Source organism: Variovorax sp. ZS18.2.2, from assembly GCF_024701975.1.
Classification (GTDB): Bacteria; Pseudomonadota; Gammaproteobacteria; order Burkholderiales; family Burkholderiaceae_C; genus Variovorax.
The window spans coordinates 110,252-165,738 of the sequence record NZ_JANLNM010000008.1; the positions used below are offsets into that span (position 1 = coordinate 110,252).

At 65.2% G+C, this 55,487-nt stretch carries 57 protein-coding genes (2 of these 57 running past the window's edge); 26 read left to right on the forward strand and 31 right to left on the reverse strand.

From position 1 onward, the window contains the following. A protein-coding gene (locus NU688_RS26025) for an amidohydrolase family protein (protein ID WP_257863738.1) crosses the window boundary here: on the reverse strand, nt 1-495 show its 5' portion. The gene continues 477 nt to the left of window position 1, outside the view; the window shows 495 of its 972 coding nt (coding positions 1-495); the start codon lies at nt 493-495; the stop codon falls past the left edge of the window. A gap of 16 nt (nt 496-511) precedes the next feature. Continuing rightward, nucleotides 512-1,501, reverse strand: a complete 990-nt coding sequence (locus NU688_RS26030) for a tripartite tricarboxylate transporter substrate binding protein (protein WP_257863740.1) — start codon at nt 1,499-1,501, stop codon at nt 512-514. Between the two features lie 74 nt (nt 1,502-1,575). Between NU688_RS26030 and NU688_RS26035 the strand changes: the two genes are divergently transcribed. Beyond that, on the forward strand, nt 1,576-2,025 hold the full coding sequence (locus tag NU688_RS26035; protein WP_257863742.1) for a MarR family winged helix-turn-helix transcriptional regulator: 450 nt from the start codon (nt 1,576-1,578) through the stop codon (nt 2,023-2,025). A gap of 22 nt (nt 2,026-2,047) precedes the next feature. On the opposite strand, the gene rtcA is transcribed toward NU688_RS26035, so the two are convergent. From rtcA to NU688_RS26070, 7 genes are all read right to left on the reverse strand, one after another. Beyond that, nucleotides 2,048-3,085, reverse strand: a complete 1,038-nt coding sequence (gene rtcA / locus NU688_RS26040) for an RNA 3'-terminal phosphate cyclase (RefSeq protein ID WP_257863743.1) — start codon at nt 3,083-3,085, stop codon at nt 2,048-2,050. Beyond that, complete coding sequence (locus tag NU688_RS26045) at nt 3,082-3,936, reverse strand: nucleotidyltransferase domain-containing protein (RefSeq protein ID WP_257863744.1); 855 nt, start codon at nt 3,934-3,936, stop codon at nt 3,082-3,084. The genes rtcA and NU688_RS26045 overlap by 4 nt, the downstream gene beginning before the upstream one ends. A gap of 84 nt (nt 3,937-4,020) precedes the next feature. Next, on the reverse strand, nt 4,021-4,710 hold the full coding sequence (locus NU688_RS26050; RefSeq protein WP_257863745.1) for a hypothetical protein: 690 nt from the start codon (nt 4,708-4,710) through the stop codon (nt 4,021-4,023). Continuing rightward, entirely contained in the window at nt 4,707-5,255 is a 549-nt protein-coding gene (locus NU688_RS26055; RefSeq protein WP_257863746.1) for a hypothetical protein, read from the reverse strand. The genes NU688_RS26050 and NU688_RS26055 overlap by 4 nt, the downstream gene beginning before the upstream one ends. A gap of 36 nt (nt 5,256-5,291) precedes the next feature. Next, nucleotides 5,292-6,518: an RtcB family protein gene (locus NU688_RS26060; RefSeq protein ID WP_257863748.1), complete on the reverse strand. Its 1,227-nt coding sequence runs from the start codon at nt 6,516-6,518 to the stop codon at nt 5,292-5,294. Between the two features lie 69 nt (nt 6,519-6,587). Further along, nucleotides 6,588-7,328, reverse strand: coding sequence for a hypothetical protein (locus NU688_RS26065; RefSeq protein ID WP_257863749.1), 741 nt, complete (start codon nt 7,326-7,328; stop codon nt 6,588-6,590). A gap of 807 nt (nt 7,329-8,135) precedes the next feature. Next, a complete protein-coding gene (locus NU688_RS26070; protein WP_257863750.1) occupies nt 8,136-9,689 on the reverse strand; it encodes an RNA-binding protein in 1,554 nt (517 codons plus the stop codon). A 216-nt stretch (nt 9,690-9,905) separates the two neighbouring features. Here NU688_RS26070 and rtcR point away from each other — a divergent pair, with 216 nt between their 5' ends. The 8 genes from rtcR (at nt 9,906) to NU688_RS26110 (ending at nt 16,320) form a co-directional block, all read left to right on the forward strand. Continuing rightward, nucleotides 9,906-11,513: an RNA repair transcriptional activator RtcR gene (rtcR, locus tag NU688_RS26075; RefSeq protein WP_257863751.1), complete on the forward strand. Its 1,608-nt coding sequence runs from the start codon at nt 9,906-9,908 to the stop codon at nt 11,511-11,513. A 16-nt stretch (nt 11,514-11,529) separates the two neighbouring features. Continuing rightward, on the forward strand, nt 11,530-12,057 hold the full coding sequence (locus NU688_RS26080; RefSeq protein ID WP_257863752.1) for a 2'-5' RNA ligase family protein: 528 nt from the start codon (nt 11,530-11,532) through the stop codon (nt 12,055-12,057). A 3-nt stretch (nt 12,058-12,060) separates the two neighbouring features. Beyond that, complete coding sequence (locus NU688_RS26085; RefSeq protein WP_257863753.1) at nt 12,061-12,390, forward strand: low molecular weight protein tyrosine phosphatase family protein; 330 nt, start codon at nt 12,061-12,063, stop codon at nt 12,388-12,390. A 4-nt stretch (nt 12,391-12,394) separates the two neighbouring features. Beyond that, nucleotides 12,395-12,961, forward strand: a complete 567-nt coding sequence (locus NU688_RS26090) for an exonuclease (RefSeq protein WP_257863754.1) — start codon at nt 12,395-12,397, stop codon at nt 12,959-12,961. Beyond that, the gene (locus NU688_RS26095; RefSeq protein WP_257863755.1) at nt 12,958-13,815 is read left to right on the forward strand and encodes an alpha/beta hydrolase; all 858 of its coding nucleotides are present in this window, start codon (nt 12,958-12,960) and stop codon (nt 13,813-13,815) included. Before NU688_RS26090 ends, NU688_RS26095 begins: the two co-directional genes overlap by 4 nt. Then, nucleotides 13,812-14,747, forward strand: coding sequence for an ornithine cyclodeaminase family protein (locus NU688_RS26100; RefSeq protein ID WP_257863757.1), 936 nt, complete (start codon nt 13,812-13,814; stop codon nt 14,745-14,747). The genes NU688_RS26095 and NU688_RS26100 overlap by 4 nt, the downstream gene beginning before the upstream one ends. A 264-nt stretch (nt 14,748-15,011) precedes the next feature. Continuing rightward, nucleotides 15,012-15,284: a hypothetical protein gene (locus NU688_RS26105; protein WP_257863758.1), complete on the forward strand. Its 273-nt coding sequence runs from the start codon at nt 15,012-15,014 to the stop codon at nt 15,282-15,284. Between the two features lie 340 nt (nt 15,285-15,624). Then, nucleotides 15,625-16,320, forward strand: coding sequence for a glycosyltransferase family protein (locus NU688_RS26110; RefSeq protein WP_257863760.1), 696 nt, complete (start codon nt 15,625-15,627; stop codon nt 16,318-16,320). 153 nt (nt 16,321-16,473) lie between these two features. Here NU688_RS26110 and NU688_RS26115 read toward each other — a convergent pair whose 3' ends face one another. Next, a complete protein-coding gene (locus NU688_RS26115; protein WP_257863761.1) occupies nt 16,474-16,899 on the reverse strand; it encodes a hypothetical protein in 426 nt (141 codons plus the stop codon). Nucleotides 16,900-17,135: 236 nt separating this feature from the next. Between NU688_RS26115 and NU688_RS26120 the strand changes: the two genes are divergently transcribed. The 3 genes from NU688_RS26120 (at nt 17,136) to NU688_RS26130 (ending at nt 20,565) form a co-directional block, all read left to right on the forward strand. Next, complete coding sequence (locus tag NU688_RS26120; protein WP_257863763.1) at nt 17,136-17,507, forward strand: VOC family protein; 372 nt, start codon at nt 17,136-17,138, stop codon at nt 17,505-17,507. A 69-nt stretch (nt 17,508-17,576) separates the two neighbouring features. Further along, nucleotides 17,577-19,967, forward strand: a complete 2,391-nt coding sequence (locus NU688_RS26125; protein WP_257863764.1) for a DNA polymerase II — start codon at nt 17,577-17,579, stop codon at nt 19,965-19,967. A gap of 172 nt (nt 19,968-20,139) precedes the next feature. Continuing rightward, nucleotides 20,140-20,565 (forward strand): hypothetical protein, encoded by a 426-nt coding sequence (locus NU688_RS26130; RefSeq protein WP_257863766.1) that lies wholly within the window; start codon nt 20,140-20,142, stop codon nt 20,563-20,565. Here the strand turns inward: NU688_RS26130 and NU688_RS26135 are convergent. The 10 genes from NU688_RS26135 to NU688_RS26180 form a co-directional block, all read right to left on the reverse strand. After that, nucleotides 20,543-21,598 (reverse strand): RNA methyltransferase, encoded by a 1,056-nt coding sequence (locus NU688_RS26135; protein WP_257863768.1) that lies wholly within the window; start codon nt 21,596-21,598, stop codon nt 20,543-20,545. The genes NU688_RS26130 and NU688_RS26135 overlap by 23 nt on opposite strands. A gap of 60 nt (nt 21,599-21,658) precedes the next feature. Beyond that, entirely contained in the window at nt 21,659-22,006 is a 348-nt protein-coding gene (locus tag NU688_RS26140; protein WP_257863769.1) for a DUF2185 domain-containing protein, read from the reverse strand. A gap of 15 nt (nt 22,007-22,021) precedes the next feature. Next, complete coding sequence (locus NU688_RS26145) at nt 22,022-22,579, reverse strand: DinB family protein (protein WP_257863770.1); 558 nt, start codon at nt 22,577-22,579, stop codon at nt 22,022-22,024. Further along, nucleotides 22,576-25,326 (reverse strand): hypothetical protein, encoded by a 2,751-nt coding sequence (locus NU688_RS26150; RefSeq protein WP_257863771.1) that lies wholly within the window; start codon nt 25,324-25,326, stop codon nt 22,576-22,578. The genes NU688_RS26145 and NU688_RS26150 overlap by 4 nt, the downstream gene beginning before the upstream one ends. A gap of 1,597 nt (nt 25,327-26,923) precedes the next feature. Beyond that, nucleotides 26,924-27,556, reverse strand: a complete 633-nt coding sequence (locus NU688_RS26155; protein ID WP_257863772.1) for an SMI1/KNR4 family protein — start codon at nt 27,554-27,556, stop codon at nt 26,924-26,926. 141 nt (nt 27,557-27,697) lie between these two features. Then, nucleotides 27,698-28,396 (reverse strand): hypothetical protein, encoded by a 699-nt coding sequence (locus NU688_RS26160; protein WP_257863774.1) that lies wholly within the window; start codon nt 28,394-28,396, stop codon nt 27,698-27,700. Nucleotides 28,397-29,277: 881 nt separating this feature from the next. Beyond that, nucleotides 29,278-29,580, reverse strand: coding sequence for a hypothetical protein (locus NU688_RS26165; RefSeq protein ID WP_257863776.1), 303 nt, complete (start codon nt 29,578-29,580; stop codon nt 29,278-29,280). Between the two features lie 41 nt (nt 29,581-29,621). Beyond that, nucleotides 29,622-29,837, reverse strand: a complete 216-nt coding sequence (locus NU688_RS26170; RefSeq protein ID WP_257863777.1) for a hypothetical protein — start codon at nt 29,835-29,837, stop codon at nt 29,622-29,624. Between the two features lie 434 nt (nt 29,838-30,271). Beyond that, entirely contained in the window at nt 30,272-30,427 is a 156-nt protein-coding gene (locus NU688_RS26175; RefSeq protein ID WP_257863779.1) for a hypothetical protein, read from the reverse strand. A 43-nt stretch (nt 30,428-30,470) separates the two neighbouring features. Further along, a complete protein-coding gene (locus NU688_RS26180) occupies nt 30,471-32,141 on the reverse strand; it encodes a hypothetical protein (protein WP_257863780.1) in 1,671 nt (556 codons plus the stop codon). Nucleotides 32,142-32,354: 213 nt separating this feature from the next. Between NU688_RS26180 and NU688_RS26185 the strand changes: the two genes are divergently transcribed. The 5 genes from NU688_RS26185 to NU688_RS26205 all read left to right on the forward strand — a co-directional run bounded on the left by NU688_RS26185 (nt 32,355) and on the right by NU688_RS26205 (nt 37,400). Further along, entirely contained in the window at nt 32,355-32,759 is a 405-nt protein-coding gene (locus NU688_RS26185; RefSeq protein ID WP_257863782.1) for a hypothetical protein, read from the forward strand. Between the two features lie 104 nt (nt 32,760-32,863). Then, complete coding sequence (locus NU688_RS26190) at nt 32,864-33,472, forward strand: response regulator transcription factor (RefSeq protein ID WP_257863783.1); 609 nt, start codon at nt 32,864-32,866, stop codon at nt 33,470-33,472. Continuing rightward, entirely contained in the window at nt 33,469-35,301 is a 1,833-nt protein-coding gene (locus NU688_RS26195; protein ID WP_257863784.1) for a hybrid sensor histidine kinase/response regulator, read from the forward strand. The genes NU688_RS26190 and NU688_RS26195 overlap by 4 nt, the downstream gene beginning before the upstream one ends. 111 nt (nt 35,302-35,412) lie before the next feature. Then, nucleotides 35,413-35,850, forward strand: coding sequence for a JAB domain-containing protein (locus NU688_RS26200; protein ID WP_257863785.1), 438 nt, complete (start codon nt 35,413-35,415; stop codon nt 35,848-35,850). 74 nt (nt 35,851-35,924) lie between these two features. Next, nucleotides 35,925-37,400 carry a hypothetical protein gene (locus tag NU688_RS26205; protein ID WP_257863787.1) on the forward strand — a complete coding sequence of 492 codons (1,476 nt, stop codon included), beginning with the start codon at nt 35,925-35,927 and terminating at the stop codon, nt 37,398-37,400. A gap of 64 nt (nt 37,401-37,464) precedes the next feature. Here the strand turns inward: NU688_RS26205 and NU688_RS26210 are convergent, their stop codons facing one another. The 5 genes from NU688_RS26210 to NU688_RS26230 all read right to left on the reverse strand — a co-directional run bounded on the left by NU688_RS26210 (nt 37,465) and on the right by NU688_RS26230 (nt 42,120). Further along, nucleotides 37,465-38,475, reverse strand: coding sequence for a tripartite tricarboxylate transporter substrate binding protein (locus NU688_RS26210; protein WP_257863788.1), 1,011 nt, complete (start codon nt 38,473-38,475; stop codon nt 37,465-37,467). Nucleotides 38,476-38,549: 74 nt separating this feature from the next. Further along, on the reverse strand, nt 38,550-39,530 hold the full coding sequence (locus NU688_RS26215; RefSeq protein WP_257863789.1) for a tripartite tricarboxylate transporter substrate binding protein: 981 nt from the start codon (nt 39,528-39,530) through the stop codon (nt 38,550-38,552). Nucleotide 39,531: 1 nt separating this feature from the next. Continuing rightward, complete coding sequence (pcaF, locus tag NU688_RS26220; RefSeq protein WP_257863790.1) at nt 39,532-40,737, reverse strand: 3-oxoadipyl-CoA thiolase; 1,206 nt, start codon at nt 40,735-40,737, stop codon at nt 39,532-39,534. Nucleotides 40,738-40,765: 28 nt separating this feature from the next. Then, complete coding sequence (locus NU688_RS26225; RefSeq protein WP_308340327.1) at nt 40,766-41,422, reverse strand: 3-oxoacid CoA-transferase subunit B; 657 nt, start codon at nt 41,420-41,422, stop codon at nt 40,766-40,768. Then, on the reverse strand, nt 41,419-42,120 hold the full coding sequence (locus NU688_RS26230) for a 3-oxoacid CoA-transferase subunit A (protein WP_257863793.1): 702 nt from the start codon (nt 42,118-42,120) through the stop codon (nt 41,419-41,421). The genes NU688_RS26225 and NU688_RS26230 overlap by 4 nt, the downstream gene beginning before the upstream one ends. A 106-nt stretch (nt 42,121-42,226) precedes the next feature. On the opposite strand from NU688_RS26230, the gene NU688_RS26235 reads away from it, so the two are divergent. Then, nucleotides 42,227-43,012 carry an IclR family transcriptional regulator C-terminal domain-containing protein gene (locus tag NU688_RS26235; protein WP_257863794.1) on the forward strand — a complete coding sequence of 262 codons (786 nt, stop codon included), beginning with the start codon at nt 42,227-42,229 and terminating at the stop codon, nt 43,010-43,012. Between the two features lie 12 nt (nt 43,013-43,024). On the opposite strand, the gene NU688_RS26240 is transcribed toward NU688_RS26235, so the two are convergent. After that, entirely contained in the window at nt 43,025-43,999 is a 975-nt protein-coding gene (locus NU688_RS26240; RefSeq protein WP_257863795.1) for a LysR family transcriptional regulator, read from the reverse strand. Between the two features lie 74 nt (nt 44,000-44,073). Between NU688_RS26240 and NU688_RS26245 the strand changes: the two genes are divergently transcribed. The 7 genes from NU688_RS26245 (at nt 44,074) to NU688_RS26275 (ending at nt 50,349) form a co-directional block, all read left to right on the forward strand. Next, entirely contained in the window at nt 44,074-44,655 is a 582-nt protein-coding gene (locus NU688_RS26245; protein WP_257863797.1) for a GAF domain-containing protein, read from the forward strand. Between the two features lie 2 nt (nt 44,656-44,657). Then, complete coding sequence (locus NU688_RS26250; protein WP_257863799.1) at nt 44,658-46,259, forward strand: FAD-dependent monooxygenase; 1,602 nt, start codon at nt 44,658-44,660, stop codon at nt 46,257-46,259. A 4-nt stretch (nt 46,260-46,263) separates the two neighbouring features. Next, nucleotides 46,264-46,677, forward strand: coding sequence for a VOC family protein (locus tag NU688_RS26255; protein WP_257863801.1), 414 nt, complete (start codon nt 46,264-46,266; stop codon nt 46,675-46,677). Next, nucleotides 46,674-47,465 carry an alpha/beta fold hydrolase gene (locus NU688_RS26260; RefSeq protein WP_257863803.1) on the forward strand — a complete coding sequence of 264 codons (792 nt, stop codon included), beginning with the start codon at nt 46,674-46,676 and terminating at the stop codon, nt 47,463-47,465. The genes NU688_RS26255 and NU688_RS26260 overlap by 4 nt, the downstream gene beginning before the upstream one ends. After that, a complete protein-coding gene (locus tag NU688_RS26265) occupies nt 47,462-48,280 on the forward strand; it encodes an ABC transporter ATP-binding protein (protein ID WP_257863805.1) in 819 nt (272 codons plus the stop codon). The genes NU688_RS26260 and NU688_RS26265 overlap by 4 nt, the downstream gene beginning before the upstream one ends. A 13-nt stretch (nt 48,281-48,293) precedes the next feature. Continuing rightward, nucleotides 48,294-49,190 carry an ABC transporter permease gene (locus tag NU688_RS26270; RefSeq protein ID WP_257863806.1) on the forward strand — a complete coding sequence of 299 codons (897 nt, stop codon included), beginning with the start codon at nt 48,294-48,296 and terminating at the stop codon, nt 49,188-49,190. A gap of 61 nt (nt 49,191-49,251) precedes the next feature. Then, nucleotides 49,252-50,349 (forward strand): ABC transporter substrate-binding protein, encoded by a 1,098-nt coding sequence (locus NU688_RS26275; RefSeq protein ID WP_257863807.1) that lies wholly within the window; start codon nt 49,252-49,254, stop codon nt 50,347-50,349. Between the two features lie 33 nt (nt 50,350-50,382). Here the strand turns inward: NU688_RS26275 and NU688_RS26280 are convergent, their stop codons facing one another. Continuing rightward, nucleotides 50,383-51,390 carry a tripartite tricarboxylate transporter substrate binding protein gene (locus NU688_RS26280; RefSeq protein ID WP_257863808.1) on the reverse strand — a complete coding sequence of 336 codons (1,008 nt, stop codon included), beginning with the start codon at nt 51,388-51,390 and terminating at the stop codon, nt 50,383-50,385. Between the two features lie 176 nt (nt 51,391-51,566). Between NU688_RS26280 and NU688_RS26285 the strand changes: the two genes are divergently transcribed. After that, a complete protein-coding gene (locus tag NU688_RS26285) occupies nt 51,567-52,067 on the forward strand; it encodes a hypothetical protein (RefSeq protein ID WP_257863809.1) in 501 nt (166 codons plus the stop codon). Here the strand turns inward: NU688_RS26285 and NU688_RS26290 are convergent. The 4 genes from NU688_RS26290 to NU688_RS26305 all read right to left on the reverse strand — a co-directional run. Beyond that, a complete protein-coding gene (locus tag NU688_RS26290; protein ID WP_257863810.1) occupies nt 52,048-53,073 on the reverse strand; it encodes a branched-chain amino acid ABC transporter permease in 1,026 nt (341 codons plus the stop codon). The two genes, NU688_RS26285 and NU688_RS26290, sit on opposite strands and share 20 nt — an antisense overlap. A 5-nt stretch (nt 53,074-53,078) precedes the next feature. Beyond that, nucleotides 53,079-53,942, reverse strand: coding sequence for a branched-chain amino acid ABC transporter permease (locus NU688_RS26295; RefSeq protein ID WP_257863811.1), 864 nt, complete (start codon nt 53,940-53,942; stop codon nt 53,079-53,081). Then, entirely contained in the window at nt 53,935-54,654 is a 720-nt protein-coding gene (locus NU688_RS26300) for an ABC transporter ATP-binding protein (RefSeq protein ID WP_257863812.1), read from the reverse strand. Before NU688_RS26300 ends, NU688_RS26295 begins: the two co-directional genes overlap by 8 nt. A 163-nt stretch (nt 54,655-54,817) precedes the next feature. Further along, nucleotides 54,818-55,487 carry the 3' portion of an ABC transporter ATP-binding protein gene (locus NU688_RS26305; RefSeq protein ID WP_257863813.1) on the reverse strand. Its footprint extends 50 nt past the window's final position, so only the last 670 of its 720 coding nucleotides appear in the window; its start codon lies beyond the right edge, outside the window; the stop codon is at nt 54,818-54,820.

A 55,487-nucleotide genomic window follows, 5' to 3' on the forward strand; every position in this document is an offset into this window, starting at 1 on the left:
CGGGTGCATGTAGAACGGCTTCTTCAGCGCGGCGGCAGCGATCCAGAAATCGTTGAAGCGCGCATCGTCGTAGTAGACGACGGTGTTCTCGTCGCCCACCTGCGAGAAGCCGTTGACCAGGAAGCCGTGAAAGCCCAGCTGTTTCACGCAGCGCTCCAGCTCGCGCGCGGCGGCTTCGGGGTCCTGCATGGGCAGCGCGGCGAATCCGCCGAAGCGCGCGGGGTGGCGCTTGACCTGCTCGGCCAGCACATCGTTGGCGCGCTGCGCCACCTCGATGGCGCGCTTCGCATCGGGAATGCCTTGCACCGCCGGCGAGTTGAGCGAGAGGATCGAGAACTCGGTGCCCCACTCGTCCATCTGCGCGAGGCGCTGCTGCTCGAAGTCGAGCAGGTTGCTCTTGAGACCCTGCCACACCTCGGGGCGGGCGTAGACCTGCGAGTCGGCGATCGTGAGGTCGATCGCGAAATGCTCTTCCAGAGCGATTTTGTTTTTCATGGGGTTCATTGGGAAATCACTCCGGTTTGATGTTGAGTTTGTCCAGCACGTCCTGCCAGGTCTTGCGGTCGTCGGCGATGTAGCGCGCCAGTTGTTCGGGAGTGCCGGGGCGCGGATACGTGCCGAGTTCGCGCGACTTGGCCACCACATCGGGCAGCAGCAGCGCCTCGTTCATGTCCTTGTTGAGCTTGGCGAGCACGAGCGGATCGACGCCCTTCTTCGCGATCACCGCGAACCAGCCATGCGCCACCGCGCCGGGCACGGTCTTGCTCGCGAGCGGGAACGACTCCAGCCCGGCCTCGACGCGATCGCCCATGCTGGCCAGCACGCGCATGCGCCCGCCCTGCACGTTGCCCGCGACCACGTTGTAGGTCTCGACCATCATCTGGGTCTGACCGCCGAGCGTGGCCTGCATGGCCTGTGCGCCGCCGGGGTAGTGCACTTCGAGGAACTGCGCGCCGGACTGCAGGCCGAGCAGCGCGGAGGCCAGGTGCGGCGCCGTGCCGCGGCCGTTGTCGGCCACCTCGATGCCCTGCGGCTTGGCGCGCGCAGCGGCGATGAAGTCGGCCAGCGTCTTGTAGGGCGAGTTCGCAGGCACCGCGAGCATGAAGGGCGCGACGGCTGCGAGCGTGACCGGCACGAAGTCGCGGTTGAATTCGTAGGTCACGCCCTTGATCGTGCTCGGTGCGACGGAAATGGCCGAGCCCTGCACGAAGCCGAAGGTGTAGCCGTCGCTCTGCGCCGCGAGAATGGCGTTCATGCCGATCACGCCGCTGCCGCCGGGCTTGTTGTCGACGATCACACCTTGTCCCCACTTCTCGCCGAGCTTGGCGCCCACATGGCGGATCAGCACATCGGGCGCCGAGCCTGCGGGGAACGGCACGATGAAACGCACGGCCTGCGCCGGCCACTTGGCAGCGGCACTCTGGGCATGCGCCAGAGGCGCTGCCGACAGAAGAGAAAGCATCACCGCGATGGCGCCTCGGCGCGTGGATTCCAGGTTCATGGTCATCTCCGTTTTTGATTGATTATTCAAGCAATTGCGGCGGACTATATACTTGAATAATCAAGCACGTCCAGATGAAAACCCTATCCCCCGATCACGACCTCGAAAAGGCCATCCCGTTCCTTCTTGCACGCGCCGGTGCCCGCATGGGCAACGCCTTTGCGAAGGCGTTGAAACCGTATGGGCTCAGCCTGAGCGAGTGGCGCGTGTGCGCGTCGCTGCAGCACACGCCGCGGCAGACGTTGTCGGAACTGGCGACGCATGCCTCCACCGACCTGTCGGCGCTGTCGCGCATCGTCGACCGGCTGGTGGCGCATGAATTGATGGCACGCGAGAAATGCGACACCGACAAGCGCGCAGTGCGCATCAATTTGACGGAGCGCGGCCTGGCGCTGACGTGCGATCTGATTCCGCTCGCGCAGCACTACGAAGCGGTGGCGACCTCGGACTTCAGCGCGGCCGAGGTGAAGACGCTGCGCGCGATGCTGCTGCGCCTGTACGCCAACGCGACGCCGCTCGCCTGAGCGAGCGGGCGTCTTCTTTCCATCAGGCCGGCGAGACCTGCACCGTCGAGGCCGCGCGGCTCTCGGTGATCGCGAAGCGCACCGGCAGGAAGCGCTCGATCACCGCGCAGTTGGTGCGCGTGTGCTCCGTCACCTCGCTGCAGGTGAATGCAGCGGGCTTGCGGCTCTGCCATGCGGCCAGTGCCATCAGCAGCGCGAGCTGATCGGCCAGGTGCGGACCGATGGCCGCCTCGCTCTTCTGGAACGCGCGCAGCTCCTTCACCAGGCCATGCGCCACCTGCTCGGCACTGAGCGTCTTTTCACCGAAGGCCGTGAACACCTCGGTGACATGCTCATAGGCCAGCGTGGCGATCAGCGCATTGCCGGGGCCTTCGTTCTGCCGCGCCGTGCCGAAGCGCAGTTGCTCGCCGGACCAGCCCATCGCGCCGCCCAGCGTGTCGAGCTCGCGCGTCGGCACATGGCGCGGCAGGCCCGGCGCCAGGCATTCCGCGTAGCTCGACTGCTGCGCACCGCGCGCCATCAGGTCGAAAGGCTGCAGCGCACCCGCGGCCGGCACGATGGTCGCCTCGACCTCGCCGCCACCCGCCGGGTAGAAGCCGCAGCGGCGCAGCATGAGCTGCAGATCGGCACCGAGACGCCGCACCAGAGGCGCGAAGGCACGCTCCAGAAAATGGAACGGCGGCGCCATCGGGTTGTGCGTGCCGCCGCTCAGGTGCACCGTGCTCGGCGCGCCGGCCAGCAGCAGCGGCGGCAGTACGGTCTGCAGCACCAGCATGCAGCTTCCTGCGCTGGCGATCGCAAAGCGGTAGTCACCCGCGCGCACCGGGCCGGGCACGAAGCGCAGCGACTGCGAGCCGAGCTCCGCGCCTTCGACCTGCGCGCCGCTGATCTCGGCTGCGGCCTTCACGCACGCAAGGTGCTGGCGCATCAGGCCGGGCTTGGCGCGGCCCGCGCGGATCTTCTCGATGGCGAGGGGCTGGCCCGTCACCACCGACAGCGCGAGGCTGGTACGCAGGATCTGGCCACCGCCTTCGCCTTGAGAACCGTCGAGTTCGATCATGCGCGGCCTCCTTGGTGTGCGGCCGCGTCGAAGCGCAGCACCGTCTCGTAAAGAAACGCGTCGAGCCCCGCCTCTTCGGCTTGCGGCAGCGGCGTGATCGGCTCGGCCGCGTTGGCCGCCAACTCGGCTTCGATGAACGCATGGATGCCGGGCCAGCGCGGGCTGGTCGCGGCTTCGCCGGCGCGCATCTTCACCTCGAGCAGCGCGTTGATCTCGTCGATCAGCGCAGCGTCGCGCACCGCATCGAGCGTGTGCTGCGCGAGGTCGGCGAAGCGCATCGGCGGCACGCCGGGCTGCGTGCGTATCCAGCGCGCGGCCAGCAACGGGCGCAGCACGTAGAGGTATTTCTTGTAGCGCACCTCGTCGGCCTGCAGGTGCTCGCGGAAGTTCTTCTTCGCCATCGAGCTGTAGTGATGCCACGCGCGGGCGTTCGAGAAAACCGCCTCCGACAGCGCGCGAAAACGCGGCATCGCCACCGCATCGTCGCGGTAAACGATGGGCGAGCGCAGCCACTCGAGCAGCGTCGGGTTCGACTCGCGCATCAGGCCCAGCGCCTTGCGCAGGTCCCAGCCGTTGATGTCGAGGTCGCCACTGATCGGCACCTCGATCACGTCGCGCCGCGGCGTCACCGTGAGATACCACGGCAGGCGGTTCACGTAGATGAAGCGCACGTCGTAGTCGCTGTCGGGCGAGGCAAAGCCCCAACCGCGGCTGCCGGATTCGCAGGCGAAGAGGACGGTCACGTTGTGGCGCTCTTCGATGGCGCGCAGGTTGGCCATGACCTCCTCGCGCATGGCGGGGTCGATCGGGTGGGCGGAGCGGAGGAATTCCTTTTGTTCTTCTTTCTGCATGATTCGAAATCTCGTTGTTGTTTGTCGTTTTGTCAGTCGGTCAGTCGGTCAGTCGGTCAGTCGGTCAGTCGGTCAGTCAATCGTTCAGTCTGTCTGGCTCGCCATCGCCACCGCCAATGTGCGCCGCCGCGGATTCCACACGGTAAAGCACCAGATGCCCCACCACTCCTTGCCGTCGTCGAAGTAGTCGCTCCAGGTGCTGCGTTCGGGTTCGCGCTCCGGATTGCCGACCCAGTCGAGCACGGTGACGTCTTCGTCCGGCAGCAGCCCCGTGCATCGGCAGAAGCGTGGAAACAGTTCCGCCCGTTCGGCTTCGTCAGCAACATGCAGCGTGTACGGCGGATCGCCAAAAGCCTGGCAGAACCATTCGAACCACGAGACCTCCGCGAGATCGCGTGTGTACACGACGCGGTGCAGCGGCGCGAAGCTTTCGGCGGCAATCACCGCCGACGCATCGAGCGGCCTGGCGCGCGCGGCGTCGACATCGAACACAAGGCTCGTGCTCAACTTTGCAGCGAGCGAAGGATCGCGCGCGATCACGTCCTGCCGGTAGCGCTCGGCGAACGCTGCGATGTCATCACACAAGAGGCGCAGCGCTGCGCGATGGTGCACCTCGCCGACGTTGCCGACATCCACAGCGACACCATAGAGAGCGAACTCGAAGCCCGAGCCGACGCGCTGCAGCGTTTCGCGCAGTGCGACCACCTCGGCCTCGTCCTTCAGCGCAAGCACTTGCAGCTTGATCTCCTCGTGGCCTGGCATGTTCTTTTTCATGATTCTTTGCTCCGCAGCCTTTTGCGCTGCTCGACGACATCCAGCATTCGTTGTGCGCGTCCACGCGTCCATCCATCCTTGCGCGTCACCAGCTCGCGAACGCGGGCGATGAATGCGTCATCGGCCCACCGCGCCGCAAGCTGGCAATCATGACGAAATCGCCCCGTCGAAGGCCTTCGGACCAAGGTCTCGAGCAGGATCCCTCGCAGCTCTTCGCGCTCGTTGCCGGACAACTCGCACCGCTTGAGCAGGTGGCACAACCGATCGCGCAAATAGCCGGACCGATGGAACCGTGGGCTCAACGCAAGGTAACGCATCGCGCCTTCGCGCCATGCGCCCTTGCCTTGCAGAATCCCGTCTCGCGCCTCGTCGCTCCACAACGCGAACAACGGACTCTCATAGCGATTGAAGTCTTCCGCGGCCGCTTTCCAGGCGGCCCGTGCGGACGGGGAACCGCCGCGCTTTCCGAAAGCCTCGCTCAAGGAATTCTTCAAGCGCGCCATCTCCGCCTCAGTTTGCCGAATGCATCTTTCGTCGATCTTCATCTTGGCCCTCTCGTGCCGGCCTCGATGGACGGCTTCTTACCCCTTCACGCAAACCACCTGCTTGAGCGTGTAAACCACCTCCACCAGGTCCTTCTGCGCCTCCATCACCGCGTCGATGTCCTTGTAGGCCATCGGAATCTCGTCGATCACATCGGCGTCCTTGCGGCATTCCACCCCTTCCGTCGCGGCGATCTGGTCGGCGACGGTGAAGAGCTTCTTGGCCTTGGTACGGCTCATCTTTCGACCGGCGCCGTGGCTGCAGCTCATGAAGCTCTCGGGGTTGCCCTTTCCGCGCACGATGTAGCTCTTGGCTCCCATGCTTCCGGGGATGATCCCGAGTTCACCGGCCTTCGCGCTCACCGCGCCCTTGCGGGTGATGAGCACGTCTTGCCCGAAGTGCGTCTCGCGGCTCACGTAGTTGTGATGGCAGTTCACCGCTTCCACGTGCGCCTCGAACGGCTTGGCGATGACCTTGCGCGCGGCCGCGACCACGCGCTGCATCATCACTTCGCGGTTCGCACGCGCGAACTTCTGGGCCCAGCCCACCGCGCGCACGTAGTCGCCGAAGTACTGGGCGCCTTCCTCGAAGTACGCCAGGTCCTGGTCGGGCAGGTTGCGCTGGTGCAGCTCTGCGTCCTTCTTCGCGAGTTCGATGAAGTGCGTGCCGATGGCGTTACCCACGCCGCGCGAACCCGAGTGCAGCATGAACCACACCGCGCCCGCTTCGTCGAGGCACACCTCGATGAAGTGGTTACCGGTACCCAGCGTTCCCAGGTGCTTGTGGTTGTTCGTGTTCTTGATGCGCGGGTAGTCCTCGCAGATCAGGTCGAACTCTTCCACCAGCTTGGCCCAGGCGGCGTCGGTTTCATCGGGCGGCGTTTCCCACGAGCCCTTGTCGCGGCCCATGCGCTTGGGGTTCGAGCCGTGCGGCACGGCCTTCTCGATCGCCGAACGCAGCGGGCCCAGGTTGTCGGGCAGGTCGCGCGCGTTGAGCGTGGTCTTGCAGGCCATCATTCCGCAGCCGATGTCCACGCCCACTGCGGCGGGAATGATGGCCTTGAAGGTCGGGATCACCGAACCCACGGTCGCGCCAATGCCGTAATGCACGTCCGGCATGGCCGCGATGTGCTTGAACACGATAGGCAGGCGCGCAGCGTTCTCGAGCTGCTTTTTCGCTTCGTCTTCCACGGGCACGCCGTTCGTCCACATCTTCACGGGGACGCCGTTGGCTACTTCGTGCAGTTTGTAGTTCTGTTCAGTCATATTCTTTCTCGCTCTCTTCTTTTCTCTTCTGCTTTTGTGCAGGCGCTGACGTCAATCTTCTTCGCTGAGTCACTGCACCATTCCGCTTTCGGCGGCCTGGGCATAGCTTTTCAGTTCGTCGTCATCCCGCACGTTGCGGATAAATTCTTCCATTCGCTTCTGCAGTTCTTTGGGCTTTTGCAAATAGCGGCCCTCGTGCCCAATGCCATGCAACGCCGCGACCTGCACCTCGCGGCAAGGCATCGCCAGCATCTCGCAAAACACAAACCACATGGCGTCGCGCCATTCGGGAACATGCTTGGCATTCCAGAACGTGGGCCACACGTCGAACCACATGTAGCAAACAAATCCCAGCCGGTCGCGGCTGCTGCCAATCGACTCGTGCACCTTGCTCAAACGCGGCCCGATGCAGTCGCGCCAGAGGCATGGAAACACCTGCATCATGCGCATTGCCTCAGCCAGAGGCACAGACGGGTCATTGACCATAAGCGGAATATCGCCGGCGTTGTTGCTCATCACAAGGTTCAAGCCCATGCCCACCTGATCGTCGCTGTAGGGGGTCAAATCGGTAGCAGCATTGGCGAATAGCACGGTCTGAATGTGAGTCCACTCCAATGGGGTGGCGGTGAACTCGGGCTCATCCAAGTCCCAATACCATTCCCGCTCGCCCTCTGCGGGCACGGGACGGTCGAACAGATAACGCAGGGCGTTCGCGTACAGCGCTTGATCCAAGCCTATCGACGCGAGTGTCGATGACTGCTGTTGTCGAGTTACCTCCATCCGATACCTCGCAGGCTTCTTGTTGGTCATGGCGTTCCTTCTTCCCTTTTCTATCGCAATTGGTGGACACGGCGGGATTCGAACCCGCATCAATACGGCGACCGTGGTGTTTGAGTCCAGCGGCCCAGTCGACGATTGGAAACGCGCGCCAGTGACAGACCCGTCATCGGAGCCAGCACCTGCATCCTCAACCTTGCTCGTCGACCGACTTGCCCGCCGTACCTGGTCTTACCCAGGCTGCCGGCAATTCAAAACATTTTTGGCAGTGGCGCTCCCTTCTGTGCCTGCGTGCCCAAAACAAAAAAAGAGGTGACCAGGGGCGATGAAACGCTTCATTCCGCCATCCGTTTCCGGACCGGGGCTTGAACCCGGACACCTGGCGAGCATTGCTGCTTGCCGGGTCTGCAGCCGAGGCTGCATGCGTCTACCTGTAGTTCCATCTGCATTCACCTCAAAACAAAAAACAGCGACAAGAATCGACGAAACGTCGTGCTCTACCACTGAGCTACGGTCTTGCGACCGACGGGATTCGAACCCGCGACAACGAGATTAAGAGTCTGTAGTTCCGTCAGCATTCGCTGCAAAAAACAGTGCGACAAGGATGGCAAGACGTAGACCACGCCAGAGAACCGGCGCCGGGATTCGAACCCTGGTCAAACCAGATGTAGTCCTGCCTGCATTCGCACAACAACTTTCATCCCCGTTCGGCGACAAACATTCGATGCGAGGAAGAACATGGTTGGATGTACTCGCATCTGCATTCGCCGAACGACGACGTTCAATTTCTTCGGATCGGGCACCGCGGGCCAAGGCCCACGGCACCCTCTCGCTTCACTCTCAGATCGAAGTCTCTTCGATCACACCCACCCAGTGGTCGGCGCCCAGGCCACCCGCGGCATACACCGCCAGCAGCTTGAACACTTCGTCGCTGAAGCCGCCGATGTTCAGCACATCCTCACGCTCCTGCGCCTGGGTGGTCGCATAAGGCTGGATGTCGATGCACACCAGCCGCGCCTTCGGGTTGCGTTCCTTGAACGCCGCCCATTCCTGCATGGTCGCGGTGCCTCGGCCACGTGCACGGTCGGCCCACGATTCGTTGTCCGACACCAGCACCACCAGATCGGCCTTCGCCTTCTCCTTGTTCAGCAACGCCAGCGGCGCGCTGCACGAGGTACCGCCGCCACCCACCGCCGCCAGCTTGGCCGCGTTGGTCATCACCGAATCGCGCGGGTTCAGCTTGAGCGACACCACCTTCGTTTCGAAGGGCAGCACACGCGCATCCGCATTGCGGCGCAGCACGGCGGCAGCCACCAGCGCGGCCACGTCGATGCAGCGCACCGCCGAGGTCGCAGAACCGCGGTGACCCGTCACCGGCGAGCTCATCGAGCCCGACACGTCGGGGCACACCACCACGCGGCCCTCGAACACCGGCACGTTGGCCAGCGCGAGTTCCATCGCGTCCTGCAGCGCTTCCTTCACCACGTGCGGCACCTCGGCGCCAGTGGCGGTGAAGGCGGCCATCAGCTGGTACGGCAGCACACGCGCCTTGGCCACGGCCTGCGGGTCACGCAGCTTGGCGGCCACCGCCTCGGCGAGGCCCGGCAGTTCGAACACGCCGTGGCGCGCAAAGGTGTTCAGGTTCTGACGCACCATCTGCCACGATCCGCGCTGTGCGATCTGCGCCCAGGCCTGGGCATCCAGCTCCAGCGCGGTCAGCATCTGGAACGGCACATCAGGCACCTCGAGCGAACGGTCGCGCTTGAAGCGCTCGAAGGCCTGCGTCGCCGGAGGCAGTGCCTCCAGCGCATACGGACGATCGATCAGCCATGCGAACCACGCGGCGCGCCATGCTTCGGCGGGCTTGGGGTGAACCATCTTCACCACGTCGGGCAGCGAAGGCGCGTTGCCCACCGAGGCGTTCAGCAGTTGCGCTTCGGTCGCTTCGAGCAGCCATTGCTGCACGAGCTTCTTCGGACGCGTACCGAGCGACTTGCGGCCCACGGCACCCGAACGCAGCATCTGCACGAAGTTGCGCAGCATCTTGCCGTTGTCCACCACGCGGGGGAACACCTTGGCGAGCAGCGACACGTCGCGCACCGCCAGCGTTGCAGCGAGCAGCGCGGGCATGTCCTTCATATGGCCGGCACGGCGTGCGTACACGGCCGTCTTGGCAACGAACACCGGATCGACTTCGCGGGCCAGGGCCAGCACGGCGTCGAGCTGGTCCTGCGCTTGTGCGTAGAAGGTGTTGTTCAGGCAACCGGTCGCGGCGAGTTGCGCCAGCTGGTGCTTGGGCGACAGCGCGTAAGCCACGCCGCCCGCTTCGTTGAGCGTGGTGGCCGAAGGCAGCAGCGCACCGCGCAGGGTCTGGAAGAGTTGAAGGTTGGCCATGTGACTTCTCCTTGTGGGGTTCTTTTTTGTTCGTTCGTTTCTTGAATGTGTGATCCTTATTGCAACGGGTGTGCCAGCACAGGCTAGCTGGCTGGATAAATTCTTCAAGTCATTGATTTAATTGAAATTTTTCTGATATTTCAGTCTAAGCAGGGAGCAATCTTGCAGGGATCAATCGGTATTTCTTATAATTTTTGATAGTCTTTTATCCACGTAATGAAGAAATCTACCGTCGTCATCGGCTTCCTCGGCACCCAGCTCGATGCCGGCCAGGGCGCGGGCCGCTGGAACAAGTGGCGCCCCACCGTCTCGCTCGCGCAGCACGAGGACATGGTCGTCTCGCGCATGGAGTTGCTCTACACGCTGCGCCACAAGACGCTGGCCGAGGTGGTGAAGGCCGACATCGCCAGCGTGTCGCCCGAGACCACCGTCAACCTCGTGCCATTCGACCTCGCGGACCCGTGGGACTTCGGCGAGGTCTACACGCGCCTGTACGACTGGGCGCGCGCCTACACCTTCGACACCGAGCGCGAGCAGTACTGGACCCACATCACCACCGGCACGCACGTCGCGCAGATCTGCATGTTCCTGCTGTCGGAATCGCGCGTGGTGCCCGGTGTGCTTGCGCAGACCTCGCCGCCGAAGAAGCAGCGCGAGGGCGAGGCGGGCAAATGCACGCTGATCGACCTGGACCTCTCGCGCTACGACGTGATCGCGCGGCGCTTCGACGCGGAGCAGCGCGATGCGGTCGCGTTCCTCAAGAGCGGCATCGCCACGCGCAACGCACGCTTCAACGCGCTGATCGACGAGATCGAGCGCGTGGCCGTGCGCTCGCGCGCGCCGATCCTGCTGGTGGGGCCGACCGGCGCGGGCAAGTCGTTCCTGGCGCGGCGCATGTTCGAACTGAAGCAGGCGCGGCACCAGATGACCGGGCCGTTCGTGGAAGTGAACTGCGCCACGCTGCGCGGCGACGGTGCGGCTTCCACCTTGTTCGGCCACAAGAAGGGTTCTTTCACCGGGGCCGCGACTGATCGGCCCGGCCTCCTGCGCACGGCAAACCAGGGCGCGCTGTTCCTCGACGAGATCGGCGAACTCGGGCCCGACGAGCAGGCAATGCTGCTCAAGGCCATCGAGGAGAAGCGCTTCTTCCCCGTGGGCGCGGACAAGGAAGTGGAGAGCGACTTCCAGCTGATCGCCGGCACCAACCGCGACCTGCGCAGCGATGTGGCAGAAGGGCGCTTTCGCGAAGACCTGTTCGCGCGGATCAACCTCTGGACGTATGACCTGCCCGGCCTCGCGCAGCGGCCTGAAGACATCGAGCCGAATGTCGATCACCTGCTGGCCATTCACGCGGCCGAGAACCACCGCGTGGTGCGCTTCAACGCCGAGGCGCGCGCGGCCTACCTGCGGTTTGCGCAAAGCGGCGAGGCGATCTGGAGCGGGAACTTCCGCGATCTGTCGGCGAGCGTGACGCGGCTCGCGACGCTGGCGGACGGCGGGCGGATTCCGGTGGCGCTGGTCGAGGCGGAGATTGCGCGGCTGCGGTGGTTGTGGAAGCGCGGCGGGCCGATGACGGCGGTCAGTGGCGATGTGGATCTGGATGCCTTGCTGGGTGAAGAGCGCGCGACGGCGCTCGACCTGTTCGACAGGCTGCAGCTCGAAGCGGTGGTGCGGGTGTGCTGGCAGGCGCGCAGCTTGTCAGATGCGGGGCGCCAGCTGTTCCAGGCATCGCGCGAGCAACGCAGCGTGGTGAACGATGCGGACCGCCTCCGCAAGTACCTGGCGAAACATGGCATCGAATGGAGTCGCCTCGCCGAGGCCTGAGCTATCCTCCGCGCCGATGGCCATCTCCGCATTCGCCGTGAAGGTTCCCACCGCCGAGCCCCTCGTCGGAGATCTGCGCCGCCGCTACGACGCGACTGTCGCGCTCGGTGTGCCCGCGCACATCACGCTGCTGGTTCCGTTCATGGACCCGGCGCTCATCACGGAAGAAGTGATCGATCGTGCGCGGCGCGTGCTGGAGCGCACGCCGTCGTTCGCGTTCTCTCTCGGCAAGATCGGCCGCTTTCCCGAAACCGCGTATCTCGCACCCGAGCCAGCTGCACCTTTCATTGGCATGACGCTGGCACTGGTGGAAGCCTTCCCCGATTTCCCGTCCTATGGCGGCGTGCATGCCGACGTCATTCCGCACCTCTCGGTCGCACATGGCGACGCATTCCATGCGGAGGAAGCGGCCATCGAACTGCAAGCGCGACTGCTCTCATCGGGCGCTGTGCATGCGGCTTGCACCGAAGTCGTACTCATCGAAAACTCATCCGGCCTCTGGCAAGACCTCCACGTCTTCCAGCTGCCCAACGCCACCGCCTGACTCATGCGCAACGTCCTCTTCATCTGCACCCGCAACCAATGGCGCAGCCCCACCGCGGAACAACTCTGGCGCCGGCATCCGCTGGTCTCGGCGCGCTCCGCAGGTACCAGCCCGAATGCGCGGCACCGCGTTTCCATCGACGACATCGAATGGGCCGACGTCATCCTCGTGATGGAAGAAAAACACAAGTCGCGGCTGGTGGCCGAGTTCACGCGGATGCTGGAGGGCAAGCCGATCCATGTGCTCGACATTCCCGACGAATACAAATACATGGACCCCGAGCTCATCGAAGAACTCCAACGCTCGGTCGGGTCCATCCTCGAAATCGATTGAATCAATGACAGAAATCTACATCAGTACCGACGTCGAATCCGACGGCCCCATCCCCGGCCCGAACTCGATGCTCAGCTTCGGCTCGGCCGCCTACACGGCCGACAAGCAACTCATCTCCACCTTCAGCGCCAACCTCGAAACCCTGCCCGGCGCCGAAGCCGACCCCAAGACCGCCGCGTGGTGGCAAACCCAGCCCGAGGCCTGGGCCGCGTGCCGCACCGACCTGCAGGACCCGGCGCGCGCCATGAAGAACTACGTGACCTGGCTCAAGGGCCTGCCCGCACGGCCGGTGTTCGTGGCCTACCCCGCAGGCTTCGACTTCCTGTTCGTCTACTGGTATCTGATGCGCTTTGCGGGCGAGAGCCCCTTCAGCCACTCGGCGCTCGACGTCAAGTCGTTCGCGATGGCGATGCTCAGGCTCGACTACCGCGACAGCACCAAGCGCGCGATGCCCAGGCGATGGTTCGACAAGCTGCCGCACACGCACATCGCGCTGGACGATGCCATCGAGCAAGGCGCGCTCTTCTGCAACATGCTCGCGGAAAACCGCCGGGCCGCAGGCCAGCCATGACAGCACCGATCCGCCGCTGGTGGAAGCTCGCGCTGTGCGCCGTGCCGCTGCTCCTCGGCGGCTGCGTGCAGTCGATGTTCTATTACCCCGACCGCGTGCGCTACGAAACGCCCGATGCGCTCGGCCTGCGCTACGAGAGCGTGCAGTTCCAGAGTGCCGACGGCATGCGCCTCACCGGCTGGTTCATTCCCGCCGTGGGCCGGCAGAAGAACCCGAAGGAGGCCAAGGGCACCGTGGTTCATTTCCACGGCAATGCGCAGAACATGTCGACGCACTGGCGCTTCGTGGCGTGGCTGCCCAGGCAGGACTACAACGTGTTCGTGTTCGACTACCGCGGCTACGGCGAGTCCGAAGGCAAGCCGGAGCCCAAGGGCGTGTTCGAAGACTCGAGCGCCGCGCTCAGCTACGTGCGCTCGCGCGGCGATGTCGATGCGCAGCGCCTCTTCGTCTTCGGGCAGAGCCTCGGCGGCACCAACGCGATCGCAGTCGTCGGTTCGGGCAACCGGGCCGGCGTGAAGGCCGCAGCCATCGAATCGACGTTCTATTCGTACTCGTCGATCGCGAACGACAAGCTCTCGGGTGCGGGCCTGCTGGTGAGCGATGACTATGCGGCGTCAAAGTACGTGGCTGCCATCTCGCCGATTCCGCTGTTGCTGATCCACGGCACGGCCGACAACGTGATTCCGCATGCGCATTCGCAGCGGCTCTTCGCCGATGCACGCGAGCCCAAGCGGCTGATCGAGGTGCCGGGCGCCGGCCACCTCGAGCCGATGTCTGCGCCGCGATTCGGCACCACCTACCAGCAGGCGCTGACGGACTTCTTCGACACCGCGATGCGTTCACCGACCCCATGAAGCACTTCGACGAAGCCGCCACCCGCGCGCCATTGGGTTTCGAAAAGCTCGTGCCCGCATTGCGCGCAGCCTTCGCGGCCGAGGCGCAGGTGCCGCCGCGCCATGTGCACAGCATCGAAACCGCAGGTGCAGACAAGGGCACCGTGCTCATCATGCCGGCGTGGAGCGACGCGGGATTTCTCGGCATCAAGACCATCAACATCTTTCCCGGCAACAGCGCGCGCGGCCTGCCCGGCCTGCATGCGACCTATGTGCTGTACGACGCGCGCACCGGTGTGCCGCTGGCGATGATGGACGGCAACGAGATCACCGCGCGGCGCACCGCTGCGGCTTCGGCGCTCGGCGCCTCGTTCCTCGCGCGAAGCGATGCGCGCCGGCTGCTGCTGCTCGGCATCGGCCGCATCGCCCGCATGCTGCCGGCCGCACATGCGAGCGTGCGGCCCATCGACGAAGTGACGGTGTGGAACCACCGGTCCGAAGGCGCCGAGGCCCTGGCCGCGCAACTGCGCGCCGAGGGCTGGAACGCGCAGGCCGCAGTCGATCTGGAAGCGGCCGTGCGCAGCGCCGACATCGTCAGCTGCGCCACGCTGGCCACCGCGCCGCTGGTGCGCGGCGAATGGCTCGCGCCGGGATCGCACCTCGACCTGATCGGCAGCTTCACGCCCGCGATGCGCGAGGCCGACGTGCAGTGCTTCGCAGGCGCGCGCACCTTCATCGACACGAACGAGGCCCTGCAGAAATCGGGCGACCTGCTCGATGCGATCGCCGCCGGCACCCTGCGCGCGCAAGAGGTGCAGGGCACGCTCGCCGACCTGTGCCGTGGCGAACGCGCGGGCCGCGCCGGCGATGCCGAACGCACGGTGTTCAAGGCCGTCGGCAGCGCGCTCGAAGACCTGACTGCTGCCACGCTGGTATGGCAGCACACGGCCTGACTGAAGACCTGACCGAGCCCTCGGTTCAGGGTAAGTCCCCATCGTTCGGCGGGGCCGGCAACCCATCTAGGGGTCATGCGCAAGAGAAACTCCATGGAACGAACGCTCGCCGCCGGAAAGCCGGCCGATCCGTTCATGGCACGAAACTTGAAAGCAGCAACAGAACCCGGTGTTGGACGACAGGCGTATACGTCATACGGCTGATAGCGCCCGACGCCGAGTAGCACTAACCTGCTAATGCGATGAAATCAGAGAGGCAACCGCATGCTCACGATCCTTCAGAAAGCCAACATCCTCAGCAAGGTGGGGTTCGATGTACCGGCGCGTCCGGACGACGATCTTTCCACCAACGCCGTGACCGGATCGGCCGTCAAACCCGAAGGCATTTCCCAGAAGGCGCACGACTGGGCCAAGGCCATCGAGACCTTGTACGTGGCCTACGTGGCGGCGCGTGCCGCCAAGAGCCTGCGCGACTCCGAGGAAGTGCGGCAGACGGCGATGCTGCAGAAGCTTTCTTCTTCGAAGGCTTACGCCTGAGGCACTGAGGCACCGCGCCCTTCGCACCTGCTCCACGAGCGATACAAGAAGGGCTGCGGTTGGCGATCGCGAGCGGCATCGTCAGCCGCCCCCGCTCATCCGTATTTCGAGCAAGGCGCACCAGGTGCCGTAGCGTGAAGGACTGCTCGGCCGCAAATGGTCGCCCACTTAGAGCGGCAGATAAAACGTGGGAACATCGACCCGGTGCTCGACGCGGGTGCGCAGCTTACCGAAGGCCGGCGGCCATGCGCTGATTTCGAAACACCAATCCAAACCTCGCCGCCATCTCGCTTGCTGCGATAGAACTCTTTTCAGGCGCGGTTGCGCGCCCCACAGAACCATGATCGATATCGTCAGTGCGACAAGATTGCCTGAAGCCGAGTTTTGGGCCAATTCCGCTCTCGGGCAATCGCTGCGTCGGCTCAGCTTCGATGGCCGCTTGAGGCCGCACGTGAGCTTCGAGAACCGGCGGGGGTTGCCCGATGTTTTCAACAGCGCGCTCACAGCCGCCGATGCCAACGACATGCTCGTCTTCATTCATGACGATGTCTGGCTGGAAGACTACTTCCTGGTCAATCGCATCTCGGAGGGATTGCGCGCCTATGACGTCATCGGCCTGGCGGGCAATCGGCGCCTGCCAAAGCACCATGTGAGCTGGAATTACATCGACACCAACCTGACCTGGGACGATCTGGCGAATCTCTCAGGAATCATTGCCCATGGGCTGCAGCCGTTTGGCCACATCGACTGCATGGGTTCGGTGCCGGCCGACTGCGAGTTGCTGGACGGCGTTTTTCTGGCAGCGAACCGGCACACCCTGCTGGCGAAATCCGTGCAGTTCGATCCGCGATTCGACTTTCATTTCTACGACATCGACTTCTGCAGAACCGCGCGTCAGCAAGGGCTGCGATTGGGGACGTGGCCCATTTCCGTGACGCATCAAAGCGATGGCGCTTTCGGAGGCGCGCACTGGCGCGAACTCTATGAGGTCTATGTGCAAAAGTGGGGCGACCAGGCGCTGGCCCTGCCCGGCTGACGACGCGCTCAGCGACTTGTCAGCGATGTCCTGAAGTCCTGGACATCGGGGACTGCGAGCCATCGGCCATCGGCGCCCGCACTCGGTGGCGCGCCGATGACGTCAGGCGGCGAACGGCCGTTCCGACTGGCCGCTCGCTTGCTGCCTGCCTGCTTACTTGCCTTGCGCCGACTGCAGCACCGGGTTCTGCATGGTCGAGACGACCTTGCTGTTCACGCGCGAGCCGCTGGTCACGTTCTGGTCGGGAGCGGCGGCGGTGGCCATGGCTTCCTGGTAGACCTTGGCCGGGTCGCGTTGCGAGGTGAACGGGTCCGCACCGCGCGAGCCGCGCGTCACGTTCTGGTTCGGTGCGTGCGCGGTGTCCACGGCTTGCTTGTTCATGGCTTCGACGTCGGCCGACGAAACGAAAGGATCGGCACCGCGCGAGCCGCGGGTCACGTTCTGGTTCGGTGCGTGGGCGGCGGCGACAGCTTCGGCTTCGACTTCCGCGCGGCTGCGGCCAGCCGATTGCTGGGCCTGGGCGGTGGTCACGGCGAGCACCGCGAATGCGGCGGCGAGGGCGAGTTGCGAGGTCTTCATGGTTGGTTCTTTGTTGCTGCGAGTTGTTGGAGGGAGTCGTCCCGTGGATGCGGGAAAACCCTGAAAGAGTCTCGCGGGGGCAAAAGGCAGATCCGTGACGGCCCCAGGCGGCGGTGGGTTGCCAATCCGGGCGCCGACGCGTTGCGTGCGCTTCTGGTACGGAAGGAAGTTCTCGCACCAGGTCGGCACGGTGCCTGACAATCCGGGCGCACCGCAGCTTCACCACGAAACACCCCATGGAATCACCACTCGGCACCGTCATCTTCTACGCCAGGGACATGCAGAAATCCGCGGCCTTCTATGCCCGGCATTTCGGCTTTGTCACCAGCGGCGAAGTTGTCGAAGGACTGATCGAGCTGACGCATCCGGACGGCGGCGCGGGCATCCTCATCCATCAGGCCGCCAAGTCCGTGAAGCTCGGGCAGGTGGGCGTGAAGCTGAGCTTCCATGTGAAGGATGTGAAGGCGTTTGCCGCGCAGGCGGCGCTTCAGGGTCTGGTGTTCGGGGCCGTGCATGAGGCCAATGGATATGCATTCGCCAATGCCAAGGATCTCGACAAGAACTCGATCAGCATCTCGAGCAGGGCACATCGGGCTGCCACGGTTTGATGCGGCCGTGACCGGGCGAAAATCGGTCGCTCCAGCCGCCTCCTGCTGCACCCGATTCTTCAAGCGCTCGTGACATCCACCGACCTCAAGGGCTTCATCCTCACTCGCCACTGGCGGGATGCGCCAGCCGGCACGGAGATCGAGTACTGGCTCGCAACAGATGCCGGGCCGACCAAAGTGGTCCTGCCCTCCCAGACCTCCGTCGCATTCGTCGCAACCCGGCACAGGGCTCAGGTGGAAGCGCACCTCGCGGCCATGCCGGGCGTGGAGGTCCGTGAGCTCGCGCTGAAGACCTTCCATCAGGAACCCGTCGTCGGTGTCTATGCGAAGCACTTCCGCCAGCTCGGCCGGCTGGCGCGTGCCCTCCAGGCGGAGAGCATTCCCCTGCTCGAAGCCGATGTGCGTCCGCACGACCGCTACCTGATGGAACGCTTCATCACCGCCGGCGTGCTGGTGGAGGGCGGGCAGGCAGACCGCGCCACCATCGTCGACTGCAGGCTCAAGCCCGCGCCCGAATACCGGCCGGTGTTGAAGGTGGTGTCGCTGGACATCGAGACGAGCCAGCACGAAGCGCTCTATTCCATTGCGCTGGATGGTTTGCCGGACCGCGTCGTCTTCATGCTGGGTGAGCCGCCACGCGAATCGAGCGAGCCAAGTGAACCAGCCGAGCCCACGGACTTCTCGCTCGTCTATTGCCCGACCCGCAAGGCCATGATCGAGAGGCTCAACGACTGGTTCGAGCGGAACGACCCGGACGTTCTCATCGGCTGGAACGTCATCCAGTTCGACCTGCGGGTGCTCCAGAAGACGGCCAACGAATGCGGGGTGCCGCTCCTCCTGGGGCGGGAGCGACGGCCCATCGAATGGCGCACGCACCCCGGCAAGCAGGGCTACCTGTTCGCGCCCACGCCCGGCCGGGTGATCATCGACGGCATCGACGCGCTGAAGGCTGCTGTATGGAGCTTTCCTTCCTTCAGCCTGGAGACCGTCTCGCAAGCGCTGCTGAGCGAGGGCAAGGCCATCGGAGACGACTACGACAAGATGGCGGAGATCGAGCGGCGCTACCAGGAAGACAAGCCGGCACTCGCGCTCTACAACATCCGCGACTGCGAGCTGGTCCTGCGCATCTTCGACAAGGCGAAGCTGCTGCAGTTCGTGATGGAGCGCGCCCAGACCACGGGCCTTCCGGCCGACCACTTCGGCGGCTCCATTGCCGCGTTCAGCCATCACTACCTGCCGCGCATGCATCGCCTCGGCTACGTGGCGCCGAACGTGGGCGAGATTCCGACCAAGGCCTACCCCGGCGGGTACGTGATGGACTCGAAGCCCGGGTTCTACGACTCCGTCGTGGTGCTGGACTACAAGAGCCTCTACCCGTCGATCATTCGCACCTTCCTTGTCGACCCCGTGGGCCTCGTGGAAGGCACCCACGCCGCCGACCCGGCGACGGTCGTCAAGGGGCCGCAAGGAACCGTCTTCTCGCGCGAGAAGCACTGTCTGCCGGAAATCGTGACCACGCTCTGGCGCGCCCGGGACGAAGCCAAGCGGGACAAGAACGAGCCGCTGTCACAAGCACTGAAGCTGCTCATGAATTCCTTTGCCGGCGTGCTCGGCGCAGCCGACTGCCGCTTCTTCAATCCCAAGCTCGTGTCCGCCATCACCCTTCGGGGGCACGAGATGATGAAGCTCACGCGCGAATTCGTGGAAGAGCGGGACTACGAGGTCATCTACGGCGACACCGACTCCATCTTCATCTGGCTCAAGCGCACCCACACCAACGAAGAAGCGCACGCCATCGCGGCGACCCTGGCGAGAGACATCAACGCGTGGTGGACCCGCTCTCTCCGCGAAGCGCACGGCCTCGCGAACTTTCTCGAGATCGAGTTCGACACCCACTACAAAAAGTTCTTCATGCCGACCATCCGCGGCTCGGAGGTTGGCAGCAAGAAGCGGTATGCAGGCTTGAGCGTCGATGCCAAGGGGAAAGAGGAAATGGTCTACCGCGGCCTGGAGATGGCCCGCAGCGACTGGACCCCGCTGGCGCGCCAGTTTCAGGAAGGGCTGCTCTCGCGCATCTTCCACGACGAGCCCTACAAGGAATTCGTGACCGACTATGCAGAGGCGCTGCTGGCGGGCGAGATGGACGACCTGCTCGTCTACCGCAAGCGCCTGCGCCACCGCCTCGATGCCTACCAGGTCAACGTACCGCCGCAGGTGCGCGCCGCAAGGGTTGCCGACGACTACAACGCGCGGATCAACCGTCCGAAGCAATACCAGAACGGCGGCTGGATCCGGTACGTCATGACCCAGGGCGGGCCCGAGCCCATGGAGATTCGCCAGTCCCGAATCGATTACGAGCACTACCTGAGCAAGCAGCTCCAGCCGATTGCCGACGCCATCCTCCAGCCAATGGGCGAGAGCTTCATGGCCCTGACGACGGCACAGCAAGGTCTTTTCTAGCCAGGGCGGGGCGTACCGGCTGGCGGCCGGGTTCGGGGCCGTCGGCAACTAAATAGAAGCCCCCTTGCCTTCTTCCACCAGATCGACGCCCAATCCGTATCGAGCGCGTCGCAGCCCCGAGCGGGCCGCTTTCGCGTGGAAGATTCCATCGCAAGACATGGAGAAAACCAAGATGTCCGCAGCCATGTTCGCCGCCCTGTTCTTCACGGTGGCCCTCCTCGTCACCACGGCCTACTTCATCATGGGCTCCATCCCGCTCCTGGTGTTGAAGCACGACACGCCGCTCGACGCGCGCTTCGTGCGCGGCTTCTTCAACCTCTATTACGTCGGCGCGTTCATCACGGCCACCGCCACGGCGATCAGCTTCGCGCTTGCGGGGCGCTTGGGCATCGCGGTGGGTGCCGCGGCGCTGGCGGCGATGGCCATCGTCCTGCGCAAGAAGGTCATTCCCAAGATGGACGCGCTCGGGGAGCAGATCAAGTCCAACTACATGGACGCGATTCCGGGGTTCCGCAAGACGCACATCACCGCCATCCTGATCAACCTCGCTCAGCTCGTGGTGATCGTGTGGACGCTCATTTCGGTGAGCCGGCAGTAGCGGCAGCCGCGCCCCGTCGAAGCACCACCGGCGCGCCTCCGGTGGCGCGCGCCCTCAACTGACCGCAGCCGCCGTCGACATCCTGCCCGGCCGAATCGCGCAGCTTCGTCAGGATGCCCCGCTCGTGCAGCGTGCGCGCGATCTGCTCACAGCGCTCCCACGACGGGCGGCTGAACGCCACGCCATCGACCGCATTGAACGGAATCATGTTCAGCACGCCGTACTTGCCCGAGAGCAGCCGGACGATGCCTTCGATCTCGTCTTCTCCATCGTTCACGCCTTCGAGCAGCGCCCACTGGTACTGGATCGGATAGCCGGTCGCCCGCGCATAGCGCTCGCCCGCATCGACCAGTTCCTCGGGCGTCATGTGCGGCGCGCGCGGCAGGAGCGTCTTGCGCAGGTCGGCCTTGGTCGTGTGCAGCGAGAGCGCCAGCGCAGGCTTCACGCGTTCCTGTTGCAGCCGCTCGAACGCGCGCGGATCGCCCACGGTGGAGAACACCAGGTTCTTGTGGCCGATGTTGCCCACCGTGCCGAGCAGCTCGATGGCCTCCATCACGTTGTCCAGGTTGTGGGCCGGCTCGCCCATGCCCATGAACACCACCTTGCGCACCGGCCGGCGCATGCGTGCGAGCGCGACCTGGGCAATGATTTCCGCGCTGCCCACCTGGCGAAGCAACCCATCCCGGCCCGTCATGCAGAACTGGCAGCCCACAGCGCACCCGACCTGCGAGGAGACGCACAAACCATCGCGCGGCAGCAGCACGCTCTCCACGGTCTGGCCGTCCGCGAGGGCAACCAGCAGCCGCTCGGAGCCATCCGCACCGGGGTGCACCGTGTGAATGCGCGCAAGGCCCGCCAGCTCGGCTTCGATGGCTGGCAGGGCTTCCATCAGCGACGACGGAAAGAAGCTGTGCGGCAGGCGCCGGCCGCTGTTGCGCGGCAGCGCGTGCGACCACAGCCGCAGGATGCGCTGCTCGTGGCTGGGGCCCGCGCCGGCTTCGCGGAGTCTTCGTTTCAGTTCGTGGATGCGCATGCGCTGTCTGGGGGCAAATGGGGCAATGGGGGCAATTGGGGAAATGGACTTCGGGACACGTCAGCCGCGCGGCTTGAAATCGAACACCTCTTCCCAAGGCACATCCGCGCCGCTGCGCTCCCATGCCGAGCCGACGGGCTTGTCCGTGACTGCGCTCAACGTGGAGTCCATCTTGAGAAAAGAATTCAGGGGACAGATTTTCGGCGGATTGTCATCGAGCACGCCTTGGCTCTCCCTGCCGCTCAGAAAGATCCAACCCGAATCGTGCGGGTTGTTCGGCTTCACCCGATAGGCAAAACACACGGGCAACCGGTTCGGACCCATGACCTGGTCCGACGCCAACACCAGCGGCGCGAGCGCGGCGAACTTGTCGTCCCACGGCTCCTTCTTCTTTTTGAATGGCCACATGTCGATCTTTGCTCCTCACTGACTTTTCCGCGACGAGGGAGATACCGCATGGAGAAACCGAACCACGCCGATTTCAGCCGCATTCTTCATCAGCTCGACATTCAGCCACGCGGCGATGCTGTCGAACGCGCTGTCGGGAAGGGGCCAGCTGTTCTCGCGCGTTCGCTGAAAACCCGCCTCATCGGTGCTCTCAAGCAACGCGCGCCAGCGATCGTGCAGGGACTGAATCGTCGAGCGAACCCCATCGGCATCCCCTGGCCAAGGCACGTCTTCGGCGTTGATCGATGCGTTCCCTTCCATGTGACCGATCGCCTTGGTCCACCAGAAGCAGATGTGCCAGGTAGTCCAGGCAATCGAAGGCGGGCCGATTTCGTAGCCCTCGGTGTCGGGCCAATCCGCGCGCCACCTGTCGCCATCCTTGCGGACATGGATGCAGGGCTCGGCCGGCGCCCAAAGGCACTCCTTCGTCGTCAGCCCCTGCAGGTGGTACTGCGCCAAAGCCCAGGCCATGTCGAACTGCGCCAGCAGCAGTGTTCGCGTCCGTGAATCTGTCGTCAATTGCATTTCCTTCATCGCCCCACACCCTTCACCCGCTCGATCAGCTTGCGCGCAAACCGCCCCAGCGTCATCGGCCCCAGCCGGTGGCTCAGGCGCGCCTTCTGCGCTTCGGGCATCTGGGTGCCGAAGCGCCGCAGCGTGTCCCTGATCGTCGTGAACTCCTGCTCGTGCAGGCCCAGCTTGCCCTGCGCCTCCGCGAGCCATTCACTCGCGTTGATGACGCGCTCGCGCAGTTGCGCGTCGCTGCTGTCGCCGAAGCGGGCGATGAGTGTCTTGTAGACCTCCGCGCGCCCCGCCTGGTCGCCTTGCTGGCCGCGCACGCTCGCCTTGTCGATCATCGCCTTGGCCACCCACACCTGCAGCGTGACGTCCTTCGCGTCTTCTTCGCGGCCGATGAGCCGCGCGTAGCTTTCCAGCGCGGCGTCTGTGTCGCCGGCCTGCTTGTGGGTCAGGCCCTGGCAATAGAAGGCGCGCGCCACGCGCCGGCGAAGGTCGATGACGTTGGACGTGCTCCAGCGCGCAATGATGTCGCTGTAGACCGCCTGCTCTTCCTCGTGCCGGCCGAGCTTGTCGAGCGCCGCGCTCTTGTAGCCCAGGCACAGCGCCACGCGCTCCTGGATCGACATCGACAGCTCTTCGCCGTAGCGCGTGTCCATCTCCTCTGCGCACGCGATCACGCGTTCGAGCTGGCCCAGCTGCTGCTGCATGTAGGTCTTGTTGGTCAGCGCACGCGAGCACTGGTTGCGCAGCTCGGGGTGGCTGGCTTCGATGTGTTCGGCCAGCACCTGGTCGGTCAGCTCGATGCCCTCGCGTTGCTTGCCGACTTCGCCGAGTTCGTAGCCGCGCGAGATCGTCTTGCGTATCTCCTCGAGCTTGTCCACCGGCAGGTCGGGAAAGTCGCCGCCGAAATCCGCACCCGAAAGTTTGTCGAGCGTGACGAGGCAGGTCTGGCGGCTCGCGGCCGCCTTCGACAAGGTGTCGCGCATCGCCTCGGAGGTGATGTTCCGAAAGCGCGCGACGATCTCGTCGTACACCACCAGCGCCTCCGCCGGACGGTCCACGAGCTTGAGCAGCAGGTAGCCCTTGTTGAGCAGCGCGCTCGCCACGATCTGGAGCACCTGCGCGTCGCTCTCGTCGGCCGTGAGCGCGAGCAGGCGGTCGTACGCCGCAATCGCTTCTTCGAAAGCCTCGGCCTCGCGCAGTTCGTGGGCGTGGGAATACAGCGCATCGACCACTTGCCTCCGCAAATTCGGCACCGCGTCGCGTCCGAAATCCGCAGCCAGCGCGTTCAGCATCGGCGCCTGTACATCGGCCGGCTCATTGCGCAGGGCCATGACCTGCAGGCGCGCGTGAACGGCCTCCTCGCGCAGCGCCTGGCTCGCGCTTGCATCGACGCCCGATGCGGCAGCCTCGTACAGCGCGATCGCTTCGTCGTTGCGGCCGGCCCCGCGCAGCACGCTGGCGCCGGCCATGGCCCCGCGTGCCGCGGTCAGCAGCAATGCGGCGTCGGTCTCGCCGGTGTGCCTGCCGAAGCGCGCGTGCACCGCCCCGAACGTGGCGGCGGCGTCTTCCGAACGGTCGATGTCGCGCAGCGCCTGGCCGCGCGCCATGCCGGCGCGCGCCACCCACCGCCGCACCGGCGTGAGCGTCGAATTGCCGAAGCGCGCATCGAATGCATCGCAAACGGGCAGCACGTCTTCGGGCTCCTCCGCGTCGTAGGCGGTGCGGCACATCACCTCGGCCATCAGCTCCTCGATGTCGGCGCCGGTGTGATGGCCAAAACGCGCGATGAGCGCGCTGCGCACCGCGGCGACTTCGTCGTCCCGCTGGAGGCGAAACAGCACATGCGTCTTCAGCGCCATCGCGCGGCAGGCGCGCAGCGCGACACCGGGCAACTCGTCGGCCAGGTGCGCGGCCAGCACGTCGTCGCAGGCCGCCAGCGCCAGCGCGTGCTCGCCGGCGTCGTCGAGCATGTCGGCGCGCAGGAACCCGGCGCGCGCATGCACTTCGCGAAGCGCCTCGCGCGGATCGCCGGCATAGGCGGCAAGCACCTCGTCGAGCATCGGGATGGCTTCTTCGACGCGCCGGCCGGCTTCGGCCAGGCCCATCGCCTGGTTGATGCGCGCGTGGCCGACGCGTGCGGCCACAGAGGGCTCGGGCGCGTAGGCCAGGTCTTGCCAGATGCCGTCGAAGGCCTCGCGCGATGAGGCCGGGTAGTCGAGGTCGGCAAGCAGCTCGCCGCGCCAGATGCGGGCGCGCGCGACGATCTCGCGCGTGGCCTCGGGCGCGTCGTTGGCGTAGTGGCTGACGATGTCTTCGCAGTTGCGCACCATGTCGACCTTGGCGAACGCACCGCCCAGCGAGCCGGCCACCACCGCGCGCTGGAAGGCGGCGTGGGCCACCCAGGTGCGAACTTCGGGCGTGGTCGCGTCGCCGAAGCGGCGCTCGACTTCTTCGTACGCCCCGATCTCGGAATTGGCCTTGCCGAGGGCGCGCCATGCCAGGCCCTTGGCGTTGAAGGCCTGCACGATCCAGAGCGCGCGGCCGGCGGGGGCGGCATCGGCATGCGCGATCAACGCATCGCAAAGCTCGACGCGCTCGCGGTGCCGGCCGAGCTGGGCGAGTGCCTCGCCCTTGCGCAGCCAGGCTTCGTAGAGGTGCTCTTCGAGCAGGGGGTCGTTGGCGGCGTGCAGGCGGTCGATGACCTGCTCGGCTTCGGCGATGCTGGCCAGTGCTGCGGCTTCGACTGCGGTGGGGGTCAATCGGGGTCCTTCCCTTCTTGCGTGCTGGTGCTGCTGCTGGGGCGGCACGCTGTGTGCCTGCTTGTTGCGGGCAGGGCGGACTTTAATGGAAGGCGGGTCGAGAGATGGGTAGGACGCTGGCGGCACTTCGAACTCGCGGGACAAGGGCGGTTCCATGTGCTCGAAACGCGTCAGGGCAAGACGGCCATCACATCCTTTCCCTGACTGACCTCTGGGGACCGGTCGTAGATGGCTTCCTAGAAAACGTGGGCAAGCGGAATAGCGACCTTCTCACATCGAACTGACCGGTGAGCGCGATCACATTGAAGGGCCGCTTTTGAGTAAAGGGAAAGTCTTCTTCGGGCCCTTCTGCGACATTCGAGTCCTCGAATCCAGCTCCGAAAAGCGGACCCTCGACCTTTTTTGGCATGGCGCTATTGCGCGGCCTGAAACCATTCCAGTCTTAGGCCGTCCTCCAACAGCGCTCCATCGCCGATCCGTCGAGCGAACGGCATCACGCCAAGACCCTGGAGCCTTTCCCGCATCTCCGCAGCATATCTATGGGCAAAGTCTTCCCTCTCAGTTGACGTCACCCCCCGCCACTCTTCTGCAGACCTTCGCGAATAGTCAACATGGTGGCCAACTTCATGGAGCAGCGTCCGATAGAGCACCGTGTTTCGGAGACTGTCTGGCGTTGTGGAAATTTCAAACCGACGCCTTGACTTGCGAACCTCATGGCCATCTGCGCGCAACCGGTCAAGTTCTCGTGTTCGCTCCGGCGAGAGAGAGATCGGCCAAGCCAATGGCTCATCATTCTGTGACTCTAGGACGATGGCGGCGCCACTGTAATCGGGGGCATCGAACACAAAGACGGCTCGACCCCAGACTGGGCTGAGCACTCTCTGCTTACGAGTAGGCTGCCGCATGACGATCAAGCTGAAATTCGCGACGTGCGCTGGCGGAAGATGCGAAAGCGCGCAGCAGACGTCTTCGATCGTGCATGGATAGAACCACCCAGGGCGCGTGGGTTCAATCATGAATGTCATGTCGTGGTCGGCAACCCGCCGCTTGACGACAACGTAGGAATCCAAGCGCTCATAGAAGCGTTTGGCCTCACGCCATGACTCTGGAATGACAAGCTTGTTGTCCGAGCCATGTCCGTGAGCTTTCGTCCCGACGTTCCTGTTTCTAAGTGCCGGGTTCCAACCTGCTCGCATTGCCCATTCCCTTCGTGAACCTGGCCCGAACAGTCGGCGCTGCAGACGCCCGGGTAAGGAGCGTTAACACTTCCTTGTAGGCCGAGTTGCTCGGCCAATGCGTAATCTACCCGGAAGCAGGCATGTTCGTACGCCCGCTTATGGCCGACTGTAGCCCGTCGCCACCTTGGCGCGTTGGGGCCCGAAGGAGTCGGTCAGCCTCGCCGAGAGCAGACGCTCAGGGGTCAATTGCTCTGCGGCCCGAATGCAGTCACCAGTGGAGCGCAGACAGGCGCCCCCTTCCGATCACGACGGAGTCGTTCGACAAGCTGAGGTCGAGCGTTCGATCAGTTGGGGGCTGAACAAAGCCTGTGAAACGCGTTTCACGCCGGGTCTGACGTCGATGCCGGGGAGCTAGCTTGTCAGCGAGGAACCATGTCCAAGGGTCGTACGCCGCTCGCCCGCGCAGGGTGATCTTCGCGTGTCGCGCCCCCAGGATAGACGGTGAGCCAATAGCCCCCAGACTTATGCGAGCTCAGATCGTTCTCTTCCATCAGTTGCAGTTCGGCGCTCACCATATCTGCAAACGTGGCTGCCACCGAGGTTGGCTCACGATCCTGCTCGATCCACTGCATCGGTGGGCTATCAAAGCTGCCGTCTGCTAGAACATAAGTAAAGCAGTAGCCTTGATGAAACAAGAAGACCGCTGCACTTGGGGGCAGGGCTAGAGATGTGTCAGTTTCTCTTATCAATTCTTCGGCGCTGACGCGAAACTCTTCAAGTTCCACCAAATTGGCCAGCTCGCTGCCTCTGAACAAACGTCCAGGCGAGCGCCCCATCTGGAGAAGATATTCGCGAAAGACAGCAGGGAATCTCCCTCGCAGAAGCAGCTCAGCTTTCAAGATTTCGGCTTCAGTGAATCCGATGAAATCTATCTGGTTCGACTGATACTCTTCAATCAAGTTTTGAGGCGTTCGACTGAAAACGTAAGGAGGGTTCTCTGCCATGGCAACCAGTCGGCGCTTCCAATCCGCAACGATCGCTTCTGCTTCCACGGGCCTTTTCCTTTTTCTGTTTCCAACGAAGACCGAACCTGTGAAAGTCGGCTATTGGCCGACTGTAGCTTCTCGCAGTCCAATGCCGAGTGCCTGACGCGGGTGCTTGCGAGCGCCCTTGGCATTCAAGAACGTCGACGGCTACGTTGGCGAGTTTTTTACCGCCCGCAATCTCCTCATCTCTTCGACGGCATCCTCACGCTGCACGACTCCGAGGGGCAGTCCAAATATCCCAACATCGACCTCGAAAGTGTGTAGTCGAAGCAGGCAGATTCGCCAAAAGCTGCCGGGCGGAATGCCCAGCGTGGCCCAGTCCACACCGTCACCCATTTCCTTGCGGACAACGACATGCTTCGACTCATCAAATTTCACTTTCTCGATCGGTATTCCAAGTACCTCGATATGGTCGGCTTCGTAGTCTGCAATATCGAGCATGAGTTGTGTCTTCATCGCGTGATTGGCTGCAGTCTTCCGGTACTGCTCGGAGCGAATCGCATCAAACACTTCGTCCGGTCTCAGCCAAAGGCCACCGTTCTTCGGTTTTCCTCTCAGGACGACACGGTCGAGGAGTGCGTCCGAACTGATGACCAAAGAGTCTGGGGAACTCACGTTGTCAAACACCACGCGACTTAGTGAAACTCCGGCACCGATCTCGAACCGACCTGGGCCGATCTGGCAACGCGAGAAGATCACATCCTCGATCCGGATCTCTTCATCAGCCTTGAGATTGGAACCAACATCGAAGCTCGTAATGTGAGCGTTAACGATCTCAACTTGGCTCAGGGTTTTGCGCTTTTGATCGAGACTCATCGAAAAACGAAGATCATCAGAGACGCTCATGCTGGTTTCCGGAGACTAAGAAAAAAGATTCGAAAGTCACCATCGGCGAGATGGCCCGAATGTAGAGATCTGTTGGCACCAACGAATGGCCGCTTATAGCCTCATTGTGCTTGTGCAACGAACGACTGGTTGTGGCCGACTGTAGCCGGTTGCGGCCCTCGCGCTTCTGGCCGTCTGCGGAATATTAAGGCGCACCTTCAAGGTATCCAGCCGCCCGCAGCAAAGGCGCCAAAGCTCCGTCTAGCTCCGCGTCCGATAGATGCCCGGTGGGTCTGCGCGGCGACTTCCAGTACCAGATGTGCTGCATGGCCACCGAATCAACCTCGCTGAACTCTTCGTAGAACAGCGAGGCGAGTTGCCTGTTTGTCAGGGCGGGGGCTGTCTCAAGAACCTGCGTGAAGACAGCGGATGGGCTTCTTCCCTGGCGAATCTGGTCAAACATTAGCTTCGAGGTGAAAGGTCACTTGGAACGTCCGCAGTTGGCCGAATGTAGCCCCATGCACGGCCGAAGCAAAAGAGGGGGCAAAACGGACATCAGGTTGCGGCGTCAAGCCAGATGGAAGACGCGAGTTCCGACGGGAACGTCCTCTTTAGCTATCTGCGGAGGCAGCACGAATGGGAAGGTGAGAACCTCAGGGCGAGGTCTCGATCCATAGTTGAAGTGCGGAATCGAGTGAATCCGTGTGTCGACTACCTCGCCATCGGGCTTCAACAGCCGGATGGAGTCTCCCGCTCGAACTTCGGGGACACCCGGCCCCGGCGTCACGCCTGGTGCAACTACACACCCGATGTTCGAGATTTGGAATACCTGTTCAACGATGAAGAGCAGAGATGGTTCTATGGATTGAATGTCCGCTTCTGGCCGACGGCCGTCGCTTGAGCTACTGGTCCCCTGCGATGTGGAAGGTCCACGGTGCAGTGCGGCTATCTCGCACGGCACTACCACCGGGCTGAATACCAGCGAGATGCAACAGGGTTGGGTCGCGGTTCACCATGCTCTGTAGCGAAACGATCATCGCATCAGCTTCAGTGACATCACTTCCGGTCAGAAATTGCCAGCCTCCGTCGTCCGCGTCTCGGACTGCCACGAGGATCGGCGATCCACTGTCCACGATCGCCCGGACGGTGATGCAGGCTACGTTAGGAGGGCTGTCAAAGGGCCACTGAGGGTTTGTGTTCGTCATGTCAGGATCTTTGGGCGAATGTCTGGTCTTGGCCGAACTCGTCAGCGAGCGATGTCGCCAGCATCGAAAATTGGAACGGTCAGATGCTCCTCGAGACGCTCCGTTTGCAGATGGCTAGGGCCGTAGGCAATTGCGGTAACTCGAACGGACATCCTCTTTGGCGAATCCCATGCGGCTTGTACTTCAAGCAGCAGTTCCTCATCGTCGACGACGATGACTTTCGAGGCTGGCTTTGAGCCAATCAGTTCGACAAGCATGAGCCGAGGTAGCCGGCGGCATGCCTCCAACTCGCCTGAAAGTGCTGCGTAGGCGCTGGCTCGATTCACTTCATACCTCGGTTGAATTCCCGCTACGGATTCTTTTTGTCGGCGCGGTCGACCGGCCGGTCATGGCCGCATTCTGCCTTTCCTGCTGAACCCGCAACGGGCGTCGAGGGCCGACGGGCTACTTGGAGCTCCCGCGATCTATCAGGTCCCACGCAAGGCCTGCAACCCAACCAATACCCACCAACCATGCCCCGGCCTGAACCGTATCGACGTCGCCCGGCGCGGCCCAATGGACCACTACCGCGAGCGCTAACCCGACAAGGGCGCCAAGACAAGACCATGGTGAGACGAGCGCATCGAGCATTTGAGAGGTATGGGCGACTGTTTGATCCTGGCCGCATTCTGTCGTCGATGCTCACACAGCTTCAAGACTTTCGCGGGTCGTTGCCGAGCCGCACTTGAAGCTCCAAAGCGGGCAGGCCCTTGGGCACGGCAATCGCGTTCCAGCCGATCACCTCGAAGCCCTCGGGGCCGCCCGATTCGGCGACGGTCGATACAGCACATCCGCCTTCAGGCGCCATCGCACGGCATGCGCGCCTGAATGGAATGTGGAAGGCGGTCGCTCTACCTGCCTGAAGCGTAGTGGCGCACGAAGATGCGCGTTCCCGCGCTCGGCTCGAACTGCTGCCAGGCCAACACCGCGTTGCCCAGTTCGTCCATGCCGACATCGGGCGTGTTGGCCGCGTCGTCGCTGGTCTCCTGCAGCGCCTGCGCACCCCAGCCTTCGGCCAGCGTGTGGCGCGACGTGTAGAGGTCGCCGGGGGCCTGCGTCCACGCGGCGATCGCGTTGCTCGCGTCGTCCATGCCCAGGCCGGGCAGGCTGGTGAGCGCTTGCGAAGCAGCCGCCCGCACCACTGTGTCCGCGCCGAATGCCGCGCCCGATGCCGCGGTTGCGGCCATGAGCGCGTTGTCTTGCCGCCCCCAGCTCACCACCGCCGCACCGGCCGCGTTCACGCGCAGCACCGGTGTGCTCAGGAAGGCCTGCGTCGACAGGAACGGTGCGCCCACGCGTGCCGTGCCGCCTTGCCATGCACCACCCGAGAAGCGCTTGAACCACACGGCGCTTTCCCACTGGTTGCTGCCGCCGGGCAGGTCGACCTGGCCCCAGGCCAGCAGCGCGTTGCCGCCGGCGTCGATCGCCAGGTCGTGCGCGCCTATCGATTGCGAGGTGCCGGCATCGGGCACCAGCTCCGCCGCCGCGCCCCAGGTGCCGCCAGCGTTGGCGCTGTTGGTCCACAGCGATGAGCTGATGCCGGTGGAGCGCTTCCACACCGCCAGCGCTTCGCCCGAGCCCGCGACCACCACGGCCGGATCGCCGTTCACCACGCCCGAGACCTCGTCGGTCTCGATCAGTTCGGCCGTGCCCCAGCCGCCCGATGGCGTGTAGCGATTGGCATAGATGCTGAAGCGCGTGGCCGGGCCGATCTGCGACCACACCGCCACCGCGTTGCCGTTGGCGTCGATGCCCGTGCTCGCGAAGCCGACCGTGCCGGCGCCTGTTTCCAGCAGCGCCGGTGCACCCCAGCCGGTGGCCGGGTCGACCTGCAGCGCCCACATGTCGTAGGCGCCCGGCGAGCTCAGCTGCGTCCATGCCACCACGGCACGGCCGCTGTTCTTGTCGATGGCCACGCGAATGTCGCGCACGCTGCCGCTGTTGGCTTCCAGGCGCTGCGGCGCGCTCCAGCCGTCGCCCGGGCGGTAGAGGCTGCCCCACAGCCTGTCGATCAACTGGCCGGCCTCGAGCTGGCGCCATACGAGCAGCGCGCGCCCTTGCGCATCGACCACCACCTTCGGCTGGCTCGCGCCGCCGGCGGACAGCGTGAGCGCATCGCCCCAGCCGAGCACCGGCGGCGCGGCGACGAACGCGGCCGTCACGGTGCGCGCGGCGTCCATGCGCACGCTGCAGGTGGGCGCGTTGCTGCTGCACGCGCCGCCCCAGCTGCCCAGCACCTGCCCCGCCGCCGGCGTGGCCGTAAGCGTGACCTGCGTGCCGGCCGCGAAATCCGCGCCGCAGCTGTCAGCGCAATCGATGCCCGCAGGTTGCGAGGCGACCCGGCCGCCACCGGTGATGGCAACGTCCAGCCGATGCGCCGCACCCGCGGGCGGAGGCAAACCGATGGGCGGGAAAACGCCGCCACCGGATCCGCCGCCACCACCGCCGCAGGCCGTCAAAGCCATCAGGGCCACGGTCCACACACAAGCCATCCACCGCCTGCAAGCGCTCTTCTTCGTCATGTCTGCCATTCCTCGTTCGCTGACGCCGGGGCCCGGCGCCTTCTGTGCTGCTCAAGAGAGGCGAATCGTAGGAAGGCGCATGGGCGAGGGCCATAGCACCATCGGGCATGTCCGCGCACCTGCCCGAAGGTGCTGTTTCGCGGCGGGCGGTGTCTGGCTAGGCTCGGTGTTCGAGCGCGAGTTCGTTCGCACCCCTGAACTTCATACCGTTGCATGACACATTCACCGCCCCCTCTTCTCCTCGCATTGCTGATGGCCGCTGCGCTTGTCGGCGGGTGCGCCTCGACTGCGGTGACCGACGACGCCATCGTCACCAACACCTCGCGCGCACTGGGCCTGCCGCCCACCGCGTTCACCATCTCGAACCGCGCCGACAGCGGCGTGCAGACCACCTTCATCGCCAAGACCGACGGCGGCCGCACATACAACTGCTACGTGGAGGGCTCGGTGTCGGTCGTGGGCCGCGTGGTCAGCGATGCGATCTGCCAGGAGATGCGCCAGAGCGATGCGCCCGCGTCCGCGCGCCGCTCCAACGCCAGGCCGGCGAGCGGCACCGCGCCGGCGCCCGCGCCCGCACCGGCTTGCAATGCATTGCTGCGTGCCGCCGGCCGCTGCTGAAGGACCCGGCCGATCCTGAGATTCCCGCGCTGCGCCAGCCGGTGTGGACAATGGCGCCCCACGAGGAGATGGCGCGGCCCGCCGGGCCCGCACCGAGGATCACCATGAAACTCCTGCTTGTCGACGATCACCCGCTGTTCGGTGTCGGCTTTGCGCATGCGCTCACGCACGCACGGCCCGACTTTGAGGTGGAGACCGCCCTGTCGCTCGGGCAGGGCGTGGAGCGCGCCTCGCAATGCCCGCCGGACATCGTGCTGATCGACTACCGCCTGGGCGGCGAAGACGGCCTGGAAGGGCTGCGCCTCTTCGGTGTGCGGCATCCCCTGGTCTCCCGCCTGCTGATCTCGGGCGACGAGGAACCGGCCCTGGCCGCGCGCGCACGCGCCGCGGGCGCGGCCGGCTTCATCGGCAAGTCGCAACCGGTGGCGCGCATCGCCGCCGCGCTGGACGAAGTGGCGGCCGGCGGCGAGGCGTTCGATGTGCTGCAGCCGCGCGCCGGCCTCGCGGCTTCGGGCCTCACCCCGCGGCAGCTCGAAGTGCTGCTGCTGGTCGCCCAGGGCCGCCAGAACAAGCAGATCGCCGCCGAGCTGCAGATCGCGGAGCGCACCGTCAAGCTGCACATCACGGCCCTGCTCGATGCGATGGATGCGCGCAACCGCACCCACCTGCTGGTGCAGGCACGGCGCGCGGGGCTGATGCTGGACGTGCGATGAGCGCCCCCGCGCCCGCGTCTGGGTCGTCTGGGTCTGGCCTACGCGGCTTCATCGCCGCGCGCCTGGCCTTCTCGGAGCTGCAGTTCCAGCAACTGGAGCAGATGATCCGTTCCACGCCCTGGGTGTGGATCCTGGCCGCGATGGCGGGGTCTCTTTGCTACATCGAATACGCGGACGGGCCCGACGGCCAGCGCGTGCGCGCGTGGTTCGTCGTCTACTGCGTCATCGTCGCCGTGCGCCTGGGCATCTGGCTCGCGTGGGTGTTGCGGCCGGGGCTTCGCGCCAACCTGCCGGCCATGATGCTGCCCGTCATCGCCGTCACCCAGCTCATGGCCTTCTCGCTGGGCGCGCTGTGCGTGCTGCTGCAGCACGACGGGCCGGCGCAGGCCGAGGCCATTCTTCACATCACCATGGTCACGATGTCCCTGGGCGGGGCGATCCGGCTGGCCACCATAGGGCGGGCGGCCGACGTCTATGTGGCGTTCATCCTCGGCCCCCTGGTGCTGCGCGACATGTGGTTCGGCGGCAGCTACCAGATGGCCCTGGCGTCGATCGTTTCGCTGATCGGCATCTACACGCTGCTGAGCGCCAGGCTGTTGTCGTCCGCGCTGCACGAGATCCAGGCGCAGCGCCGGCGCAATGCCGAACTGGTGATTGCGCTGAGTGCCGAAAACGAGCGCAGCACCTCGGCCCGGCGCACGGCTGAAGAAGCCGTGGCCGCGCGCATGCGCTTCTTCGCCTCGGCCAACCACGACCTTCGCCAGCCGCTCAACGCGATGGCACTGCTGGCGCAGACCGTGCACAACGTGAGCACCGAGCGCCATGTGAAAGAGATGTCGGAACAACTGGTGGCCTGTGCCGACGGCATGACCGACGTGGTGGACGACCTCCTCGACATCACCCGCGCCGACGCCGGCTCGCTCAGCCCGCTGTGGTCGTCCTTCGCCATCGACGAGCTGCTGGCCGAGTGCTGCCGGCCGCACCAGGCGGTGGCCGCCGCGAAGGGGCTGCGCCTGGAGATTGCTGCCGGCCACGTGGCCGTGCGCAGCGACCGGGCCTTGCTGGCCAGGGTCGTCACCAACCTCCTGGCCAACGCCATCCGCTACACGCGCGAAGGGCAGGTGCGCATCGGCAGCCGCATCGCCGGCGGCCGGCTGCGGCTGTCGGTGGAGGACACGGGCATCGGCATCGCTGCCGAGCATTTGCCGCAGGTTTTCGAAGAGTTCTTTCAGGTCGACAACCCGGCGCGCGACCGGCGCCTGGGCTACGGCCTGGGGCTGGCCACCGTCAAGCGCTTGAGCGACCTGCTGGATCTGCGGGTGACGGCGCACTCCGTGCCGGGGCAAGGCAGCGTGTTCGAACTGCAGCTTCCGCTGGCCGATGCCGACGCGAGCGAACGGCTGGATGAGGCCGAACGCTCCTTTGCCGCCGCATCGTCATCGACCACCGCGCTGGCGATGCGAATCCTGGTGGTCGACGACGACCAGAGTTCGCTGCAGGCGCTCGGCGGGCTGCTCGCTTCCTGGGGCATGGATGTGCGCTCCGCGAGCGACGTGCAGGGCGGACTGGGCACGCTGCAAGCAGGCTTCAGACCGCAAGCGCTGGTGGTGGACTTGCGGCTGGGGCCGCAGGTCAGCGGCATTCAGGCGATCGAGGACATTCGCTCGGCGCTGGGTGATGCCGAACTGCCTGCGCTGATCGTCACCGGTGATGTGGGAGGCGACTACCTGGACGCGGCGCGCGCGGCGGGCCTGCCCGTCATCGTGAAGCCTGTGCGGCCTTCGCACCTTCGGGCGTTTCTGGGGCACGTGCAGGCGCTTGGGCGGTAGGGGCTCAGCGCGCGGTACAGACCGGAGCCGAACGCGCTTGGTTTCGAGGTGCGTGCATCACAATCTTCCGCACTATCAATATGCGGACACCGCTCGCCGGAGGAACTGAAGATGGCTTACCTGAAAGAACTCAAGGTCACGTTCACGCGCAAGCGCGTGGACGACGACCTGCTGAACAAACCCGTGGAGAGCCCCGGACAGGTGTTCGCGCTGTTCAAGGACATGCAGGACGAGACCAAGGAGAAGGTGGTCGTGCTGCATTTGAATCCGCAGTTGGAGATTCTTTCTTATGAGGTAGCGGCGATTGGGTCGGCTACTGCGACGCTGATGGAGCCAGTGGAGATCTATCGGAACGCGATGCTTGCGAGGGCGAGTTCATTGATCGTGGTGCACAACCATCCTTCGGGGCACTGCAAGCCTTCTGAGGCGGATATCAGCATTGCGATGAAGCTGCATGAACTGGTGGAAATTCATGGGATGCCGCTGCAAGATTTCATCATTATTGGGGATGGTATTTACGGCAGCTTTCGGGAAGACGGGCGATTTTGATGCTTGCTTAAAACGATTTTTGTCGAATTCCTAGAATTCTCGCGCGCAACGCGAGGTCAAGGCGTCATACACCCATGATCAATAAATCCGAAATCAAAGACGCCGTTGATTCGGCTGAAATCGCTTATTTGGAGTGTTGGGATTTTTTAATAAAAATTAAGGAAGGAAATATATTTGACGCAAAGCCTGTTTCGATACAAACGTTTCAACCAAGATTAGGTGAAGCGCTCGCTCGGCTATCCAGCCTTCATCGGGAAATAGAGAAGGAAAAAGAGAAGAGTATTTTGCGCAATCGATTGAGAAAAACCAAGCAATCTGTTGTTCGATTGCGCTTCCTTGCAAAGCAGCAAATGGTTCTTGCCCAAGCGATCTCAGTCGGAAAAACGATTGGTGATGGCTTTGCCTGGTTTTTCTACCGCGAAGACCGTCAATATCTCGCAAAACACCTAACCGAACAAGAGCAGCTTCACGTTCCATCAGGGATCGGCGGTTTCGCCGAACTTGAGTTCATGCGAAGTGTTCCCAGTATTGCGGGTTACTTCTGCCTCTATCACAGCATCACATCGATACTGCGACTAGGTGACGTTACGTTGGTTGACCTCAAGGAATTGCGAGTAGCTGCGATAGGTGAAATAAAGTCCGGTATACCTCGCGACGGAAAATTAGTTGTATCGCTCTACATTTCCACTCCCAAATTTGTCGCTCAAGATTTCGAGGCGAATATTCGGCCCAGCGCGGAACCCAAAACCGACGACATCGTTCGTGAGGGGCTTTCTCAGCGTGCTAAGGATCGATTAGGTAGACAGATGGAGCGTATTTCGGCGTCATATACACAGCTACGGTCAACGCCTGATGGACACCTGGCATTTGAGATGGATGGCCATATTGATTTACTCGAGCAGGTGGTGATAACAACAATGCGCCGGGGAAGCTCCTTGGAACGCGTGGGCGGCGGACTTTTGGTATTTGGTCTTCGTCAAAGTCATGCCAGCCTATACAAAAGACTAAGTAGCAGAACAATTCCATCGTTGAACAAAAAACTTGCTGGAATTGAAGCGCAAGTAACTGAGCTATTGGTAGGCAATCGAACTGACAACAGTCTGACCGTTGCGACAGCAATATACGACTCTGACGGTCGCACACATCACAAGCCGGGGATGACGCATCCAATCTGGTGGCCGATGAGCATGATCAATCTTCAAAGGCTAGTCTTTGCCGAAGTAAGCGTCTTCACGATTTTCAATCCAGCGCCATTGATGGCCACTCTTGAAACGGAAGGGTTTCAGGTAGAAGAAATTGCGGAAAGACATTTTCGAGTGACGAAGGAAATTGATGGATATCGGTTTGTAGCTGAAGGAATGAGCCACTATTTCGAAATGATCCAACACTACTTCATGTCGGAGGGCTCTGTCGTGAACTTACTTAAGGAAGCGGATGCAGAAATCAAACGACAAAGGAAAGGACATTCCACCCCTCAGAGAATTGATCTTTTAATTGAACAGAGGTTTGGGAAACTCCAGAAAATTCAATCAGCGCTGCCGGACGCTTAATAACAAAATACTTCCTGCCATGCCGCTCGGCAAACGAGCAGCATGACAAATAGGATCGCCCCAATCAATCCAGCGAAACATTCGCCTTCTTAATCACATCCCCAAACCGCTGCGTCTCACTCGCCACAAACTGATCGAACTGCGGCCGCGTCGTCGGGAACGGCTCATAGCCGAAGCTCTTGAACTTCTCCAGCACATCGGGTTCCGCGAGCCCCTTCTCGATGTCGCGCTTGATCTTCTCGGTCACCGAGGCGGGCAGGCCCTTGGGCACGGCAATCGCGTTCCAGCCGATCACTTCGAAGCCCTTGGGGCCGCCCGATTCGGCGACGGTCGGCACGTCGGGGAAGGCGGCGTTGCGCTGGGGCGCGGCCACGGCCAGAAAGCGCAGCTTGTTGGCGCGCTGCAGCGGGCCGGCGGTGGCGCTGCTGCCGAGGGCAAAGGCCAGTTCGCCCGTGGCCACCGAGGTGTAGAGCTGCGTGGTTTCCTTGTAGATGATGTGTTCCATCTGCGTGCCGGTGGCCGACTCGAAGAGCTCCGAGCCCAGGTGCACCGGGTTGCCGACCGACCATGAGCCGTAGTCGAGCTTGCCGGGGTTGGCCTTGGCGTCGGCGATGAGGTCGCCCACGGTCTTGTACTTGCTGTTGGTGGCAACGGTGAAGAAGAAGTAGGTCTTGAAGAGCGGCAGCAGCGTGTCGAAGTCCTTGGCGCTGTCGTAGGGCAGCTTCTTGAAGAGCGCCGGGTACGCGGCCAGGTGCACGTTGTCGAGCACGATGATGTCGTGGCCGTCTTTGGCGCCGCGCTTGAAGGCGTCGATGGCGATGAAGCCGTTGCCGCCCGGGCGGTTCTCGACCACCACCGGCTGGCCCCAGGCGCGCGAGAGCTTGTCGGCCACGAGGCGGGCCACGCCGTCGGGGCCGCCGCCGACCGGGAACGGCGTGATGATGCGCACGGGCTTGGTGGGGAAGGCTTGTTGTTGCTGCTGTGCCGATGCGGTGATCGGCGCCAGCGCGGCAGCAATGGCCAGCGCAGCTGCGGCCAGGCCGACACTGCGGCGTGTTGTCTTTGTGTACGTCATCCTCTGATCCTCTTCTTTCGGTTCTCTTGGTTTGAAAAACTCTTTCGGACCGCCCTGCGGACTCGGGGCGGCTGCTACTGCGCCGTCGCGCCTGAGATGCGGACGATCCCCGCCCACTTCTCGCTCTCCCGCGAGATGAGCGCTGCGTACTCGGCGGGCCCGCCGAGCAAGGGCACGGCGCCTTCCACGTCGAGGCGCGACTGGAATTCCTTGTCCCCCGCCACCTTGAGCATCTGCGCCGCCAGCTCCTTGACGAGCGCATCGGGCGTGCCGCGCGGCGCGAGGAGGCCGTAGGTGAGCGTGCTCTCGAAGCCCGCGAGTTCGCGCAGGCCCGATTCGGCCACGGTGGGCACGTCGGGCAGTGATGGCAGGCGCTTGTCGCCGGTGACGGCAATGGCGCGCAGCCGTCCGCTTTTGACGAGCGCGAGCGCTGGCGGGATGACGCTGAACATCATCTGCACCTGCCCGCCCGCCAAGTCGGTGAGCGCGGGGTTGGTGCCCTTGTAGGGAATGTGGTTGAGCTTGGTGCCGGTGCGCTGCGCGAAGAGTTCGCCGGTCAGGTGGCCGCCGGTGCCGCTGCCGCTCGATGCGTAGTCGAGCAGGCCCGGCCGCGCCTTGGCTTCGGCCACGAGGTCGGCCACGCTGCGCACCTTCGATGCGGCGGGCACCACGAGCACGAGCGCGGACGAGGCGAACATCGCGACGGGCACGAGGTCTTTGCGCGCATCGAACTTCAGGCCCTTGTAGAGCGCGGGGTTGATCGACACGGTGCCCGTGTGGCCGAGCAGGAGCGTGCTGCCGTCGGGCGCGCTGCGCACGACCTGCTCGGTGCCGAGGTTGCCGCCCGCGCCGGGCTTGTTGTCGACGATGACGCCGGACTTGCGCAGCTCGCCGAGGCCCTTGGCCATCTGGCGCGCGAACACGTCGTTGCCGCCGCCGGCCGCGAAGGGCACGACGATGCGGATGGGCTTGGCCGCATCGCTCTGCTGCGCATGCGCGGGCAAGCCCGCAGCTGCGAGCAGGCCCAGCAGCAGCTCGCGTCGCGCGAGACCCATCTCAGACGCGTTCCAGGATCACGGCAATGCCCTGCCCCACGCCGATGCACATGGTGCACAGCGCATAGCGGCCGCCGCCCTTGTGCAGCTGGTTCACCGCGGTGGTGGCCAGGCGTGCGCCGCTGGCGCCGAGCGGATGGCCGAGCGCGATGGCGCCGCCGTTGATGTTCACGCGCGCGTCGTCGTCCTTCAGGCCCAGGAGGCGCAGCACGGCGAGGCCTTGCGCCGCGAAGGCTTCGTTGAGTTCGATGACGTCGATCTGGTCGATGGTGAGGCCGGTGAGCGCCAGCACCTTCTGCGTGGCGGGCGCGGGGCCGATGCCCATGACGCGCGGCGCAACGCCGGCGGTGGCCATGCCGACGACGCGGGCGCGGGGCGTGAGGCCATGTTTTGCGGCGCTGGCTTCGTCGGCCAGCAGCAGCGCGCAGGCGCCGTCGTTCACGCCGCTGGCATTGCCCGCGGTCACGGTGCCGTCGGGGCGCACGATGGGCTTGAGCTTGGCCAGCGCCTCCAGCGTGGTGTCACGCGGGTGCTCGTCCTTGTTGACGATGAGGGCGTCGCCCTTTTTCTGGGGCACGCTCACGGGCACGATCTCGGCATCGAAGAAGCCGGACTTCTGCGAGGCCACGGCGCGCAGCTGCGAGTTCAGCGCCATCAGGTCTTGCGCTTCGCGCTCGATCTTGTAGTCGGTGGCGACGTTCTCTGCCGTCTCGGGCATCGAGTCGACGCCGTACTGCGCCTTCATGAGCTTGTTGACGAAGCGCCAGCCGATGGTGGTGTCGTACACCGCGTTGTTGCGGCTGAAGGCGCTCTCGGCCTTGGGCATGACGAAGGGCGCGCGGCTCATGCTCTCGACGCCGCCGGCGATCATCAGGCCGGCTTCACCGGCGCGAATGGCGCGGGCTGCGGTGCCCACGGCATCGAGGCCCGAGCCGCACAGGCGGTTGATGGTGCCGCCGCCGATTTCGAGCGGCAGGCCCGCGAGCAGCGCCGACATGCGCGCGACGTTGCGGTTGTCTTCGCCGGCCTGGTTGGCGCAGCCGTAGAGCACGTCGCTCACGGCCTGCCAGTCGACGTTCTTGTTGCGTTCCATCAGCGCCTTGAGCGGCACGGCGCCCAGGTCGTCGGTGCGCACGCTGCTGAGCGAGCCGCCGTAGCGGCCGAAGGGGGTGCGAACGGCGTCGCAGATGAAGGCTTGGTTGGTCATGTGATCTGTCTCTGATTGATTGAACGGGTCAGGCTGCCGCATTCGAGATGGGCAGGCCGACGAGCTTCTCGAGTTCTTCGCGCGTGAGGCCTTCGACGAGGTCGACGAGCTTCAAGCCTTGCGGCGTGCATTCGAGCGTGGCGAGGTCAGAGTACACGCGCTTGACGCAGCCGATGCCGGTCAGCGGATAGGTGCATGCCTGCACCAGCTTGCTCGTGCCCTGCTTGGTGAGCAGATCCATCATCACCCAGGTCTGCTTCGCGCCGATGGCCAGGTCCATCGCGCCGCCGACGGCGGGAATGGCGTCTTTCTCGCCGGTGTGCCAGTTGGCGAGGTCACCGGTGGCCGACACCTGGAACGCGCCGAGCACGCAGATGTCCAGGTGACCGCCGCGCATCATCGCGAAGCTGTCGGCATGGTGAAAGAACGAGCCGCCCGGCAGCAGCGTGACGGGTTGCTTGCCGGCGTTGATGAGGTCGTAGTCTTCTTCGCCGGCCTCGGGCGCGGGGCCCATGCCGAGGATGCCGTTCTCGCTTTGCAGGATGACTTCGCGGCCCTGCGGCAGGTGGTTGGCCACGAGCGTGGGCTGGCCGATGCCGAGGTTGACGACTGCGCCGTCGAAGATGTCCTGTGCGACGCGGGCTGCGAGCTGGTCCTTGGTGCGACGTGTGTATGCCATGTTCATGCCGCCTTCTTGAAACCGCCGGCTTGCGTCGCCACGCGTTCGATGCGCACCACCTGGTGCACGAAGATGCCCGGGGTCACGACGGTCTCGGGATCGAGGGTGCCGAGCTCGGCGATGTCGTGCACGGTGGCCACCGTCTTCTTCGAGGCCATGGCCATCACCGGACCGAAGTTGCGCGCGGCCTTGCGATAGACCAGGTTGCCCCAGCGGTCGCCGCGCTCGGCCTTGATGAGCGCCACGTCGCCGTGGATCGGGTACTCCAGCACGTACTGCTTGCCGTCGATCTCGCGGGTCTCGCGGTTGCCCGCGAGCTGCGTGCCGTAGCCGGTCGGGCAGAAGAAGGCGCCGATGCCTGCGCCCGCGGCGCGGATGCGCTCGGCGAGGTTGCCCTGGGGCACGAGTTCGAGTTCGAGCTTGCCGCTGCGGTAGAGCCCGTCGAACACCTGGCTGTCGGCCTGGCGCGGGAAGCTGCAGATGATCTTGCGCACGCGGCCGGCTTTGAGCAGTGCAGCCAAGCCGGTCTCGCCGTTGCCGGCGTTGTTGTTGACGACGGTGAGGTCCTTGGCGCCCTGCTCGACGAGGCCGTCGATGAGCTCGCCGGGAATGCCGGCGGTGCCGAAGCCGCCGATGAGAACCGTGGCGCCGTCTTGGATGCCCGCAAGGGCATCGGCGACCGAGCGCGCGATCTTGTTGATCATGAAGCTTGTCTCCGGGGTGAAGAATTCAGAACACAAAAACAAAGAACAGAATGTTCGTCTAAAGAACATTTGTTCGTATAATGAATTCTAAAGACGATCGCGCACCATGGCAACCCAGACCCAACCCTCCGAAACTCCCGCCCCCGGCGACAGCTATGTGCAGTCGTTCGCGCGCGGCCTGCAGGTGATCCGCTCGTTCAGCGAGAGCGCGCCGCGCCAGACACTGAGCGAGGTCGCCGCGGTCAGCGGCCTCACGCGGGCGGGCGCGCGGCGCATCCTGCTCACGCTGCAGGCGCTGGGCTATGTGGTGACCGACGGCAAGCTCTTCACGCTCACGCCGCGCATCCTGGACCTGGGGTTTGCGTATCTCTCGTCGATGCCGATCTGGAACCGCGCCGAGCCGGTGATGGAAGCGCTGGTGCAAGAGGTGCAGGAGTCGTGCTCGGCCGCGGTGCTCGATGCGACCGACATCGTTTATGTGCTGCGCGTGCCGACCAAGAAGATCATGCACATCAGCCTGGGCGTGGGCTCGCGGCTGCCGGCCTACTGCACCTCGCTCGGCCGGCTGCTGCTGGCCGACCTCGAAGACGACGAGGTGCGCGCGCGGCTCGAAGCCTCGAACATCGAAGCGCTCACCAAGCACACGGTGACCGACATCGATGCGCTCATGGCCAAGGTCGCGCAGGCACGCAAACAGCAGTGGTGCCTGGTGAACCAGGAGCTCGAAGAGGGCCTCATCTCGGTGGCCGCGCCCATCGTCAACAAGCAGGGCCACATGGTGGCGGCGCTCAACATCAGCGGGCAGGCGAACCGCACCAGTGCAAAGGTGATGCAGGAGACGATGCTGCCGGCGCTGATCGATGCGGCGAGGCAGGTCTCGCGGCTGCTCTGATTTCTTCCGGCCTCAGCGGCGCGCGGCGCGCTGCATCTCGCGTGCGGTCTTGCCCACCGCGGCCCGGAGCGACTGCACCATCGGGTGCCCCTCCAGGTCCTTCGAGGTGAAGAAGCTCACCGGCGGCAGGCTCCAGCTCAGGCGATAGGGCAGCGCGGCCCAGTGCCCTGCCCGCTCCATCTCGGCCACCACGTCGCGCGCCAGGATGGCGATGGCGTTCGGCTCGGTGCGCAGCACCATCTCCATGCTGCGGATCGACGTGGTCTCCAGCATCGGCACCGGCGGCTGCACGCCCGCGCCCACGAAGATGGCGTTGTAGGTGCGGCGCATGGGCGTGTTGGGCGGCGGCAGTATCCAGTCGAGCTGCGCGAGGCGCGCCCAATCGAGCGGCCCGCGCGAGAGCCGCTTGACGCTCTTCGCGGCGACCACGAGGCAGGGCTCCTGCTGATAGATCGCCTCCTGCACCAGCCCCGTCGCGTCGCCGTCGTACGAGCGACCGATCGCGCAATCGAGCTCGCGTGCGACCAGGCTCGCGACGAGTTCGTCCGTGGTGCCCTCGCGCGTCATCACCGCCATGCGCGGCGTGCGGTCCAGCAGGTGCGTGAGCGCCGCGGACAGCAACTGCTGCGGCACTTGCTGCGTGAGGCCCAGCCGCAGGCGCCCGCTGCGCCCCGCCTCCAATGACGTGAGCACGCGCGTGGTCGCCTCCAGTTCCGCGAGCCAGCGCTGCGCATAGTGCAGCACCGCCTCGCCGGACGGCGTGGGCACAAGGCCGCGGCTGGTGCGCTCGAAGAGCCGGCTGCCGAAGATGTCCTCGGCCTCGCGCAGTGCCTTGGTGATGGCGGGCTGGCTCACCCGCATTTCGGCGGCCACGCGGCCGAGCGTGCGGTGGCGGTCGATGGCCTGCAGGAGCGAGAGCTGGCGCAGCTTCAGGCGTGAGAGCAGCGCATGTTGCAGGTCGGCGGCGGGGTCGCGGGCGGTCGGCAAGGTCATAACTCCCGGGTTATCGAGTCATCAGAATTTAATGCACTTCGGGCAATTGCGAAGCCTAGACTTTCTTCATGCCCATCGCCACCGCATCGAAGCCCATGGCCCTCACCAATGAGTTGCTGAACGAGTTGCTTGATGTGCTCGCCGAAGCCCGCACTGCCGATGCGGCGCTGCGCGAGGTGGACCGCATGCGAAGCCTCGTCGCGGGTGAAAGCATCTTCAGCATCCAGCAGAACGTGACGACCGCGCACGACCCGGCCGGCGAGATCCGGCTGCGGCGTTTCTATTCGTCCGAGGCGGATCGCCATCCGGTGGGCGGCGGCAAGCGCAAGACGCTCACACCGTGGACCGAGTGCCTTTTCCTGCAAGGCCGCGTGTTCGTCGGCGAGGGCGCGCAGACCCTGGCGCTGCATTTCGATGACTTCGAGCAGATGCACGCGCATGGCCTGCAGAGCGTGATCAACGTGCCGCTGCTGCGCGGCGACGTCTGCTACGCCACCTTCAACGTCTTCGGTACACGCCCCCAGTGGCAGCCGCACGAAGTGCTGGGCATCCGCCTGCTCGCACTCGCCGCGGCGCGCTGGGTGCCGGCCGCGCCGGGGCTCGCGTACCGCTTCACCGATATGTCTTTCACTTCGCCGATGGAGAGCTGACCATGCCCGCAAAGATTCCTGTCGTGATCGTCGGAGGCGGCCCCGTGGGGCTGTCGATGGCGATCCTCCTGCAGCGCTTCGGCATCGAGTTCGTGTTGCTCGAGCGCAGCCCGACGACGACCGACCACCCCAAGGCGCGCGGCACCTACACGCGCACCATGGAAATCTTCCGGCAGTGGGGCATCGACGAACTGATGAAGCGGCACGCGCTGCCCGACGGCTCCGATTTCTTCGCGTTCTGCGAATCGATGACCGGCCACGAGTGGGGCCGCACCACCCCCGAGCCCAACGTGGGCCACTCGCCGTGCTGGAAGATCATCCAGTCGCAGGACACGGTCGAGGTCGAGCTGCTGGACCATGCGCGCAAGAGCAAGGTCGGCCAGTTCCTCTTCGGCCACGAGTTCGAGCAATACGAGGAAGGCGCCGATGGCATCGCGGTGAGCGCCCGCAAGGTGGGCACGGGCGAGGCGCTCACCTGGCAGGCCCAGTACCTGATCGCCGCGGACGGCGCCACCAGCGCGGTGCGCCGGCAGGCCGGCATCGAGATGCGCGGGCCGGCCACGATCGCGGTGATGGCCAACGAGTTCTGGCAGGCCGACCTCTCGCAGGTGCGCGACGCGAAGACCTGCGCGGGCTGGCGCGTCTATGCCAAGGAGTCGCCCTACCCGATCACCACCGTGCTCAACACGAACGGCAAGGACCGGTGGCTCAACCTGCTGCCCGTGGGCCGCGAGGTGGACGAGCGCGTCGGCGAGCGCAACGACGACGAAGTGGTGCAGCTCGCGCGCACCGTCTCGGGCGTCGCGAACCTCGACGTGAAGGTCATCAACCGCTCGGTGTGGCGCATGAGCCGCCAGGTGGCCGCGAACTTCCGCAAGGGCCGCGTGCTGCTGGTGGGCGACTCGGCGCACCGCTTTCCGCCCAACGGCGGCTACGGCATGAACTCCGGCATCCAGGACGCGCACAACCTCGCGTGGAAGCTGGCCTTCGTGCTCACCGGCCGCGCCGGCCCGCGGCTGCTGGACAGCTACGAGCAGGAGCGCCGCCCCGTCGCCGAATCGAACGCCGACTTCAGCCTGCACAACGCGACGCGCTTCACCCGCTGCGACGAGGCGCTGCGCTCGGGCAACAAGGACCGCATCGACTTCTGGATTCGCGACAGCGACAACCACATCCACAGCATTGGCCAGTCGCTGGGCTTCTGCTACGACGAGGGCGCGGTCGTGCCCGACGGCACCGGCAAGCATCTGCTGCGCCCGCGCTGGTACGAACCCACCGACCGGCCGGGCGCGCGCTTTCCGCACCTGTGGCTGGACCTCGCGCGGCGCCGCACCACGCTCGACTGGTTCGACCGCGAGTTCGTGCTGGTCGCCGGGCCGAAGGCCGATGCGTGGATGGACGCGGCGCGCGCCGTGTCGGGCAAGAACGGCCGCATGGTGCAGGCGCACCAGCTCGACGATGCGCACGAAAAAGACGGCCTGCTGCTCGGTCCGCGCGGCGCGGTGCTCGTGCGGCCGGATGGGCACGTCGCGTTCCGCATGCCTTGGACGCCGTCGGATCCGGCCGCCGAACTCTCGGCCGTGCTCGCGCGACTGCTGGACTGATGCCATGCCCGTCACCGCACTGCACCACTACACGATCCGCTGCACGCCGGACGAGCTGCCCGCGCTGGTCGATTTCTACACACGCGTGATGCGCCTCGAAGTCGGAGCCCGGCCGGAGATTCCCGCGCCCGGCGCCTGGCTCTATGCGGAGGGGCAGCCGATCGTTCATCTGTTCGCGCACCTCGCGACGCCGGACGAACCGAGGCAACCGGTCACGGGCCATGTCGACCACATCTCGTTCCGCTCGCGCGGATTGAAGGAGATGCGCGCGCACCTCGACGCACAGGGCGTGCCGTACCTCGAGGCGCCGATTCCCGGATGGGATATCCATCAGCTGTTCCTGAACGACCCGCGCGGACTGAAGATCGAGATGACCTTCTGGCTCGACCAGGAAGCGCAAGAAGGAGGTGCGGCATGACCGACTTCGTGCAGGCCGGCGAGGTGCGCATCGCCTTCGAGCGCGAAGGCCAGGGCCCGGCCCTCGTGCTGATGCACGGCGCGGAAGCAACGCGCGGCATGTTCGCTGCGCTGGTGCCGCACCTGTCGAAGCACTTCACCGTGATCGCGTACGACCAGCGCGATTGCGGCGACACCGAAGGCCCCGAGCGCGCAGCCACGCTGGCGGACCTGGCCGGCGATGCGCACCAGTTCATCAAGGCGCTCGGGTTCAAGCGCGCGCATGTGTTCGGCTCGTCGTTCGGTGGCCGCGTCGCGCAGGCGCTGGCGCTGCTGCATCCGCGCGCGGTCGATCACCTGGTGCTCGCCAGCACCTGGCCGCTGCCGCGGCCCTACGAAGAGCTGTGCCCGGAGGCGCGGCGCCTTGTCGAACTGCGCGAAGGGCTGCCCGGCACGGCCGACGAGCTGGCGACGTGGTTCTTCCCCGAGGCTTATCTGCAGCAGCGGCCCGAACTGCGGCGCGTGTTCGCGAACGCGAGGCCGACATCTGCACGCTCGCGGCGGCGAACGGCCACCGTGGCAACCGCCTTGGAGAACGGCGTGGCAGACATCGTCGCGCCGACGCTGGTGCTCGCCGGCGAGCTCGACCGCGTGGTGCCGCCTGCGGTGACGCTGGCGATGGCCGGGCGCATCCACGGCGCCGATGCGGTGCTGCTGCCGGCCATCGGGCATGTGGCGGCATTGCAGGCGCCGGAGGTGCTGGCACATCACCTCATCCGCTTCCTCAAGCCCGAAGGAGCCAAGGCATGAACACCGCGCTTCTGCAAGCCGTTCCGAAGGCAAAGACCGAAGGCAGCGCCGACTACATCCGCATCGAGGGGCTCTCCAAGCACTTCGGCGCGGGCCGCGAGGGCGTGCTCGCGCTCAGCGGCATCGACTGCGCGATCCGCCAGGGCAGCTTCGTCACGATCGTCGGGCCCAGCGGCTGCGGCAAGAGCACGCTGCTGCGCATCCTGGCGGGCCTGCTCGACTACGAGGTGGGCCAGGTCGTGCTCGATGGTCAGCCGATCCACGGCACGCGGCGCGACATCGGCGTGGTGTTCCAAAGCTCGATCCTGCTGCCCTGGCGCACCATCCTCGAGAACGTGATGCTGCCGGCCGAAGTACTCGGACTGGACATGACGCAGGCGCGCGAGCGCGCCATGCAGCTGCTGCACATGGTGCGGCTCGACGGCTTCGAGAACAAGCTGCCGCGCCAGCTGAGCGGCGGCATGCAGCAGCGCGCCTCGATCGCGCGGGCGCTGCTGCACGACCCCAAGATCCTCCTGATGGACGAGCCCTTCGGCGCGCTCGATGCGATGACGCGCGAGCGCATGAACCTGGAGCTGCAGCGCATCTGGATGGAAAGCGGCAAGACCGTGGTGCTGATCACGCACTCCATTCCCGAAGCGGTGTTCCTCGGCGACAAGGTGTTCGTGATGTCGCCGCGCCCCGGCACGCTGGAGCGCGTGCTGCCCATCGACCTGCCGCGGCCGCGCACGATGGAGGTGATGTCCGACCCGGTCTTCGCCTCGGCCACTGCGAGCATCCGCGAGCGCTTCTCGCATGCAGCCTCCTTCGACTGAGAGGAACCTCACCATGAAGACCGCCATGCTTGCCGCGCCGCTGTCGGCGTCCGACGGAACCATTGCCCCGCCCACGGAGAAATCGGCCGATGCGCCACAAAGGAGACGCGCCAATCCGCTCGCCTCCACACGCGTGCAATCGATGCTGCTGCTGATCGCGCTGCTTGGTTCGTGGGAAGGCGCGGTGCGGTGGTTCAACGTGCCCAAACACCTGGTGCCGCCGTTCAGCGATGTCGCCGTGGCGCTCTGGCGAGGCCTGGCAACCGGGCCGATGGCCAAGGACGGCTTCTGGTACCACGGGGGCGTGACGCTCGCGGAGATCCTGCTCGGCTTCGGCATCGGCAGCGGGGTCGGCCTGGCCATCGGCATCGTGGTCTCGCAGATGCCGCGGCTGGAGGCACTGCTGGAGCCTTACGTGGCCGCGCTGCAGAGCATGCCGAAGGTGGCGGTGGCGCCGATCATCGTGGTGTGGCTGGGCTTCGGCATCAGCTCCAAGGTGGTGATCATCTGCATGCTCACCTTCTTTCCGGTGCTGGTCACCAGCATCGCGGGCTTCAAGGCGGTGGACACGGACCGCATCGACCTCTTGCGTTCGCTCTCGGCCACGCGCTGGCAGATCTTTCGCAAGGCGAAGTTTCCGAGCGCCCTGCCCTTCATCTTCGCGGGGCTGAACATGGCCGCCGCCTTCAGCGTGGTGGGCGCGGTGGTGGGCGAATTCGTCGGCGCGCAGGCGGGGCTCGGTGTGCTGATCCTGCAGATGGAGGCGCAGGCCGACAGCGGCGGCAGCTTCGCGGTGTGCATCGTGCTCTCGGTGATCGGCATTGCGCTCTCGGCGCTGCTGCGGCGCCTGCAGCGGCGGGCGCTGCACTGGATGCCCGCCGATACGTCCCAGCGCACGGTGAGTGTCTGAACCTTGTCCGCCCGCGTGCGGCGGGCGTTTTCAGCCGCGCATCCCAATCGAGGAGTGAGCCATGTTGAGACGACGTGATTTCGGCCTGGGCATCGGTGCCCTGGGCCTGACAGTTGGACTGCCGGCCCTGGCGCAGAAGCTGCGCATCATGAAAGTGGCGAACACCGCGGCGGTGAACGATCCGCAGCAGTGCTTCACCACCGCGGGCCAGCACCCGAAGCTGAACTTCTACAAGCCGGGCGGCGTGGACATCGAGTACGTCAACATGTCCAGCATGACGCAGGCGATGCAGAGCCTGCGCGCGGGCCACGTGGACTTCGGCCCCGCGATACCGGGCATCCTCTTGCCCGCGATGGCCAAGGACCCGACGCTGGACCTGGTGAGCGTCTACAAGTGGCTGCCGCGCAATGCCAACGTGATCGTGGTGAAGCCCGCGAGCGGCATCAGGTCACCAGCGGACCTGGCGGGCAAGCGCATCGGCGTGCGCAGCCTGGGGGATACGGGCATTACCGTCACCAAGACCATGCTCGCCGAGCTGGGCCTGAAAGACGACAAGTGCGAGTACATCGCCATCGGCGACGGCGCGCCGGCAGGTGCGGCGATCGACAACGACCGCGTCGATGCGATGGTGGCCTTCGACACGGCCGCGGCCCGCATCGAGCTGGTGGGCACCAGGCTGCGCTACGTGCCGCTCACGCCGAAATTCGCGCAACTGGGGGGCGGCTGGATCTGCGTGCCGCGCAAGCTGCTGAAGGAGGATCGCGCGGCGCTGGTGGCCCTGTTCCGCGGCATCGCCAAGTCGACGATCTTCTCGCACCACAACCTGGACGCCGGCATCGACCTGCACTGGGCCGTGTACCCCGAGAGCCGGCCCAAGGGCCGCACCGAAGACGAGGCGCGCAAGGAGCTGGCCTTCATCTTGAAGGACCGCAAGAACAGCTGGATGCCCCGCCCCGACGACCCCGACCAGCGCATGGGCGCCTCGTCGCTCGCCGAGTGGACGGCCAACATCGCGATGGCCGCCGACAGCAGCAAGAACCCGAAGCTGGCGGAAGAGCTGGGCGATGCGAACCGCCTGTTCACCAACGAACTGATCGACGAGATCAACGCGTTCGACAAGCAGGCGGTGGTGGAGATGGCGAAGGCCTTCAAGGCGTAGAACAACGCCCGGGCGAAGGGCCGGCGCAGCCCGTCAGGCTTCCGAGTGGATGCCCTTCATGATGATCACGCCGCCCAGCCGCGCGGTGTCCGCGCGCATGCGTCGCGCCAGCGCCTCGGGCGTTCCGGGCTGCGCCTGCCAGCCGGTTTTCAGCAGCGCCTGGGCCACGTCGGGCATGCTGGTCACTTCGACCAGCGCCGCGTTGAGCTTGATGACGGCGTTCTTGTTCATGCTCGCGGGCGCGGCCAATGCGGTCCAGATTTCGAGGTCGGCGCCGCGCACATCCGCATCGCGGATCGTGGGCAGCTCGCTCGCCAGCGGGCTGCGCTCGGGCGAGGTCACGCCGATCGCCTTGAGCTTGCCCGAGGCCAGGTGCGGCAGGGCCAGGCCCGGCGGCAGCAAGGCCAACTGGATTTCGCCCGCCAGCAGCCCGGCGATCACCTGCGGGTTGCCGGTGTAGGGCTTGTGCTGCGCGGTGATGGCGGCGCGGCTCTTGAGGAGTTCCATGCCCAGGTGCCCCACGGTGCCCACGCCGGGCGTGCCGTACTTGCCTCCGGTGCCCAGGTTGCGCGCCCACAGCAAGAGGTCGGCCGGCGTCTTGCCAGGGGCGTTGCCCGACACCGCGAGCACCAGCGGCGCGGTGCCGACCATGCCGACGGGCGCGAAGTCTTTCTCGGGGTCGAACGGGATCGCGGGGTTGAGCAGCTTGGCGATGGTGAGGTTGCCGTTGATCAGCGCGCCGATGGTGTGGTCGTCGGTCGCCTTGGCCACCTGGTCGGCCACGAGGTTGCCGCTGGAGCCGGGCTTGTTCTCGACCGTGACCGGCTGGCGCAGGATCCTGGCGAGCGGCTCGGCGATGGCGCGGGCCGCGAGGTCGGGCGAGGCGCCGGCGGGAAAGCCCACGAGGATGCGCACGGGCTTGGTCGGCCACGCCGCTTCGCCGGCCGCCGGCTTCTGCTGGGACCACGCGCCGGGCGCGAACAACGAGGTGGCAACGGCCGCGGCGCCGCCTTCGAGCAAGCGGCGTTTGGTGATCATCAAGGGAGACTCCAGAGCGGTGAAAGAAGTGATGAAATGTCACCACATTGTTTCAAACGTTACCGGATCATGCTGCGCTGCGCAAGTCCGAAGGAGGTTCACGCCGGGCCATTAGCATGCGTGCGATCGCGCGCCGCACTTGGCGCCGCCGCGCAGCCACCAGAGGGAATTCAGCACCGATGATCGAGTTTTTTCATACCAAGCAACGCCTTCGTTTTCTGTTGTTCGTGGGCGCCATTGCGACGCCGATCCTGCTCATCGCGGCCTGGGTCGTGAGCAGCATGGAATCATCGGCCGCCGCCAAGGGCGAGCCCAACGACAAGGGCGGGCTGCACTACCGCATCCAGGAAAAAAGCGGCGCCAAGGAACTGCCGCCCGCGTTGGCCGCGCTGGTCGCAGTACCGCCGAACACTGCGATGACCGACGTGAGCGTCGACACCGACGGCGCGGGCCGCGTGACGAGCGCGGCGATCAAGGCCTTCAGCACCGCCGACTTCAAGACGGTCGCGGCCTTCCACAAGCCCACGCTCGCACCGGTGACCACCGACAGCGCCGCATCGCTCGAGGGCGTGCGCGACGGCTACGAGATCCGCATCTCGCACGAGACGAAGTTCTTCGACAACGACCCCTACAAGGACCGCACGAAGATCGAGTACACGATCAATCCCGTGAAGAAGTAGCTGCCGCCGGCGCGCGCAGCAGCCTGCGCTGCGTCGGAAAAAGCGACCAGCCCCAGCGCTGCTGGGCGTAGCCCCACAGCCCCTGCTTGAAGAACAGCGTGACGAGGATCGCGAGCAGTCCGAGCCCGAGCAGATACCAGGTGCCGTAGTCGCTCAGGAACTTGTTGAGCGCCCAGAAAATGAGCGCCCCCACCAGCGGCCCTTCGATGCGCCCGATGCCGCCGATGACCACCATGAAGATGGCGAAGGCCGTCCAGTTGACGCTGAAGGCCGCATCGGGGCTGATGCGCAGGTTGCCCACGAAGTAGAGCGCACCCGCGAGCCCCGCTCCGAAGGCCGCGACCACGTACACCGCGAGCTTCATGCGTGCCACCGGAATGCCCTGCGACTCGGCCGCCACTTCGTTGTCGCGAATCGCCAGCAGCGCGAGACCGCGTTTGCTGCGCAGGAACAGGTACACGAGCGCGACGGCCGCGACCACGCAGGCCAGCGCCATCCAGTAGGTGGTGCGTTCGCGCGTGGCCTTCTCGATGCCGCGCAACGCGGTGAGCGTGGTGCCCGAGCCGCCGCCGACTGCCGACACATTGGCAAAGCTCAGGCGGAACACTTCGGCGATGACCCAGGTGCCGATGGCGAAGTAGCCGCCCGACAAACGGAACGCGACGAAGGACACGGGCACCGCGATGAGCCCCGCAGCCAGCGCGCCCAGCGGAATCGCCACGAACGGGTTGAGGCCCGCGAAGTTGCCGAGCATCAGCATCACGTAGCCGCCGAAGCCGAAGAAGGCCTGCTGCCCGATGCTCACCATGCCGCCGTAGCCCGCGAGCAGGTTCCACATCATCGCGAAGATGAAGTAGCAGGCGATCTCGACGAACTCGCGCATCCAGCTCGACTCGCCCCAGAACGGCAGGCTCGCGGCGATGAGCACGAGGGCGATGCCGACGATGAGCGCGGTGCGGCTCGCGGCGGTGGCGCGCTCCACGGCGATGAGTTTGTCTGGGGGCATGGTCGTCATCCGCGTGTCTTTGGAAAGAGCCCCTGCGGCCGCAGCACCAGCACGACCAGGAACACGATGTGCCCGAACCAGATGCCCCATCCCGGATCGAGCCGAAAGCCGATCTGCTGCGTGATGCCCAGGATCATCGCGCCGGCCAGCGTGCCCCAGAACGAGCCCATGCCGCCGATGATCACAGCCTCGAAGGCGAAGAGGAGCAGCAGCGGGCCGTCCGAGGGTGACACCGTCGTGCGCATGCCCTGCAGCGCACCCGCGATGGCGATCAGCACGAAGGCGATGGCGGTCGCGAAGGCGTAGACCTTCTTCGCATCGAGCCCCATGAGCTCGGCGATCTCGCGGTCGTCGGACACCGCCCGGAACGACCGGCCCAGCGCCGTGCGCGCGAAGAGCCATTGCAGCGCGCCGGTCGCGACGACCGCGATGGACAGCACGATCAGCGGCAGCGCGCCGAGCGAGAGCGAGTCTCCGAGCGCCAGGCCTTGCGTGTTGAGCCCGTTCGTCTCGATGGCGCGCGGGTCGGCCGAGAACAGCTCGAGCAGCAGGTTCTGGATGACGATCGACAGGCCGAAGGTGACGACGAGCGAAGGCAGCGGGTCCTTGCCCAGCGTGCCGTTGAGCACGTAGCGCTGCAGCGCATAGCCGAACGCGAAGGCGATGGGCAGCACCGCGAGTGCGACGAGCCATGGCACCGCATCACCCGTCAGAGACAAGCCCGCGATGACGGCGAACGCACCGAGGATGATGAAGTCGCCCTGCGCCGTGTTCGTGAGCCGCATGACGCCGAACATCAGCGACTGGCCGAGCGCGAACAGCGTGTAGAGGCCGCCGAGCAGCACGCCCTGAACGAGGGTTTCAAGCATGGGCCGCCTCCATGCCGAAGTAGGCCTGCGAGATCTGCTCGCGCGTGAGGTCGGCGGACCGGCCTTCGAGCGACACGCGGCCCTCCTGGAAGCAGTAGATGCGCTGCGACACCTGGCGCGCCATCGTCACGTCCTGCTCGACGATGACCACCGTCATGCCCTCGCCGGTGATGGTGGGCATGGCCGCGTAGATCTCGCGGATGACGATGGGCGCGAGGCCGAGCGAAAGCTCGTCGCACAGCAGCACCTCGGGGTTGCTCATGAGCGCACGGCCGAGCGCGACCATCTGCTGCTGGCCGCCCGAGAGCGAGGTGCCGGGCTGGTGGCGCTTCTCGGCGAGGATGGGGAACAGGGTGTAGAGGCGCTGCAGGTTCCAGGGGCCCTTGCGGTTGGCGGTGGCGCCCATGAGCAGGTTCTCTTCGACACTGAGGCTGGGGAAGAGACGGCGGCCTTCGGGGACCATGGCGAGGCCGCGGCGGACGATCTCGCCGGGTGGGAGGCTGCCGATGGGCTCGCCCTTGAAGTGGATCGCTTCACGAGGTGCGCGTACGAGGCCGGTGAGGCTCTTGAGGAAGGTGGATTTGCCCGCGCCGTTGGCGCCGATGATGGCGACGAGTTCGCCGGCGGCGAGCGCGAAGTCGATGCCGAAGAGCGCTTGTGCGTCGCCGTAAAAGGCCTTCAGGGCGTGGGTGGTGAGCAGCGGCGAATTCATCTCCACGGCCCTTCCCCTCTTGCCCCCTCTCCCCTTGGGGAGAGGGTTGGGGTGAGGGCTGGCGGCGGTGGCAAGGCACGCGATGATTCGAACGCCGCCGCCCTCACCCTAGCCCTCTCCCGCAAGCGGGAGAGGGGACAAATCCGAAGACGAGACGGCACGCTCATGCTTCCATCCCCATGTACACGCGCCGCACCTCGGGGTCATTTATCACCGCACGCGGCTCGCCCTCCGCCAGCTTCTGCCCGAAGTTGATGACGAACAGCCGGTCCGCGAGCGACAGCAGCGCATGCACCACATGCTCGATCCAGATCATCGTCACGCCGCGCGCCTTGATGCGCTTGAGCTCGTCGACCAGCACCGCGGCCTCGGGCTCGGTGAGCCCACCCGCAATTTCGTCGAGCAGCAGCAACTGCGGCTTCGTCGCCAACGCACGCGCGAGTTCGAGGCGCTTGCGGTCCAGCAGCGTGAGCCCGCCTGCGGGCTTGTTCGCATGCGGCATCAGTCCCGTCTGCTCCAGCACTTCATGCGCCGTGCGCCACGCCTCCCGCTCGGTCTGCTGCCCGCCGAAACAGGCGGCCGTCACGAGGTTCTCGAACACGCTCATGTTCCCGAACGGCTGCGGCACCTGGTAGCTGCGGCCGATGCCCGCATGGCAGCGCTGGTGCGGCTTGAGCCGCGTCACATCGCGGCCCGCGTATTCGACGCGCCCCGCATCAACGCGCACGTCGCCCGAGATCAGATTGAACAGCGTGGTCTTGCCCGCGCCGTTCGGCCCGAGGATGCCCAGCGTCTCGCCCTCGGTCACCGCGAGCGAAATGCCGTCGGTGACC

Bases quoted from the DNA above. Each gene is read 5' to 3' on its own strand.
- NU688_RS26120 (WP_257863763.1), top strand. From the start codon at position 17,136: ATGGAATCACCACTCGGCACCGTCATCTTCTACGCCAGGGACATGCAG.
- NU688_RS26230 (WP_257863793.1), bottom strand. From the start codon at position 42,120: ATGATCAACAAGATCGCGCGCTCGGTCGCCGATGCCCTTGCGGGCATC.
- NU688_RS26045 (WP_257863744.1), bottom strand. From the start codon at position 3,936: ATGCAGAAAGAAGAACAAAAGGAATTCCTCCGCTCCGCCCACCCGATC.
- NU688_RS26105 (WP_257863758.1), top strand. From the start codon at position 15,012: ATGCTCACGATCCTTCAGAAAGCCAACATCCTCAGCAAGGTGGGGTTC.
- NU688_RS26160 (WP_257863774.1), bottom strand. From the start codon at position 28,396: ATGAGCGTCTCTGATGATCTTCGTTTTTCGATGAGTCTCGATCAAAAG.
- NU688_RS26095 (WP_257863755.1), top strand. From the start codon at position 12,958: ATGACAGCACCGATCCGCCGCTGGTGGAAGCTCGCGCTGTGCGCCGTG.
- NU688_RS26140 (WP_257863769.1), bottom strand. From the start codon at position 22,006: ATGTGGCCATTCAAAAAGAAGAAGGAGCCGTGGGACGACAAGTTCGCC.
- NU688_RS26070 (WP_257863750.1), bottom strand. From the start codon at position 9,689: ATGGCCAACCTTCAACTCTTCCAGACCCTGCGCGGTGCGCTGCTGCCT.
- NU688_RS26205 (WP_257863787.1), top strand. From the start codon at position 35,925: ATGATCAATAAATCCGAAATCAAAGACGCCGTTGATTCGGCTGAAATC.
- NU688_RS26080 (WP_257863752.1), top strand. From the start codon at position 11,530: ATGGCCATCTCCGCATTCGCCGTGAAGGTTCCCACCGCCGAGCCCCTC.
- NU688_RS26115 (WP_257863761.1), bottom strand. From the start codon at position 16,899: ATGAAGACCTCGCAACTCGCCCTCGCCGCCGCATTCGCGGTGCTCGCC.
- NU688_RS26165 (WP_257863776.1), bottom strand. From the start codon at position 29,580: ATGACGAACACAAACCCTCAGTGGCCCTTTGACAGCCCTCCTAACGTA.
- NU688_RS26210 (WP_257863788.1), bottom strand. From the start codon at position 38,475: ATGACGTACACAAAGACAACACGCCGCAGTGTCGGCCTGGCCGCAGCT.
- NU688_RS26200 (WP_257863785.1), top strand. From the start codon at position 35,413: ATGGCTTACCTGAAAGAACTCAAGGTCACGTTCACGCGCAAGCGCGTG.
- NU688_RS26060 (WP_257863748.1), bottom strand. From the start codon at position 6,518: ATGACTGAACAGAACTACAAACTGCACGAAGTAGCCAACGGCGTCCCC.
- NU688_RS26245 (WP_257863797.1), top strand. From the start codon at position 44,074: ATGCCCATCGCCACCGCATCGAAGCCCATGGCCCTCACCAATGAGTTG.
- NU688_RS26265 (WP_257863805.1), top strand. From the start codon at position 47,462: ATGAACACCGCGCTTCTGCAAGCCGTTCCGAAGGCAAAGACCGAAGGC.
- NU688_RS26135 (WP_257863768.1), bottom strand. From the start codon at position 21,598: ATGCGCATCCACGAACTGAAACGAAGACTCCGCGAAGCCGGCGCGGGC.
- NU688_RS26180 (WP_257863780.1), bottom strand. From the start codon at position 32,141: ATGACGAAGAAGAGCGCTTGCAGGCGGTGGATGGCTTGTGTGTGGACC.
- NU688_RS26290 (WP_257863810.1), bottom strand. From the start codon at position 53,073: ATGCCCCCAGACAAACTCATCGCCGTGGAGCGCGCCACCGCCGCGAGC.
- NU688_RS26170 (WP_257863777.1), bottom strand. From the start codon at position 29,837: ATGCTTGTCGAACTGATTGGCTCAAAGCCAGCCTCGAAAGTCATCGTC.
- NU688_RS26065 (WP_257863749.1), bottom strand. From the start codon at position 7,328: ATGACCAACAAGAAGCCTGCGAGGTATCGGATGGAGGTAACTCGACAA.
- NU688_RS26250 (WP_257863799.1), top strand. From the start codon at position 44,658: ATGCCCGCAAAGATTCCTGTCGTGATCGTCGGAGGCGGCCCCGTGGGG.
- NU688_RS26190 (WP_257863783.1), top strand. From the start codon at position 32,864: ATGAAACTCCTGCTTGTCGACGATCACCCGCTGTTCGGTGTCGGCTTT.
- rtcR (WP_257863751.1), top strand. From the start codon at position 9,906: ATGAAGAAATCTACCGTCGTCATCGGCTTCCTCGGCACCCAGCTCGAT.
- NU688_RS26195 (WP_257863784.1), top strand. From the start codon at position 33,469: ATGAGCGCCCCCGCGCCCGCGTCTGGGTCGTCTGGGTCTGGCCTACGC.
- NU688_RS26175 (WP_257863779.1), bottom strand. From the start codon at position 30,427: ATGGCGCCTGAAGGCGGATGTGCTGTATCGACCGTCGCCGAATCGGGC.
- NU688_RS26185 (WP_257863782.1), top strand. From the start codon at position 32,355: ATGACACATTCACCGCCCCCTCTTCTCCTCGCATTGCTGATGGCCGCT.
- NU688_RS26295 (WP_257863811.1), bottom strand. From the start codon at position 53,942: ATGCTTGAAACCCTCGTTCAGGGCGTGCTGCTCGGCGGCCTCTACACG.
- NU688_RS26100 (WP_257863757.1), top strand. From the start codon at position 13,812: ATGAAGCACTTCGACGAAGCCGCCACCCGCGCGCCATTGGGTTTCGAA.
- NU688_RS26145 (WP_257863770.1), bottom strand. From the start codon at position 22,579: ATGAAGGAAATGCAATTGACGACAGATTCACGGACGCGAACACTGCTG.
- NU688_RS26130 (WP_257863766.1), top strand. From the start codon at position 20,140: ATGTCCGCAGCCATGTTCGCCGCCCTGTTCTTCACGGTGGCCCTCCTC.
- NU688_RS26055 (WP_257863746.1), bottom strand. From the start codon at position 5,255: ATGAAGATCGACGAAAGATGCATTCGGCAAACTGAGGCGGAGATGGCG.
- NU688_RS26035 (WP_257863742.1), top strand. From the start codon at position 1,576: ATGAAAACCCTATCCCCCGATCACGACCTCGAAAAGGCCATCCCGTTC.
- rtcA (WP_257863743.1), bottom strand. From the start codon at position 3,085: ATGATCGAACTCGACGGTTCTCAAGGCGAAGGCGGTGGCCAGATCCTG.
- NU688_RS26215 (WP_257863789.1), bottom strand. From the start codon at position 39,530: ATGGGTCTCGCGCGACGCGAGCTGCTGCTGGGCCTGCTCGCAGCTGCG.
- NU688_RS26285 (WP_257863809.1), top strand. From the start codon at position 51,567: ATGATCGAGTTTTTTCATACCAAGCAACGCCTTCGTTTTCTGTTGTTC.
- NU688_RS26260 (WP_257863803.1), top strand. From the start codon at position 46,674: ATGACCGACTTCGTGCAGGCCGGCGAGGTGCGCATCGCCTTCGAGCGC.
- NU688_RS26050 (WP_257863745.1), bottom strand. From the start codon at position 4,710: ATGAAAAAGAACATGCCAGGCCACGAGGAGATCAAGCTGCAAGTGCTT.
- NU688_RS26255 (WP_257863801.1), top strand. From the start codon at position 46,264: ATGCCCGTCACCGCACTGCACCACTACACGATCCGCTGCACGCCGGAC.
- NU688_RS26110 (WP_257863760.1), top strand. From the start codon at position 15,625: ATGATCGATATCGTCAGTGCGACAAGATTGCCTGAAGCCGAGTTTTGG.
- NU688_RS26085 (WP_257863753.1), top strand. From the start codon at position 12,061: ATGCGCAACGTCCTCTTCATCTGCACCCGCAACCAATGGCGCAGCCCC.
- NU688_RS26275 (WP_257863807.1), top strand. From the start codon at position 49,252: ATGTTGAGACGACGTGATTTCGGCCTGGGCATCGGTGCCCTGGGCCTG.
- NU688_RS26225 (WP_308340327.1), bottom strand. From the start codon at position 41,422: ATGAACATGGCATACACACGTCGCACCAAGGACCAGCTCGCAGCCCGC.
- NU688_RS26300 (WP_257863812.1), bottom strand. From the start codon at position 54,654: ATGAATTCGCCGCTGCTCACCACCCACGCCCTGAAGGCCTTTTACGGC.
- pcaF (WP_257863790.1), bottom strand. From the start codon at position 40,737: ATGACCAACCAAGCCTTCATCTGCGACGCCGTTCGCACCCCCTTCGGC.
- NU688_RS26030 (WP_257863740.1), bottom strand. From the start codon at position 1,501: ATGAACCTGGAATCCACGCGCCGAGGCGCCATCGCGGTGATGCTTTCT.
- NU688_RS26090 (WP_257863754.1), top strand. From the start codon at position 12,395: ATGACAGAAATCTACATCAGTACCGACGTCGAATCCGACGGCCCCATC.
- NU688_RS26270 (WP_257863806.1), top strand. From the start codon at position 48,294: ATGAAGACCGCCATGCTTGCCGCGCCGCTGTCGGCGTCCGACGGAACC.
- NU688_RS26235 (WP_257863794.1), top strand. From the start codon at position 42,227: ATGGCAACCCAGACCCAACCCTCCGAAACTCCCGCCCCCGGCGACAGC.